This is a genomic window from Allobosea sp. CCNWLY174 (genome assembly GCF_037120455.1).
GTDB classification, from domain to species: domain Bacteria; phylum Pseudomonadota; class Alphaproteobacteria; order Rhizobiales; family Beijerinckiaceae; genus Allobosea; species Allobosea lupini.
In genome coordinates, this window is record NZ_JBBBBQ010000015.1 from 1 (window position 1) to 56,521 (window position 56,521).

Here is a 56,521-nt window from a genome sequence, read left to right on the forward strand (position 1 = left end):
TTGACGGCTGAAATGCTTCCCGGTCGGCCGGCGCGCCGCCGCGCGCAGCGCTCACCACAAGAACCATCCTGTTCGCCACGGCTTCGTCTACCCACCGGCGGCAAGTCCTCTGAGCAACGACAGTCGAAATCCGGCCCAGTTGGATCCCCGGAGTCGACGCTCAATGTCCGCTAACCAGCATTGAGCCAGAGTCCCGTTGTGGCGCGAGTTGGTATCCATGAGCCCCGATCGCTCAGGTCATGGTTCAGAATTTGGCCACCTCCCTGCCCCACGAGCATGCGTTGACGCGGGCAAACCTTCGAAAGCGAGCGAGGCGGCGCCCAGCAGCCCGGCCGCGTTGCCGAGCTCGGCGATGCGGATATGGACTTTTGCCGCCAGTGACGGCCAGGCATAGGCTGGCAGAAGAACGCGAACCCGGCTCGCCAGAGCTTCGCCGGCCCCCGATACGCCGCCGCCGAGCATGACCGCCTCAAGCATGAGCGCATTGGTGAGGGTGCCCGCCGCCTGGGCGATTCCGTGACAGGCGGCATCGATGGCTGCGCCCGCCGCCGCTTCGCCGGCCTCGGCCCGCGCGAAGAGGTCGCGCACCGATACAGCCGTTCCTGCCGTCCGACGTCCATAGGATTGCAGCATGGCGAGCGCCGAGGACCGCGCTTCAAGCGAGAGCAGCTCACCGGTATCGTCGCTGCCGACGATGATCGCTCCCAACTCGGGAGGATGGCCATTCGGGCCGATGATCGGCTTGCCATCGAGCACGACGGCACCGCCAACCCCCGTCCCGATGGTAATCAGCACAAAGCGGCTGAGTGCCCTGCCGGCGCCATACCTGACCTCGCCCAGCGCAGCGGCAACGCCGTCATTGGCGAACCAGACCGGCAAAGCGAGGCGCTGTCCGAGCGCTTGCGCGATCGAGCCGTCGCGCAGCGCCGGCACATTGCCGCCGCCATCGACGACGACGCCGCTCTCCCGCGAAGCGAAGCCCGGCATCGCGACCGCTAGTGCATCGGCCCGGCGGCCTTCCATCACGTGCTCATAGAGCCGCGCCAGCCGTTCGCAGAGCGCGTCGAACCGCAATTCCCGCTCGAACGGCACCTCGCCTTGCCCGAGCAGGCGCCCGCTCTCGGCCACCAGCCCGAACTTGACGGCGGTACCGCCGATGTCGAAGGCGAAGACGGTCTTCATGACAGGCGGGCGATCTTGATGCCGAGCTTCTTGGACAACCCCGGAAAGCGCATGAGATGCGGCGGAATCCCGCGTCGCGCCGCCATCGCTTGCGCTAGCCGCTGCACCGGCACGATGGCGGCGAGCGCATCAAACGGCGGCGGGAGCGAGGCCAGCCGTATCCAGTCGAACGGCGTCGGCTCAGCGGTCAGGTTGAGGATCAGCATGCGGACGTCGAGCGAAGTCATCACGACGGCGGCATGGGCTGCGAGACTGCGCTCGGCCGCATCCGCCGCGATCATGACGCAGAGACTCCTCGCCGTCAGCCCGTGCAGGCGGCCGTGCATCGCTTCCTCGGTCGGGAAGGCCGCGGCGGGCACGCCGGTCATCTCCGCGAGCTTGAGCGAGGCTTCGAGCGCCGTACCGACATGACGGCCTTCACCGGTGAAGAGCAGTCCGTCGACCATGTCGAGTTCCGCCGCCAGCGCGAAGGCTGGCGGCGTTGCCGCCTCGATCAGCGCGGCAATCTCCAGCTCGGCAACATCCGGGCCCACCTGTCCGGACAACGCCGCCGAAAGCTCGGCCAGCGCCGCGAGCGAGCCGGCATAGCCCTTGGTCTTCGGGCCGACGGGCTCGAGGCCGACCGGCATCACGATCTTGGTGGTCGCCACCTGCCCGATCGGACTGTCGGCCTCGGCGGTGATGGTCAGACAGGTCCGACCATTGTCCTGCGCGCGCTTGACCGCCGCGACGGTGGTTTCGCTGGTCCCAGTCTGCGACAGCGCGACAATGAGCGCCTCGCGACCGAGCACAGGCTCGCGCTGCAGAAAGGCAACGGGGTTCAGCACCTCGACGAAGGCGCCGCCGGCCTCCAATGCGGGCTTTGCCACCATCAAAGCGTTGAGCGAGGTGCCGGAGCCGACGAGGACGATGTGCCGTGCCAGCGGCAAGCTGAGCTCGTGCAGCCGCTGCCGTACTGCGGCGATTGTCGCCGGAACGACCTGTGCCTGCGCTCTTATGAAGCCGTCGATGATGCTCTGGTCGACCATAGTCATCCCTTCACCGCGCCGATCGTCAGGCCGCGCACGAGATGGCGCTGGAAGAACAGCATGAACAGCAGGATCGGCAGCATGATCCCGATCGCACCGGCAGCCGAGAGCGACCAATAGTTCAGGTCCTCGCCGCCATATTCGGCGATGGCGACGGGCAGCGTCTTGGTGTTGCTGCCGGTCAGGATCAGCGCGAACAGGAATTCGTTATAGGCGAGCAGCAGGCTGAACAATGAGGTGACGACGATGCCGGGCTTGGCCAGCGGCAGGATCACCTTGGTGAAAGTCGTCCAGGCATTGCAGCCGTCGATCGTCGCAGCCTCGTCGAGCTCGCGCGGGATCTCCAGGAAGAATGAGCGCATCAGCCAAACGGTGAAAGGCTGGTTGATCGCCACCATCGCCGCAATCATCGCGGGGTAAGTGTCGATCATCGACAGCGAGCGCGCCACGATGAAGAACGGGATCAGCAGCAGGATGTGCGGGAACATCCGGATCACCAAGAGCCCCATCAGATAGGAGCGGGCCATCCGACTCTCCAGCCGCGAAAGGCCATAGGCGGCGAGCGTGCCGAGCGGCACCGAGATGAAGACGGTGCCGAGAGCGATGATTGCGCTGTTCAGAAAGAACTCGACGAAGCGGCGCTCGACCCAGATCTCGTAATGGAAGCGGAAGGTCGGCTCGAACAACAGTTTTGGCGGGATCGCGAAGGCATCGGCCGGTTGCTTGATCGAGATCAGCACCGCCCAGATGATCGGCGTCAGGCTGAACAGCGAAAACAGCGACAGCAGCAAGACGACCGTCGGCTGTCCGAGCAGGCGACTCATCAGAATGCTCCCCGCTCGCGCCGGTACATCAGCGAGATGAGCATCAGCGTCAGCCCGGTGACGATCAGCATGGTCAGGACGCCCAGCGTCGAGGCGCGGCCGAGGTCGAGCTGCTTGAAGGCCATCGCGTAGGTGTACATGGTCAGCGTCTCGGTGGCGGTGCCCGGGCCGCCGCCGGTCAACACGTAGATGCTGTCGAAAGTGCGGAAGGAATCCATCAGCCGGATCGCCAGCACGAACAGGATCTGCGGCCGTAAGCACGGCAGGATGATGTGCCAGACCAGCCGTGGGCCGGAAGCTCCGTCGATCTTGCCGGCTTCGAGCAGCGCCGCGTCCATGCCCTGCAGGCCGGCGTAAAGGATTAGCATGACGAACGGCGTGAACTGCCAGACATCGGCGACGATGATGGTGACGAAAGCCCAGACCGGCGAGCCCAGCCAGTCCGGCGGGAAGATGTCGAAGGAGGCGATGACCGCATCCGCCAGGCCCCAGCGCGCTGCGAAGATCCAGCGCAGGAACAGCGCCGCGACCACCGGCGTTATCAGATAGGGCACGAAGATGAGTGTCGAGAAGATGCGCGCGCCGCGCGTCAGCTTGTAGAGCCCGAGCGCCAGCAGGAGGCCGAGTGCGAACTCGATCGCGAGCGATGAGGCGACCAGGATAACCGTCGTCCTGAGAGAGGCCCAGACGCGATCCTGGCCGAGCAAGGCGACATAGTTCTCGGCGCCGACGAAGCGCGGCTGCGTTTGGCCGATATGGTAGTCAAAGAAGCTGAGATAGACGGCGTAGAGCACCGGGTAGAGCCGCACGCCAAGCACGACGAGCGCGCTCGGCACCACGAACAGCCAGAGCGATATTTCGCGGGGATAGGCCCGCGCCGAGGACGACGCCATTAGTTCATGCCTTGCTGGAACGGCCCTGTTCAGGCCCGGACCGTTCCGGGAGCGAAGTTGCTCACTTGTAGACGCCGCGGCGCGTCAGGAACTCCTCGGCCTCCTTGGCGCCGGTGTCGAGCGCCTCCTTGACCGGCATCTCGCCAGTGACGGCTTGCAGGATGCGCCGCGTCACGGTCTCGCTGACCTCCTTGAACTCGGCGAATTTCGGGAATATCGCGCCCTTGTCCAGCGCCGGCACCAGCACGTTGTAATAGCGGAAGCGCTGGCGCAGCTCCGGATCCTCAAGCACCGAGACGCGCGTCGGGCAGGCGAGGCTCGCGCCCTCGCGCTGGTTCGCCGGCGACAGCGTCGCGGCGAGCAGGCGGAACAGCATGTCCTTGTTGCGCGACGAGAACTTCGAGATGGCGAAGCTGTCGGCGACGACGACCTGGCCGCCACGCGGCGGCGGCGCCCAGTTGATCTTGCCGATCACCTTGGACTGGTCGTGGCGGTCCATCGCGGCAGTGCGCGTCAGCCACTGCATGCCCATGGCTGCGGCGCCCTGTTGGAACAGGATGGTCGACTCATCGTTGCCGTTGGCGGTGTAGCCGCGTGGCGCGAAACGCGTCAGCGACTTCATCGTCTCGATCGCCGCGATACCCTTCGGGCTGTTGAACACCGGCTTCTTGTTGGCGTCGAACCAGCCATCGCCAAGCGCATTGAGATACCAGTGGCCTTCATTGAGGACACCGTCGCCCTTCAACGTCATCACCGTGCCGGCGACGGAGGGCGAATTCAGCGCGCTAGCGGCAGCGATGTATTCCTCGAACGAGGTCGGCGGCTTCAGGCCCTTGGCCTCGAACAGGTCCTGCCGATAGGCCATGAGCTGGGTGTTGGTCAGCACCGGCAGGCCGTAGACCTTGCCGCTGAAGGAAGCCGAGCTCATCGCCGTCTTGGCGAAGTCGGCGAGCTTGTACTCGTCCTTGTGTTTAGCGATGTATTCATCGAGCGGCTCGAGCCAGCCATTCTGGGCGAAGTTCGCGATCGTCAGATCGTTGCCGAGCATGATGTCGATCGAGTCCGCGCCCGACGACAGAGTGATCGTCTGCAGTTCCTTCAGCGGCGCATTCGGCATCAGATCGGCCGTGACCTTCACGTTCGGCAGCGCGGCCTGCAGCTTCTTCACGTAGAATTCCAGCGCCGGGTAGCGCTCGCCGACGAAGCGGACATTCATCTCCTGCGCCCGCGCGCCGAAGCCATAGGCGCTCGCCGCCATCGTCCCTGCCGCGCCCAGAAGCGTCCGGCGGGACAAGCCAGTCTTGGTTTCGCGCTGCTGCGTCATGGTCTGTTCCCCGCTGGTTCCGGGCGGTCTTTCGCTGCCGCCCGATTTATTCCAATGAAGTGATTTAATCAGAGAGCACTTCGGCTGGCAAGCGCCCGGGTGTAGGCAGGAGCGATGGATCAGAGGCACAGATGAAGCTGTTCGGCGCCAACATGGACCATGCCCGCCGGTTCAACCGGCGGGTCGTGCTGGAGACGGTGCGGCTGCAGGCGCCGCTCTCGCGTGCCGAGATCACCCGCGCCACCGGTCTGGCGCCACAGACCATCTCCAACATCATCGGCGAGCTCACCGAGGCCGGGCTGGTCCGCAGCGTCAGCCGGCGCAGCGGCGCCCGCGGCCAGCCGGCGGTCGATCTCGACATCAATCCCGATGGTGGCTTCACTTTCGGCGTGTCCTTCGGCCATGGTGTCCTGCTGGTCATCCTGACCGACGTCGCGGGAGCAGTGCGCGATCGCGCCGAACTCGACCTCGCCTCCGATGCGCCCGAGGCGGTGCTTGACCAGATCGCGGCGACGATCTCAGCCATGCTCGAGCGTCAGCAGGTGGCGCGTCAGCGCGTCTGGGGCGTCGGCCTCGTCATTCCCGCCCTGTTCCAGGACGACCGGCTCGTGGTGCTCGGCGAGGTGGCGCTGCCCGGCTGGAAGGAGTTCCCGCTGCGGCAATCGCTGCAGGACAAGCTCGGCCTGCCGGTGCTGCTCGAGAACGACGCCACGGCCGCGTCTATCGGCGAGCGGCTCTACGGCGCCGGCCGTACGCTGACTGATTTCGCCTATATCTATATCGGCGCCGGCATCGGCGGCGGGCTCTTCCTGCGCGGCCAGCCCTATCGTGGCGGCTACGGCAAGTCGGGCGAGATCGGCCATCTCGTCGTCGACACCAACGGGCGGCCCTGCCCATGCGGCAATCGCGGCTGCCTCGAACGCTATGCCTCGGTCTCGCTGGCCCTGAAAGCGCTCGGCGACGTGCAGGCCGCGACCGTGCGGCATGGCGATCTCGACCGCATCGCCGAAGCGCTCACGGACGGCGACGCGCGTCTGCTCGCCTGGCTCGACGAAGCGGCCGCCAGCTTGCGCCAGGCCGTGGTGATGATCGAGAACATGCTCGATCCGCAGACGGTGATCCTTGGCGGGGTGCTGCCTCGCCAGGTGCTGGAGGCGCTCGTCGCCCGGATCGAGCCGCTGCCGCGTAGTGTCAGCCTCAACAAGACTGCCGACACGCCCCGCCTGATCGCCGCCGAGATGGGGCCGGATACGCCGGCGCTGGGCGCCGCGACGCTACCGGTCTTCGACGGTATGACGCCGGAGCTGTCACTGCTGTTCAAGCAGGATGTCGTGGAGCGGATTTGACAGATCGCCGATAGTGACAACCTTGTCTCGGCTCTTGGGGGGCATCGCGACGCGAACAAGGCAACATTGGTCTTGAGCCCCAGTGCCAAATGTCTGCTCTCTGGCACCGAGCACCTGTCAGCTATTGGCGCTAGTCGCCCAGTGAATGTCGGGCGTGCTCACGTACCCCCGCCATGAGGCAACAATCGACAGACTTTCTAACCTCCGAAACGCTTCTCTTTCAGCCCTTGACCAACTGAAGGAATGACAAAAATCCCTCCCGCGTGGCTCCATTTCGATCTGAGGCTGTCTGAGCCCGATCCGCGCCGTGGGACGTATAAATCACAAAGCGACGGACTTCCGAACGCGCACATCGCAACTTGGCTCGCCGGCATCTCGATCACGCGATCGATACGACCGGATGGCGTAAACCTGACAACGGCGCTGCCACCCCATCGGGCGCTCCAATAGCAGCCATCGGCATCGACCGCCGCGCCGTCCGGGCGTCCCGGCGCGTGGCCGGGCGATAGCCAGACCCGTCGATTGCGCGCGGTGCCATCCGTCGCATCGTAGTCGAACAGATAGACCGTCTCCACCTTGGTGATTGTAAGGTTATTGCTTCGCCAGTCGCCTCGCCTCCTCCCGGCTGGCGCGTGCCAGGAGAGCCTCTAGCTCTGCGATAACCGTAGGCAGCAATCGCAGAGCTATATTTGCTTCAGCCTCGGTTGCGAAGGTGATCACAGAATCCAGGGTCGGATCTGAACTGACCTCGATTCTCATGACCCCGACGGCTTGGATCTCGATGGTCTGCTTTTTGGCCACATCGGCGCAACCGGTGCTGGTGGCCCTGCCGACTCAGGCGAGACATTGCTAAGGCGCTCGGGTTAATCGATCTGCAGGTTATCGGCCGAGGACTTGCCCGAGCGCTTGTCTGCAACGACTTCATAGGAAATCTTTTGGCCGTCGCGCAGCTCCCGCAGGCCAGCACGCTCAACAGCGCTGATATGGACAAACACATCCTGGCCGCCGCCATCAGGCTGAATGAAACCGTACCCCTTTGTTGCGTTGAACCATTTCACAGTTCCGGTAGCCATCAATGCCCTCCTTGTTGGGACGGCAAGAATGGCCGCCGACAATTCGGTTTTCAAGCCGACTGGCCGTGGATTGGTTCGCTAAGGATACCCTCGCTCGTCTCAATGCCCGAGCGCGCGCCCTCCCAGCTTCGGTCTGACTAGAAGGATGTCCGCTTCCTGGCAACGGTTGAATATCAGTGGTTGGCGCAGAAGAGCCGTGATTTTGCTTGTTCCTGCACACCAATCGTTGTGTCGATCACTGCACCCGGCGTGGTTCGAAGGCGAAGGCACTGAGCCCCAGCCATTGCTGCATGGAGCCAGCCAGGGCCTGATCGCCGTCGATCTCCAACTGGCCCGCGTCCGACTCCTTCTTGATCGTCGTCAGCCCCATCCAGATGGCCGTCATCGTGCGCAGGGAACTCTTGACCAGCAGGTCGAGCTGATGGCCGGGGTCGAAATTGCACAGGTCGACGGCACCGTCGGCCACCACGAGCCACCACTTCTTCTGCGACCCTGAAAGTTCGGGGTACAGGAACTGTATCGTGCAGCGATGCGCCGGCAGCAGCTTGACGTCGAGGCTTCGGTGCATGTCCCACATCAGCAGCGAAGGATCGAGATTCCTGAGCGAAAGCCGCGATTCCATCCAGCGTTGCGCCCAGGTGCCGAGGCCCATAATCAACGGTCTCAGTTCCTCGCCGGCCTCGGAAAGGTGATATTCGACCGAGCCCTTCGTCTTGCGGGAGACGGTGAGGACCCCGGCCTGCTGCAGTTCCTTGAGCCGTTTGGAGAGCAAGGCGGGCGACATCTTCGGCAGGCCGCGCCGCAGGTCGTTGAACCGGGTGCTGCCGCAGAGCAACTCCCGCACGACCAGCGTCGTCCATCGGCTGCACAGTATCTCCGAGGCCATCGAAACCGGGCAGAACTGGCCATAGCCGCCGCGATTGTTCATGGGGAACCCCGTTTTCTTTTGACGAATGGTACCAGATCGGGGGGCACACGGAAAACGCCCGCAGTTCAGTTGCTGAACTGGAAGCCCGGAACCGCAGCGGTGATCCTTCCCACTCATAGCAATGGAGGACACCATGTCGACGATCGCTGCTTCGAAAGCCTCGGCTCCGTCATTCGTCGGAGCCACCGCCTCTCCCGCCAGCGTCGTGGAAACGGCGCACCGCCTCGCGCCGAAGCTCGCCGCCCGTGCCGCCGAGATCGATCAGAAGGACCGTTTCGTCGGCGAGAACTATGCCTTGCTGAAGGAAGCTGGCCTCGTCGAGGCAGGCGTCCCGCGGGAACTCGGCGGTGGCGGTGCACAGATTGCCGAGCTCGCCGAGATGCTGCGCGTGCTCGCCAGGGCCTGCGGTTCCACGGCGCTGGCCTTTTCGATGCACACCCATCAGGTCGCCATCCCGGCCTGGCGTTGGCGGCACCAGAAGGTCGCCACCGTGGAGCCGCTGTTGAAACGGGTCGCGGCGGAGAGGATCATCCTGTTATCGTCCGGCGGCTCGGACTGGATCGGCGGCTCAGGCAAGGCCGAGAAGGAGGGCGACGGCTATCGCATCACCGCCCGGAAGGTATTCACCTCCGGCGCCGAAGCCGGCGATATCCTGATGACCGGAGCGATCTACGAGGGAGAAGACGGAACCCGGTCGGTCATTCACTTCGGCGCTCCGATGAAGTCCTCGGCCGTGCGCATCGAGGAGACCTGGCGCACGCTCGGCATGCGTGGCACCGCGTCAAACGACGTCGTGATCGAGGATCTCTTCATCCCCGCCGCGAATGTCGCGTTTTCGCGCAGGGCCGGCGAATGGCACCCTGTTTTCGAGACGATCGCGACGATCGCTTTCCCGCTGATCTACGCCGTCTACCTCGGAGTTGCTGAGAGCGCCCGCGACATCGCCATCGAGGTCGCGAAGAGAAAGCAGGCATCCGATACGACGCTGGCCGGCCGTTTGGACACCGAATTGCGGGCCGCCCAGCTCGCGCACCGCTGGATGCTGGATGCCGTGGCGCGCAATGCACCATGCGCCGAGACGGTCAACGAAGTCATGATAGGGCGCACGCTGGTCGCCCGTCATGCGATTGCAGCCGTCGAGCTGGCGATGGAGCTAGCGGGCGGCGCCTCGTTTTACCGGGCGACGGGATTGGAGCGGCGCTTCCGTGACATCCAAGGTGCGCGTTTCCATCCCCTCCAGGCCAGTCCGCAAGCCCGTTATGCTGGTGCAATGGCGCTCGGCTTGCCGACGACGGCGATTTTCTAACGAGCCGACGCACCGGAGGAGGCCAAGCCGATAATGCCCAAGATCACCCGTCGATCATCGACACGGCGCGCGCCGGGCTGGTTCGTCGGAAGGTGCGGCTCGATCCGCGCCCATGCCTCGTCCGACAGCCAAAACAGCGATCTCGCCATGCCGCGCCTTCATCGAAAAAGGCTACGGGTTCAACCAAATGTAGCGATCTCAAGGCGCTGATTAAGTTTATACCCTAACAGGTACGCGTCATGCCTGCGTTCACAACTTGCGTTAAGATGCAGCGCTCTGAGAATGGGAAGCCGTTTCCTAGACTGGAATTACTCCTTCGGTGCGCCACATCTGACTTGCCCACGATACGTCCGTTACGGCATTTTCGAGCCGTCCGAGCTCGTGAGAGTGGAAAAGGCATTAAAATCGGCCTTTTCCACTCTCCGCGCCCGAGGATTGTTCCTTGAGGCGGAAGCTGATGCACCGCACAAGCAGCTCACTAAAATGTGCCTGCGCCATATCAGCGAGGGCACCGACGACGCGCTTCTTGTGGAGTCGGTGGTTGAGGCATTTTTGAATAGTGACTAGCTCCGCGCAACCAGGGCACGACTGCATGGCGACCGTTGGCCGTCGAATCGCGTCTTCCCCAATTTCTATGTCGGACAGGCATTCATGTCGCGCATTTGAACGCGGCTATCGTGTTAGTCGCGATGCGAAGGGTCCAGTCCGGAGGCTCTGACCGGGCGGCTCACCTTGCAAACCGTTGTCTCGACGGTTTCGCCGCTGTCGTTGAGCCGCTTCCAGCGCTTCAGCTCAGCCTGGAAATAGTAAGTAGGCAGGCCGGCCTCGGTGGCCACAAGCTTCTGTTGGTCATAGAGATATTGCCGCGTCGACCCGTCGATCTGAACGGTGACTCGGCCGGCGGCCTCGCGATGGTCGATGACGACCAAGCCGCTGTCGAATTTGCAGCTGTAAGTAATGTTCATATCGGGAGCTGCGTGACTGGTCAGGAAAATCGCGCTCGGCATAAGCAGCGCTGCCAACTGCGAGATCACTGCGGCCTCCCAAATTCATGCATGTCTCCTGAAACGCCTCGGTCGGGCCAAAGTTCCTCCCCTCAGCCCACGCTGGAAGTAGTCACTGGAGCGGGTTGTGCGCTAGCCGCACTCCCGGTCGAGAGAGACTCGCTCAGATTCGCGCTAAGTCTTTCATTATGAACGGTTATTCATGGAACTGACGCGTCAGTCCGCAGTTCAGAATGCGACTGAGGGGCATCATGTCCTCGAAAGGGAGAAGACCATGATCAAGAATCTCGTTCTTATCGGCGCGCTCGCCATCTTTCCTGCAACCGCCTTCGCGCAGTCGAACTCGGGCGCAGCCGGTGGCGCAGCCAGCGGCGCAGCTACGGGCGCCGTCGGCGGAGCCATTGTGGGTGGTCCTGTGGGGGCAGTGGTCGGTGGCGTCGGTGGTGCCGCTGCCGGCGCGATCGTCGGTGGCATCGCTACGGATCAGCGTACCGAGTTCCGCACTTACGTAAAGGAACAGAAGGTGCCTTCGGTGGCGTACCGCGAGAAGGTCGTCGTCGGGGCGACGCTGCCCGACACGGTCACCTATCGCGAGGTTCCGGCGCGCTACGGCAAGACCGAGTACCGTTACACGGTGGTCAACGACCAGACCGTGTTGGTCGAGCCGAAGACGCGGAAGATCGTTCAGATCATCGAATGATCAAATGAAGCCCACCCCTGAGAGGGTGGGCTTCTCTCGAACCGCTCACCTGATAAATTGGAGACGACGCCATGTTACGGCCTTTCCTGATCGCCGCTGCCGTTGCGTCGACAGCCGCCTTCAGCGATCCCGCTCAAGCGCAGGTCGAGTTCCGGTTCGGCATCGACCAGCCCGGTTATGATGGTCCGCGCTATCACGAGCCCCGTGGTACCGCTTTGCCGGAGAACGGCGTGGCTTCCGAGGCCCTGTCTTCGACGACGATGACGATTGTCGCATCGTCGTAAAGCGTCGGGTCAATCGCTACGGCGAGATCGTCGAGCGCCGGATGCGCATCTGCGACTGACACAGGCTTGGGTTCAGCGGCTGAATTGTGGCACAGACCCAACCATCCGCTGCGTCATCACCCGATCGGCGACTGTTCATGCGGGAGATACCAAATGCGAAAGTTGGCTCTTGTTGCGGCGGCCATGCTGGGCCTGGCCTCAATCACGCCATCGACTTTACAGGCTGCCCCTGTGGCGGTTTTGACAACCGTCGAGATGCCCGACCACGTCGAGCAGATCAAGAAGGGTGGCTACAAGTACAAACACCACAAGGGTTGGAAGGGCTCACGGCACTGGGATCACGGCTATGGGTCCGGTGGATACTATAGAGGCCCGCCGCCTCACGCTCGGGCCTATGGGCGGCGAGCCCGTGACTTCGGGTATTACCGCTATTGGTAATTCGTACGCGCCGGTCACGTTCGGTCGAGATCGTCGCTCTAAGCTGCCTTCCGTTGAACGGAGTAGCCTCTATGCCCGAAGGTGGGCAGGCCCGTCCGACGCTTCGAACAGGAAGCGCCGCTCTGGCTCGGCGCGGGACAGCCCGCATCGCGCTGGCTCCGCATAGTGTTTGCGGGCTGCGCATACTCGGCGGCGTGTTTGCGATCCTACGGGGGGTAGGCATCTGGTTGCGGCCCTTGCGGACGTTTGGGATGTCCCCCGCCGGCTCATAAGACAGGCAGCACGCGTAAGACAGGCAGCACGCGAGCTCAGGGAAGCTGCCTTGGTACCGAGAACGCAATTCCCCCGGCTCTCTTGACCTTCCCATGTGGGAAGCTCCATCTGTCGGCTACACTAGGCAAATCGGTAAATGGCGTGAGGTTGATCTACGCACTCGCAAGCGTACTGAAGGCGACCGCCCTGGTCGCCCTGCTGGCGCTTGCCTGGGCAACGGCCGCCAATGCGCACTCCGGCCACGTCCAACCTCTGAAGGGCGTCGTCGCCACTTCGTCGCAGGATCAGCTCCGCGTGTCGGTGAATGCACCCTTGGTCGAGGCCGCAGGCGTTTGCCGTACGGAGCTCGAGCATACGTCGACCGCGCCCGATCACCGGCAGCGCGATGGCACGTCGGGTCGGGCCTGTTGCGGCACGATGTGCAACGTCGCTCTGATCGAACGCGGCATCGCACCTCTGCCTCTGCGAACCCCTCACGGCATCCGGCTCGCCCCGCAGCCGGAGGCGCTCTCGCTCGCGAAATCCCCGGGCCTCCACGCCAAGCCGCCACGAACCCTCGACATCGCCTGATCGACGGCCGGCATCCCGCCGCGCCGCCGGGAATGCCGTGCCGATGTCAGTGGGTTCCTCCTCATGTTCTCCCTATGTCGCAGCGTCGCCCGCTGCCTTATTGCGCCATTGGCGCTCGCCTCCCTCCTGTCGATTCCCGCCGCTGCCCATGAGGGCCATGACCATGGCGCCCCGGCCGCTCTGGTGTCGGCTGCCGGAACGCCTCGCCTGGCACTTCACTCCGACGCCTATGAGCTTGTCGGAATCTTGCGCACGGGCCGGCTGACGCTGTTCCTCGACCGCTATGCCAGCAACGAGCCCGTCATCGACGCACGCGTCGCGGTCACGATCGCTGGGGGCGCCGAGGTCGTGGCGACGCCGACGCCGGATGGCACCTACGTCCTGGCCTCGGACCAGCTTGCGGGCGCCGACCCGCTGGAACTCGTCATCGCGATCACCCACCCCCGAGGCGACGATCTGCTGATCGGAACGCTGGAGCGGCCTGCGGCTTCGACCGCGAACTTGGCGCCAGCGGGGCCGGCCACGACCGAGAGACGGGCCGATAGCATCTCCATCGCCGGCAAGCAGGTGCCGGTACTTCACCTAGCCACCGGCGGGGCCCTGGCGTTGGGGCTGCTGCTCGGCGTCGGCTTGCGCGGCGCCCGTCCGGTCATTCCGGCGATCGGGCTCGTCATGCTGCTGCTGATCGCGGGCACGGCGATCGCGACCGCCCATGAAGGACATGATCACGGCGAGGCGGCGAAGGTGGCGCTTCCCGCTGGCGACACGCCCCGCAGGCTCGCGGACGGGGCCGTCTTCGTGCCGAAGTCGACGCAGCGGCTTCTCGACGTGCGCACCCAGGCCGCCAAGCCCGAAGAGGCCGGCAGGACCGTCGCCCTGGTCGGGCGCGTGATCGCCGATCCCAATCGCTCCGGCCAGGTCCAGAGCATTACCGGCGGGCGGATCGTGGCGTCGGCGGAAGGTCTGCCCCGGCTGGGGCAGACCGTGAGGCGAGGCGACGTCCTGGCGACGGTCGAGCAGGCCGTGCCGCAGGCCGACCGGACAACGATCGCCGAGCGCGTCGGCGAGATCGAGCAGCAGATCGCGATGGTCGAGGCGAAGCTCAAGCGCTTGCGCGGGCTGGCTGAACGGGCCATCGCCCCGCAGAGCCAGGTCATCGACGCCGAAATTGAGCTGGCCGGCCTGACGAAGCGGCGCGAGATCGTCGGTCGCATCCGGGTCGAACCCGAGGTGCTGCGCGCGCCGCTGGACGGCGTCGTCTCGGCCGTCCGGGTCGTGGCCGGGCAGGTCGTCGGATCGCAGGACGTCCTGTTCCAGGTCCTCGATCCGGGCGGGCTATGGGTAGAGGCGTTGTCCTATGGCGACGTCGACCTGTCGCAACTCGGCGGCGCCTCGGCGTCCCTGCCGGGCGGCAAGCCCCTCGTGCTGTCCTTCCGCGGCTTCGGGCGGGCGCTGCAGCAGCAGGCGACGGTGGTGCAGTTCTCGATCGACGACGCGCCGGCCGCGCTGGCGATCGGGCATCCCGTCCGGGTGACGGCCCAGAACGGAGCCAGCGTCGCCGGCATCATCGTCCCGCGCGACGCGGTCGTGCGCGGCGGCAACGGCGAGGCGCTGGTCTGGCGCCACACCGATCCCGAGCGGTTCGAGGCCAAGCCCGTCCGCACCGAGCCGTTCGACGCGACTCGAGTGGTGATCCGGGCCGGCGTGGCGCCGGGGGACCGGATCGTCGTCCGCGGCGCCGAACACCTCAACCAGATCCGCTGAGGCGCCACGATGTTCAACCTTCTGGTCTCGGCCAGCCTGAGAAACCGGCTCTTCGTCATAGCCGCCGCGCTCGTCCTCGTCGCCTACGGCTCATACGTGCTGCCGCGCGTACCCGTGGACGTCTTCCCCGACCTGAACCGGCCGACCGTCACCCTGATGACGGAGGCCGAGGGACTTGCGCCCCAGGAGGTCGAGCAACTCGTCACCTACCCGCTGGAGACGGCGATGAACGGCATGCCGGGCGTGCTTCGCGTCCGCTCGGTCTCGGGCGTCGGGCTCTCGATCACCTATGTCGAATTCGACTGGGGCACCGACATCTACCGCTCGCGCCAGCTTGTCGCCGAGCGCCTGTCCCTTGTTCGCGAGCAGTTGCCGCGCGGCGTCGCTCCTCAAATGGGCCCAGTCTCCTCCATCATGGGCGAGATCATGCTGGTGGCGGTGACGGCCGAGAAGGCCTCGCCGATGGAGGTGCGCGAGATCGCGGACTTCACCATACGGCCGCAGCTCCTCAACATCGCCGGTGTCTCGCAGGTCATCCCGATCGGCGGGGAGGTCCGGCAGTACCGGATCACCCCGGACGTCGCGGCTCTGCAGGCGCTGGACGTCACTCACGAGCAGGTCGAGGCGGCGGTCACGCGTTTCGGCACCAACACCGGCGGCGGATTCGTCGACCAGCAGGGCCGGGAGTACCTCATCCGCAACGTCGGGCTGACACGCCGGCTGGAGGATCTGCGCAATACGGTCGTCGTTCAGCGTCAGGGCCAGCCGGTTCTGCTGCACCAGGTCGCGGCCGTCGAGTTCGCCGCACGGGTCAAGCGCGGCGACGCCGGATACCAGGGCAAGCCTGCGGTGATCATCGGCATCCAGAAGCAGCCCGAGGCCGACACCGTGTCGCTGACCAAGCAGGTGGAGGCGTCGCTGGCCGAGATCCAGAAGACGCTGCCCTCCGGCATCTCCGCGACGAATGTCCAGTTCCGGCAGGCGACCTTCATCGAGACCTCGATCGCCAATGTCGAGCGCGTGCTGCTGGAGGCGGCCGGCGTGGTCGCCGTCATCCTGCTGCTGTTCCTGATGAACGTCCGCGCGACCATGATCTCCCTGACCGCGATCCCGGTCTCGATCCTGACCACGGTCCTCGTCTTCAAGTTCTTCGGGCTGACGATCAACACCATGACACTGGGCGGCTTGGCGATCGCGATCGGCGAACTGGTCGACGACGCGGTCGTGGACGTGGAGAACATCCTGCGGCGCCTGAAGCAGAACCGGGAGAGCGCCGTGCCCAAGCCGGTGCTGGCGGTGATCGCGGCCGCCTCTCAGGAGGTGCGGTCGGGGATCGTCTACGCGACGGCCATCATCATCCTGGTCTTCATTCCGCTCTTCGCCCTGTCGGGCATCGAGGGGCGGCTCTTCGCGCCGCTCGGGGTCGCCTACATCGTCTCGATTCTGGCGTCGCTGGTCGTGTCGATCACGCTGACGCCGGTGATGGCGTATTACCTGCTCTCGGGGACGGCCGGCGGGCATGGGAGGGACTCGTTCGTCGTACGCCACCTCAAGCGCGGCAACGCGGCGCTGCTGCGATGGGCCTTCGGGGCGCGTGGCCTGATCCTGTCGGTCGTGGGCATCTGCGTGGCGTTGGCCGTGTACGGGGCGACGCTGCTGCCGCGGACCTTCCTGCCGCCCTTCAACGAGGGCACGCTCGTCGTCTCGCTGCAATACAATCCCGGCATCTCACTGGCCGAAAGCCATCGCCTAGGGCTCATCGCCGAACAGCTGGCGCTCAAGGTGCCCGAAGTGAAGTCGATCGGGCGCCGGACCGGGAGGGCCGAACTCGACGAGCACGCGGAGGGCGTCCATTCCTCGGAGGTCGATATCGACCTGCATCGCTCCGACCGACCCAAGGAGGCGATCTACGCCGACATCCGGACCGCGCTGAGCGTCCTGCCGGTCTCGGTCAACATCGGCCAACCCATCGGCCACCGTCTCGACCACATGCTCTCAGGCGTGCGGGCCCAGATCGCGCTCAAGGTCTATGGCGAGGACCTCGACACGATCCGCAGCTTGGCCGAGACGCTGCGCGAGCGCCTGGCCTCCGTGCTTGGGCTGGTCGATCTCCAGGTCGAGCGGCAGGTCCGCATCCCGCAGCTGCGTATCGACGTCGACCATGAGAAGGCGGCGCTCTATGGCCTGACCCCGGCGAGCGTTACGCAGGCGCTGGAGACCCTCTCCAACGGTCGCACGGTCTCGCAGATCGTAGAGGGCAACCGCCGCTACGACGTCATGCTGCGCCTGTCCGACCAGGATCGTTCGACTAACGGCTTGGAGGACCTCCTCATCGCGACGCCGTCCGGCCACGTGCCGTTGCGCATGATCGCCTCGGTCTCCGAGACGGACGGCCCCAACCAGATCCAGCGCGAGAACGGCCAGCGCCGGATAGCGGTCTACGGCAATGGCGACGGGCAACGCGATATGACGGCGATCATCGCCGACATCCGTGGGGTCGTCGCGCAGACGCCGCTGCCGCAGGGCTATGTCACCCGCATGGAGGGCACCTTCCAGGCACAGGAGGAGGCAACGCTGCGGATCGGGCTGCTCAGCCTGGTGTCGCTGGCGCTGATCTTCGTCGTGCTGTTCACCCGCTACCAGTCGGCGGTGCTGGCGCTGATCATCATGGGCAACATCCCGCTGGCGCTCATCGGCAGCGTCGTCGCGCTGCACCTCGCCGACCAGCCTTTGTCGGTGGCGTCGATGGTCGGCTTCATCACGCTCGCCGGCATCTCTGCCCGCAACGGCATCCTCAAGGTCTCGCATTACATCAACCTCGCCCTCCACGAAGGAGAGAGCTTCGGGCGCGACCTCGTCATCCGCGGAAGCCTGGAACGGCTGACGCCGGTGCTGATGACGGCGCTGTCGGCGGGACTCGCGCTGGTCCCGCTGCTCTACGGCGCCGACCAGCCCGGCCGCGAGATCCTCCATCCGGTCGCCGTCACGATCTTCGGAGGCCTGATCTCGGCGACCATCATCGACACGGTGCTGACGCCGATCCTCTTCCTCGCCTTCGGCCGCAAGCCGCTCGAGCGCATCGCGTCTGGCCGCGCGTCGGAAGGCGGGGAACTGACACCTGCCGAGACCTACTGAGAGAAAAGGAGAACCAACATGCTCAAATCGATCGCCGCCCTGGCCATCGTCGGCTTCGCGTCGACCGCCGGAGCCCATGAGGTCTCGAAGGGTCCCAACGGCGGGCCCGTGGTCGACGTCGCGGGCCACCACGTCGAGATGGTGGCCAAGGGGACCGAGTTCGTCCTCTACCTCACCGATGCCGCCGACAAGCCGCTTGCCTCCGCGGGAACGAAGTCGGCCCGCGCCATCGTCCAGGATGCCGGCAAGACCGCGACCGTCGCACTCTCGCCTGTCGAACCCAACAAGCTCGTCGGCAGCCTCGCCCAATCCCTCGGCAAGGGCGCACGCGTCGTTGTCTCGGCCACGCTCGCCGATGGCCACGCGCTTCAAGCGCGCTTCACCCACGACTGACCCCGAAGAAGGAACCGAACCGATGAAACGCTCGATCCCCACCACGCTGATCCTCCTCGCCCTCGCCGGCCCCGCCTTCGCGCAATCATCCCATCAGGGGCATGGCGCGGCCCCCGCGGCCGGAGCGGCGCCCATGGGAAAGACGGACATGGGAAAGATGGAAATGGATTCCATGCAGGCCATGATGAAGACGATGATGCCGGCCGCTGGCGACGCCGCGTCGACCAAGGACTTCAAGGCCGCCGACATGAAGATGATGCACGACATGGCGGTACCTTACACAGGCAATCCGGACGTCGACTTCCGCACCAAGATGATCCCGCATCATCAGGGCGCGATCGACATGGCCAAGGTGGCCCTGGCTCATGCCAAAGATGAGACGACGAAGGCGATGGCCGCTCAGATCATCAAGGATCAGGAGCGCGAGATCGCCGAGATGCGTGAGTGGCTGACCAAGAACGCCCCGAAGTAATCTTAGGCTCCGTCGCGGACGGAGATGCATCGAAGCGTGGCGAGACGCCACCCAAACGCCAACGAGCCGGGCCAACAGGCCCGGTTCCCCCAGGCCGCTCGTCATCAAGCAGAAAGCCGGCCCCCATGACCCATCACGATCACCACCATGGCGAACCTGGTCATGACCATCGCCCCCCGTCGGCAGCCCCGGTCGAGAAGGACCCGGTCTGCAGGATGACGGTCGATCCGGCCACCGCAAAGCACAAGGCGGTCCATGGAGGCCAGACGTATCATTTCTGCTCCGCGGGCTGCGAGACCAAGTTCAAGGCGGCGCCGGAGCGCTACTTGTCGGAGGGCGAGGACCCTGCCACCGAGCCAGCGCCGGCCGGAGCAATCTACACCTGCCCTATGCATCCTCAGATCAGGCAGCCAACGCCTGGAAACTGTCCGATCTGCGGCATGGCGCTGGAGCCGGGGATCGCGACGGGCGAGGCTGGGCCTAGCTCGGAACTGCGCGACATGACGCGCCGATTCTGGGTCGGCCTGGGGCTGGCCCTTCCCGTGTTCCTCCTGGAGATGGGAGGGCATCTCCTCGACCTGCACACGTGGCTCGGTCCGCAAACCTCGAACTGGATACAGCTAGCCCTGGCGACGCCCGTGGTGCTCTGGGCCGGCTGGCCCTTCTTCGAGCGAGGCTGGAAGTCGATCGTGAACCGCAGCCTGAACATGTTCACGCTGATCGCGATGGGCATCGGCGTGGCATGGATCTACAGCGTCGTCGCGACTGTCGCCCCTGGTATCTTTCCGGCGACGTTCCGATCCGTCGAAGGGTCGGTGGCGGTCTATTTCGAGGCGGCGGCGGTGATCACTGTGCTCGTCCTGCTCGGGCAGGTTCTCGAACTGCGGGCGCGCGAGCAGACCGGCGGCGCCATCCGGGCCTTGCTCGACCTGGTGCCGAAAACGGCGCGGCGAGTGCGCGACGATGGCGGCGACGAGGACATCGGCCTCGATGCCGTCGTCGTCGGCGATCGGTTGCGCGTCCGTCCCGGCGAGACCGTTCCGGTCGACGGCGAGCTCATCGAGGGCCGCAGCTCGATCGACGAGGCGATGGTCACGGGCGAGTCGATGCCGGTCACGAAGGAGGTCGGTTCGGCGCTGATCGGCGGCACTCTGAACCGCAGCGGCGGCTTCATCATGCGCGCGAGCAAGATCGGCAGCGACACCATGCTCTCGCGCATCGTCGCCATGGTCGCCCAGGCCCAGCGCTCGCGCGCGCCGATCCAACGCCTCGCCGACCAGGTCTCAGGTTCGTTCGTGCCGCTGGTGATCGGCGTGGCGGTGATTGCCTTCGGGGCCTGGATGCTTTGGGGGCCCGAACCGCGCTTTGCGCACGGCCTAGTCGCCGCCGTCGCGGTGCTGATCATAGCCTGCCCCTGCGCGCTTGGGCTCGCCACGCCCATGTCGATCATGGTGGGTGTCGGCCGCGGCGCGAGCCTCGGCGTGCTCATCAAGAACGCCGAGGCCCTGGAGCGTTTCGAGAAGGTCGACACGCTCGTCGTCGACAAGACCGGGACGCTGACCGAGGGCAGGCCGAAGCTGACGAGCCTGAAGGCCGCCGAGGGGTTTAGCGAGGACGAGGTACTTCGCCTCGCCGCAACCCTGGAACGCTCCAGCGAGCATCCGCTCGCGGAGGCCATTGTCGAAGCCGCCAAGGAACGAGGACTAACGCTCGGCGAGGCCCAGGGTTTCGACAGCCCCGTGGGCAGGGGCGTCACGGGCAGCGTCGAAGGCCGTTCGCTGGTCATCGGAAGCCATCGCATCATGGACGACGCCGGCATCGACATCGCGACGCTTTCCGCGGAAGCAGAGGTGCTTCGCGGCGATGGCGCCACCGTCATCGTGGTCGCGATCGACGGTAGGGCCGCCGGCCTCCTTGCGATCGCCGACCCCGTCAAGCAAACCACGCCCGCGGCGATCAAGGCCCTTAAAGCGGCCGGCATCCGGATCGTCATGCTGACCGGGGACAACCGGACGACCGCCGAGGCCGTGGCTCGCCGCCTTGGCATCGACGACGTCGAAGCCGAGGTGCTGCCGGAAGAGAAGAGCGGCGTCGTCGCCAAGTTGCGGTCTCAGGGTCGGATCGTCGCGATGGCAGGCGACGGCGTCAACGACGCGCCCGCTCTCGCCGCCGCCGACATCGGCGTCGCGATGGGAACCGGCACCGACGTCGCCATCGAGAGCGCCGGGGTTACCCTGCTCAAGGGCGACCTACAGGGCATCGTAACGGCGTTCCAGCTCAGTCGGGCCACGATGGGCAATATCCGTCAGAACCTGTTTTTCGCCTTCGTCTACAACGCGGCGGGGGTGCCCATTGCCGCGGGTCTGCTCTACCCCTTCTTCGGCATCCTGCTGTCCCCGATCATCGCCGCCGCGGCGATGGCCCTCTCCTCGGTCAGCGTGATCGCCAATGCGCTCAGGTTGCGGAGCGTCTCGCTGGGCTGAGGGCTGCGTCGGCCGTTGTTATGATGGCAGGCGCTTACGCGTTTGGATTCGAAAGGGCTGCTTCATTTGCGGAGTAGCGCTTCGGCTCGGGCCAGCGAAGTTCTGGTTTCTGGCATGAAGTCGAGTTCCACTTATGGCGCGAAATCACCGTTCCCGGGCACTTGATCAGCATCTGTGGCGGCCGTGTGAGGGGCATCGGTAGGTCGGCCGCGGATAGCGAGGAGAACATTCCGAACAGCGGGAAGCTACTCGCCCCAGATATCAAATAAGGCGATTCTGAAATGCGAAGTCGAGGCAGCCTTGGACGTGCCGCTCGAGTATTGCCTCGGCTTTGTTGGCGTCCCGCTTCAGGGCGCATTCTAGCAGGGCTTTGTGCTCGTCGGCCGCAACGAGCCCGCGGAAGATCACAAAGACCATCTGGTAGCGCAGATAACGGTCATAGATGCCGGAGTGGATGCCGAGCTGGGCCTTGGACCCGCAGGCCGAGACAAGCGCCTGATGGAACTCCCAATCGTAGCGTTTCCACTGCTGGGTACGGGAGGCGTCACCCGCCAGAAGGCTCGCCTCCAGTCGCGCCAGCTTATGATGGGAGGCGACGACGCGGCCTTCCCACTCCATGTCGCCGGCCCGAAACGACTTCACCAGCGCATCCTTCTCTATCAGCAGGCGTAATGCCGCGATCTCCTTCAAATCCTCCGCCGAGCAGGGCGCAACCTGAAAACCGCGCTGACCCTCTGCGGTCACCAGGCCCTCGGGCGTAAGTCGGCTGAGTATTTCGCGCAGCGTGCTAATGCCGACGCCGTAGGCCGGGCGCAGCTTTTCCAGCGTGAGGCGTTGCCCCGGCCGCAACCGCCCGAAGACGATGTCTGAGCGAATACGCTCGTAGGCCTGTTCGCCCGTCGAGACGGGCGCGACCTCATCACCCACGATGCCCGTCGTCAAATCCGCCATGCCGCTGCTCGCATCTTTCCGGACCGATACTACGACCCGTCGGCCTCGCAAAGCCGGGTCGAACAAAATCTGGCAAATGCAAACTACCCGATGATCTCAATATTATCAGTTGATATGGAATCGCACCGATGCGACAACGCCTGTGTCGTGGCGGCAGGAATCCGGGCATGGGCAAACGCATCTACATTCTCAACGGCCCGAACTGAAACCTACTCGGCCAACGCGAGCCGGCCATCTACGGGACGACCACGCTCGACGAGATCCGCCTGAGCTGCGCGAAAAAGGCCGAGACGCTCGGTTTCGAGGTCGATTTTCGCCAGACGAATTTCGAGGGGGCCTTGGTGGAGAGCGTGCATCAGGCGCGCATCGAGGCCTGCGGGATCATCATCAACCCGGCAGGCTACACCTTCACCTCGGTCGCGCTCCTGGATGCGCTGAAGATGTTCGACGGGCCGAAGATCGAGCTGCACATCTCCAACGTCCACGCGCGCGAGAGCGTCTACCACAACTCGCTGATCTCCCGGACCGTCACCGGCATCATCATCGGGCTCGGCGCTGCCGGATATGAATTGGCCCTTCAGGCGATGGCCGGGCTGGTCGAGCGAAGCTGAGGGCGCCGCGCTCACGCCATGGAACAGCCCAACGCCACGACAGACATGCAATCGATGGCGCGCTGGCAGCTTAGCCCATCAACGAGCGAGCATGCGCAGCACCGTATCGATCGTGCTGGCGCGTCGGCGCTCGCGGGCGCTTGGCGCGCCCATGTCGTGCCCGAAGACCTGCCGGATGCTGGCCTGGTTCGAGACGTTGTAGAAGCTGAGGGCGCTGATCGTCAGGTGGATGTCGATCGGGTCCAGTCCCTCGCGGAACACGCCCTCGCGCCGGCCGCGTTCGTAGATCTCGCGGATCATGTCGATCGCGGAGAGGTTGAGCTCGCCGATCTTGGCCGAGTTCTCCAAGTGCCGGGCATGGTGGATGTTCTCGACCATCACCAGCCGGACGAAGTCGGGATTGTCGGCGTGATAGTCGAAGGTGAAGCCCGCCAGCGTCGCGATCGCCTCGCGAGGCGGCAGCGCTGCGAGGTCGAGGCTGCGCTCGAACGTGCGGATACGGCCGTACATCTCCTCGAGAACGGCGCGGTAAAGCCCCTCCTTGTCGCCGAAATAGTAGTAAATCATCCGCTTGCTGGTCGAGGTCTTGGCCGCGATCTCGTCGACCCGCGCCCCGCTCAGCCCGTTCTCGACGAACTCGGCGCGTGCGACCGCGAGTATGTTGCGACGCACACCTTCGGGGTCCTGTGTCCAGCTCGCCGCCTTCTTTCCGTTGCCTGCCCGTCGAGGCGTGGCCGGAGCCGTCTCTTCCATGTCGAACCTTCCGGCCGCCTTGCCATCCTCCCATCGCGAACAAAGGAAATGGACCATGCGGTTAAGTTGACTTGACCAATTGAACCAATTCGTACATTTAACACCGATTGCTGGCCGCACAACTTCTTCTGCGAACCGCGATCAAGGCGTCCGAACGAGGCGCCGATATCAAGGCCGAATTGCCACGACAAGACTTGCACTGACGCGACGTGAACCGACCCATCCAGAAGGTCGGCCGTTCTGGGAAACGCCATGAACTACAAGCTCGATTTCACGCCGGTGCTGGATGGGTTGCCGAGCCTGCTCGCCGCTTGCCTCGGCACGTTCGCGCTGGCGCTCGGCGGCATGGCGCTGGCCATCGTCATCGGCATCGGCGGCGTGATGCTACGCGACTCCCCCATCGCGCCGGTGCGCTGGTTTATCAAGTCCTTCGTCGAAGTCATCCGCAACACGCCCTTCCTAGTGCAGATCTATTTCATCTATTTTGCGCTGCCGCTGGCAGGCGTTCGGCTCGACCCGACGCCCACCGCGATCATCGCGCTCGGCATCAATGGCGGCGCCTACGCTATCGAGATCATCCGCGGCGGCGTCCAGTCGATCGGCCGCGGGCAGATCGAGGCCGGCCTCGCGCTCGGCCTGCACAAGACACAGGTCTTCCGGCTGATCGTTCTGAAGCCGGCGCTGCGGGCGATCTTTCCGTCGCTGACCAGCCAGTTCGTGCTGCTCACGCTGACGACCAGCATCGCCTCGGCGATCTCGGCCTACGAGCTGACCTCGGTCGCTCAGCAGATCGAAACCTCCAGCTTTCGCAGCTTCGAGGTCTACGGCGTCGTGACGGTGTTCTACCTCGTCATCTCCTGGCTGATGATGCGCGGCTTCGGGCTGATCTCGACGCGCTATTTCAGCTACCCGGTGAAGTGAGGACGACGTCATGGGTTCCGACGAATTCCTCTTCCTCCTTACCGGCCTGAAATGGACGGTGGCCCTGTCGGCAGTCGGCTTCCTCGGCGGCGGCATAGCGGGCCTCGCCGTCGCGCTGGCGCGGACCTCAGAGCTTCCGCTGCTGGAGCGCGTGACGGCAGGCTACATCGCGTTGTTTCAGGGCACGCCGCTCCTAATGCAGCTCTTCGTGGTTTACTACGGTTTGGCCCTGATCGGCCTCAAGCTTGACGCTTGGGTCGCGGTGTCGATCGGGTTCACGCTGCATGCCAGCGCTTATCTCGGCGAGATCTGGCGCGGATCGATCGAGGCCGTGCCCAAGGGGCAGACGGAAGCCGCCAAGGCGCTCAGCCTGAACTACCTCTCGCGGATGAAGGACGTGATCTTGCCGCAGGCGATCCGTATCTCGCTGCCGGCGACGATCGGCTTCCTGGTCCAGTTGATCAAGGGTACGTCGCTTGCCGCGATCGTCGGCTTCACCGAGCTGACCAGGGCCGGAAACATCATCTCGAACCAGATCTTTGCGCCGCTGCTGGTCTTCGGGATCGTTGGCATTCTCTACTTTATCATGTGCTGGCCGCTGTCGCTTTACGGCGCGCGCCTTGAGCGCCAATTCGCAGCAACGACGCGCTAGTACGCCACCGACCACCAGGGCCTCAAGGCCATTTTCAACCGAGGGAGAAACGTCATGAAGAAGCTGATCAAGGGATTGCCGAGCCGCCGCCATCTGCTGCTCGGCGGCGCGTTCGCGCTCGCCGCGCCGGTCCTGCTCTCGCAGTCGGGGTTCGCGATCACGCCGGCCGAGATCAAGGCGAAGGGCAAGCTCGTAGTCGGTATTCAGGGCGACAACCCGCCCTGGGGTTTCGTGACCAGCGGCGGCAAGCAGGACGGGCTCGATGCCGACATCGCCACGCTGTTCGCCAAGGAACTCGGGGTCTCCGTCGAATTCGTGCCGCTTGAGGTCAACAACCGGATTCCCGCGCTGACTACCGGCCGCGTCGACGTGCTGTTCGCGACCATGGCGATGCTACCTGAGCGAGCCAAGGCCGTTCAGTTCTCCAAGCCCTATGTCGCCAACACGATCGTGCTGATCGGGAAGAAGAGCGACACGATCAAGACCAACGAGGACATGGGCAAGTTCACCATCGGCGTCGCCAAGGGCGCGGCGCAGGACACACAGGTCACCAAGAACGCCCCGTCCAGCACGACGATCCGGCGCTATGACGGCGATGCGCCTAGCATCCAGGCACTGGTCTCGGGCCAGGTTCAGGCCCTCGGCGGCAATATCTTCTACCTGCAGCGCATCGACCAGGCCCGCCCGGGCGAGTTCGAGAACAAGCTTGAGTTCCAGAACCTCTACAACGGCGCCTGCACCCGTCTCGGCGAGAAGGAGATCAACGCCGCGATCAACACCTTCATCGACAAGATCAAGGCCAGCGGCGAGCTGCAGCAGGTCTACGACAAGTGGATGAAGGTCCCCGTCCACAAATTCCCGGACAGCCTCGAGGGCATCACCTTCACCGCTAGCTGAGCCGTCAAGAATGGATCGGAGTCTTGAGATGACAAGCCAATCCTCGCATGCGCAAGCAGCCGGCGACGCCATGATCAGCATGGCCGGTGTCGAGAAATGGTACGGCGATTTCAAGGCTCTGACCGATATCGACCTGTCGGTCCGCACCGGCGAGAAGATCGTTCTGTGTGGACCGTCGGGGTCCGGCAAGTCGACGCTGATCCGCTGCATCAACCATCTCGAGGCCTATCAGAAAGGCGAGATCTGGGTCGGCGGCACCTTGCTGGGCGATGATGCGAGGACGATCGACGCCATCCGCCGCGAGGTCGGCATGGTCTTCCAGCACTTCAATTTGTTCCCGCATATGACCGTGCTGCAGAACTGCATGCTGGCGCCGATGCGCTCGCTGCGAGTCAGCAAGGCAGAGGCAGAGGCGACGGCCCGCCGGCTCCTCGCCCGCGTCAAGATCCTGGAGCAAGCGGAGAAGTATCCGGCCCAGCTCTCGGGCGGTCAGCAGCAGCGCGTCGCTATCGCCCGCGCGCTGTGCATGCAGCCCAAGGTCATGCTGTTCGACGAGCCGACGTCGGCGCTCGACCCCGAGATGGTCAAGGAAGTCCTCGACACTATGATCGGCCTAGCCGAGGAGGGCATGACCATGATCTGCGTCACCCATGAGATGGGCTTTGCCCGGCAGGTCGCCGATCGGGTCATCTTCATGGCGAGCGGTGCGATCGTCGAGGAGGCACCACCGGCCGAGTTCTTCACCGCGCCCCGGCATGAACGCACCCGGAAGTTCCTGGGCGAGATCCTTCGCAAGCATTGACAGGCAGCATCATCTGGGCGGCCCAGAACCGCTGCTGCTCCAACCGCCTGACGGGCCAAGTCGTCGAGGAGACCGAAATGGGTGATGTGGGACCGCGGCCGCTGCAGATCGGCATCCTCGGAGCCGCCAATATCGCGCGCGCCTTCACCAGCGGCGTCGCGCCTTCGGCGTCCGTCAAGGTCGCGGCGGTAGCCAGCCGCGAGGCGAAGAAAGCCGAAAGCTTCGCCAAGGAGTGCGGCATCCCGCGCTTCCATAACTCGTATGAGGCGCTGCTGGCCGACCCGGCGATCGACGCCGTCTACAATCCGCTGCCAAACTCGCTCCACGCCGAATGGTCGATCCGCGCAATGGAGGCGGGCAAGCACGTGCTGTGCGAAAAGCCGTTGGCGACCAACGCGACCGACGCTCGTGCCATGTTTGCAGCCGCTAGGCGCTTCGGCCGTCATCTGGTCGAGGCCTATCCGTACCGCGCCCAGCCGCAGACCCTGAAGCTGCGCGAATTGCTGGCCGCTGGCACAATTGGCAAGGTACAGCTGATCCATTCGAGCTTCGGCGTGGCCTTTTCCGACCCCAGCAATATCCGCCTGAAACCTGATGTTGGCGGCGGTGCGCTGCTCGATGCCGGCAGCTACTCGGTTAGCCTCGCACTCCTCGCCGCCGGCGGGCGGCCAGAGCGCGTCAGCGCGACGGCGCGCTGGAGCGAGACCGGTGTCGACCTGAGCACGGTGGCGACGCTCGAATTTCCGGATGGTACGCTGGCACAGATCTCATGCAGCTTCGCCACGGCCTTTCATCGCCATGCGCTGGTCGTCGGCGATGGCGGCACGATCGAGACGACCTACCTCAACCATCCGCCGGTCGGCGGGCCGCCGATCCTGACCTTGCGGCGCGGCACGCTTAACACCGTCGTTCCCGAAATCGTCGAAGTCGCCCCGGGCAACGGCTTCCTGGCCGAGGCGGAATCCTTCGAGCGGCTGGTCAGGCAGGGGCCGGAATATTGGACGGGCGCAACACCGGAGGAATCCGTCGACATCGCGCTGACGCTGGACGCCATCCTCGAGAGCGCTCGCTCCAGGACTTCCGTGCAAGTTGCCGCCTAGGGTCACAATTCGAAAGGGCGTTCTCCCCATGATCCGCGGCACCACCACGTCTATCCCGCCAAACTTCGCTTTCCACTTGTAGATGCTGGCGTCGCTCACACCGTGCTTGCGGCACAGATCCGCGACTGAATCACCCGATTCCTGCTCCTTCAGGATCGCGATCATCTGCTCTTCCGAGAAGCGGCTGCGTTTCATGTTCTGGTCCTCTTGCGGGGCCAGAACGAACTTCAAACTGGTTTAGGACCGAGGGGTAACGTCAATCCACAGCCTTCGTCGGACTAAGGTCGCGTTGATCTACAAGCGCACCGGCAATCTGCGAGCGTGCAAACCCCTGCTGGGCCATTCGAAATTGGTGAGCAACGTCAAACATCTGGCATCGAGGTCGACGACGCGTTGCGCATTTCCTAGCAGACCGACCTTTACAAGGGCCGGGGCCCGGCGGCAGCCTTTGCCTTCGCCGGGTCCCTTTCTAGCTTTCATTCTGGCATGACATCTGCAAGTTGACCCCGCAGCTACCGGACTGCACACGGGAACGAACTGCGAGCTTCATGCTCGACTGCGGGCGTTAGCTGACTTCCTGCTGCACGTCGACAACAACCATTCACGCAGCGCGTGGTCCGATGGTCTCGCCATGGGGGACGCGCTCGGGCGCGCCATGGACCATGGTGTAGGCGTAGTCGATGCCCATGCCGTAGGCGCCGGAATGCTCCTTGGCGATCGCGACGACGGCGTCATAGGTTTCCTTGCGGGCCCAATCCCGCTGCCATTCCAGCAGGACCTGCTGCCAGGTGACCGGCACGCAGCCAGCCTGCACCATGCGGTCCATGGCGTATTTATGCGCATCGGCCGAGGTGCCCCCCGAGGCGTCGGCGACCATATAAATCTCGTAGCCGCCCTCCAGCATCGCGCAGAGTGCGAAGGTGGTGTTGCAGACCTCGGTCCAGAGACCCGCGACGACGACCTTCTTGCGGCCGTTGGCAGATAGCGCATCGCGGACGTTCTGGTCGTCCCAGGAGTTCATCGAGGTGCGCTCGAGGATCTTGTTCTGCGGGAAGACCGCCAGAAGCTCGGGATAGGTGTGGCCGGAGAAGCCCTTGGTTTCGACGGTGGTAATGGTGGTGGGGATATTGAAGGTCTTGGCCGCCTTGGCGAGGCCGACGACATTGTTCTTCAGCACCTGCCGGTCAATCGACTGCACGCCGAAGGCCATCTGGGGCTGCTGGTCGATGAAGATGAGCTGGCTGTTCTGCGGGGTCAGGACTTCGAGATGGGACATGGTGTTCTCCTCTTGGGACTCTTGCGTGGGGCTTCAGAAGGTGACGGTCGCCCAACCGGCGGCGAAGGAGCCGGAGCGGCCTCCGGCCTGCCGGATGCGCTCCCCAGGCGCATAGGCAACATAGGTTCCGCCGAGCGTGAGATGGTCGCTCGCGGTCCATTCAAGCGTGGTGGAGACTTGCTGGCCGAGATAACGGCCCGCGCCGCCGGCCGTGCGCGCGACGGGCGTGATCGCCGGGCCGTAGAACGCATCTGCCTTCGCCTGCTTCCAGAGCGGATTCCAGCCGAGCGTGAGCTTCACCTTGGGCAGCAGGGCCAGTGTGATGTTGGGCTGGATGTTAAGCAGGTTGGCCGGTCCGACGAGATTGGCCTCGGAGAAATAGGGCAGTCGCGGGAAGAGCGGATTGAAAGTACCGAGCTTGCCGTCGCGCAGATTGCCGTCACCGCTGAATGCATCGGCGTTGAGGCCGAGGCGCGGCATGAAGGGCAGGTCCGCAAAGCTGTAGCCGACCACGGCCGAGGCCATCTAGGCCTGGATGTCGGCGCGTCCGAAATTGCCAAATTGGTAAGCGCCCTCCAGATTCCAGTCGAATCCGCCGGCCTTCCCAAACAGCCTTGCGCCGACGGTATGGCGATGCTCATCGGCCGTGCCTTGCGCAAAGCGGGCGTTTTCGCGGTTCAGGCCGAGATAGTAGAGATCGGCCTTGAGGCCGGGGACGCCGGGAACGGGGTTTGCCCCGTATACGCCCCAGAACACCTGGGCAGGGTCCGACCTGTCGTCGAACAGCCCCGCCAGCGGCGCGACCGGCCGCACCAGGAAGGCGTCGACGCGGGTGTCGGGCGACGCGAACCAGGCGGCGCGAACGCCGTCAAAGGCACGCCTGATGTTCGGGCTGTCGCGCACCGAGATCAGGCGGGAGGAGCCGAAGCTCATCTCCTGGCGTCCGCCGCGCACCATCAGGCTGCCGGCCGCGATCGGCAGCGTGAGTTCGCCATAGCCCTGGCGCAGGTCGAGCCGATCGAGCTGCGTTCCCGGCGGCGGCCCGGCCCAGATCGGCGCCTGGCCGCTGACGACCTCGACGAAGGCGCGCAGATAGGGGCCGAGTCTGAGGTCCGCCGAGAGGAAGGAGCGGATCAGCAAGCCGTTATTGTGGTCCGGCGTCGCCAGCCCGAAGACGGGATGGCGCGAGAATTCCGGGCGGATGCGGATCTGCCCGCCGAGCCTCAAGCCGACTGCGCCATCCGCCGTCAGCGCGATATCCTTGAAGCGGTCGAACGGATCCGTCTCCGGCGTGCCGCCAGGCTTGTCGGCCTGTGCCATGGCGGCGCCGGCCAGCGGCAGCCAGCACGCGCCGACCAGCGTCGCTTTGCGCAGCCGCCTCATGGCTCCGTCTTCTTTTTGGACGCGGCCGGTTGATACGGCGCGTCGATATGGAGGAAGTGCCGCACGACCGGTCCTTGTTCCTCGGCATGGAAGCGCCTGACCTCGCTCTGGAGATCGGCATCGGCCTTGGAGACGCGGCGATGCTGGCGCAGATGCTCGGCCCAGGACGAGACCATAAACCATTCGACCAACTTGCCGGGATCGGCGGTATCCTCGGTGATACCCCAGCCATAGGCGCCGTCGCGGCGCCGCTCGACCGAGAGCGCGTAGATCGCCTCCAGGAAGGCTTCGCGATCGGCCTGCGGCACACTGTACTCGATTAGAATCAGGACGGGACCGCGATCATTATCGATGGCCTCGGCGACGAGCGGCTCCGGCCAATGATTGGATGGCCCGAGGTCCGCCTCGCCCGCCGGCAGCTTGATCCGGTGCATCACAAGGCCGGCGACCAGCAACGCACCCGCGCCGATCAGCAGAGTGCCGCGGATGCCGGCTGCCTCCGCGACTGCGCCCCAACCGAGGCTGCCGGCGGTCATCGCGCCGTTGAACACCGTGAGGTAGACCGCGAGCGCTCGCCCCCGCACCCAGTTTGGAAGGATCGCCTGGGCGACGCCGTTAAGGGTGGTCAGGGCGACGATCCAGGCCGCGCCAAGCAACAGCAGGATGACGAGGGCGAGCCATTGCGGCGGGCCGAGCGTCAACGCTGCCATCACCGCCGCGGTGACGACAGCCGAGAGAAGCAGCAGCCCATCGGCACCCAGATGCGCGCGTAGGCGCGGCAACAGCACGGCGCCGCCGATCGCGCCGGCGCCGACCGCCCCTAACAGAACACCATAGAAGCCAGCGCCGCCGCCGAGCAGATTGCGCGCGACCAGCGGCAGCAAGGCCCAGACGGCGCTGGCGCAGGCGAAGAAGATCGCGGCACGCAGCAGCACCACATGCAGTTCGCGGCTCGCCTTGGCGTAGCGCAGCCCCGCCCGGAAGGCGCCAGCGAAGCGCTCGCTTAGGGCATCGTCAGCGCCCTGCGGGCGCCGCCACCACAGCAGCGCGCCGATGACGATGACGTAGCTCAGCACGTCGGCGCCATAGGTGAATCCCGCGCCCAAGGCGGCGAGGATCAGCCCACCCAGTGCCGGGCCGATGGCGCGCGAGATGTTGATCCCGAGCGAGTTGAGCGCAACTGCGCTCTTCAGATCCCCCTTGCCGACCAGCTCGGGTACGATCGCCTGCCAGGTCGGCGCCATCAGCGCCGCGCCGACACCGCCCAGGAAGGTGAGGCCCACCAGCGCCGGCACGCTGAGCTGGCCGAGGCTCGCCAGCGCCATCAGCGCAAGGCTGACACAGCCGAGCAGGATCTGGATGGCGATCAGGAACTTGCGGCGGTCGAGGATGTCGGAGAGGACGCCGGCGGGGATCGCCAGCAGGAAGATCGGCAGCGTCGCAGCAGCCTGGACCAGCGCGACCGCGGCGGGCGCGCCGGAGAGGTCGGTGACGAGCCAGGCGCTGGCGACATCGCGCATGAACGAGCCGATATTGCCAATGATCGTCGCCGCCCAGAGCACAGCGAAGACCTTCTGGCGCAGCGGCGCGAAGCTCGAAGCGGGCGGGTGCGACGGAGCCTCGCTCATCATCGCGTCTCCTTCGTCTGGGCGAGATCGTCGAGCGCGACCAGGATGAAGCCCCCGATCAGGCCGAGATGCTCGAAGAAGCCGTTCATCGCCATCATCCGCCCCTGGCCGGCCGGCATCTCCCAAAAGCGCACGGCGATGAACGTCGCGGCCAGGGTGAAGCCGGCGAGCGCCAGCGCGGCGAGCCAGCGCCAGCGGCCGATCAGGATGAGCGCGGTCGCGCCGAGCTCGAAGCCGATCACCCCGACCGCAAAGAGCGGCGCCGGCGTCAGGCCGAAATGGCTCATTTCGACGAGAGCACCCTGAAAATCGAAGATCTTGGTCACCGGCCCCTGGATATAGGCGGCGCAGAGCAGGAGCAGGGCAAGGAAGCGGACTGCGCCAGTCATGTCAGACCGCCCAGCAGGCGCAGCCGAGCGCACCCCAGAAACTCCTGAGATCGGCGACCGGCAGCTTGCTCGACCAGGCGCTGGCATGATCATGGCCATGCACGCCGCAGGAATTGGCGCAGCCGCAATTCGTCATGGCCGTCCGCCGCAGCGAGTTCTTGCCGGCGCCATCAGGTTCCCCCCAGGCGCCATAGCCCTTGAAGGTGCGCACCGGCGACCAGTCCGGCATGGCCGGCGGCGGGGTGCTCTCGTCGGTGCTGGCGAAATCGCGGGCACCATAAACGATCCTGCCGCCGACGATGGTGAGGTCGGCCGTGATGAACGAGATCTCGTCCTCTGGGCAGGCGAAGAAGTCGCGGTCGGGCACGATAAGATCGGCGAACTGGCCGACCGCGATCCTGCCCTTCTTGCCCTCCTCGTTGGAGAACCAAGTGACGTTCTCGGTCCACATCCGCAAAGCCGTCTCGCGGTCGAGGCAGTTGCGCTGCGGCGTCAGGCGCAGGCCGCCGACGGTCTTGCCGGTGACCAACCAGGCGAGCGCGACCCAGGGGTTGTAGGAAGCGACGCGGGTGGCGTCGGTGCCGGCCGAGGTCTTGACGCCCTTCTCAAGCAGCCGCGCCACCGGCGGGGTAGCCTCGGCGGCAGCGGCACCATAGCGCTCGACGAAATACTCGCCCTGATAGGCCATGCGGTGCTGCACGGCGACGCCGCCGCCGAGCGCGGCGATGCGGTCGATCGAGCACTCCGAGATCGTCTCGGCATGGTCGAAGAACCAGTTCAGGCCCGTGAGCGGAATGTCCTTGTCGACTTTCTCAAACACATCGAGGGCGCGCGAGATCGTCTCGTCATAGGTCGCGTGCAGGCGCCAGGGCCAGCGGTTCTCGGCGAGGATGCGCACCACGCCTTCGAGATCGCCCTCCATCTCGGGCGGCATGTCGGGGCGCGGCTCGCGGAAATCCTCGAAATCGGCGGCGGAGAAGACCAGCATTTCGCCCGCGCCGTTATGGCGGAAATAATCGTCGCCCTGCTTGTACTTGGAGGTCTTCGTCCAGTTGAGGAAGTCCTCCTTCTCCTGCTTCGGCTTCTGCGTGAACAGGTTGTAGGCGAGGCGGATCGTCAGCTGGTTCTCGTTGGCGAGCTTCTGGATGACGGCGTAATCGTCCGGATAATTCTGGTAGCCGCCACCGGCATCGATCGCGCCGGTGACGCCGAGCCGGTTGAGCTCGCGCATGAAATGGCGGGTCGAGTTGACCTGGTAGTCGAAGGGCAGCTTCGGCCCCTTGGCCAGCGTCGCATAGAGGATGTTGGCGTTCGGCCGGGCGAGCAGCAGGCCGGTCGGGTTGCCGCTCGCGTCGCGGGTGATCTCGCCGCCGGGCGGGTTGGGCGTGTCCTTCGTATAGCCGACAGCTCGCAGCGCTGCGCCGTTCAGCAGCGCGCGATCGTAGAGATGCAGGATGAAGATCGGCGTATCCGGTGCGACGGCGTTCAGCTCCTCGATCGTGGGCAGGCGCTTTTCGGCGAACTGATGCTCGGTGAAGCCGCCGACGACGCGGACCCATTGCGGCGGCGGCGTCACCGCCACCTGGCGCTTCAGCATGGACATCGCGTCCGCGAGCGAGCGCACGCCGTCCCAGCGCAGCTCCATGTTGAAGTTAAGCCCACCGCGGATGATATGGAGATGGTTGTCGATCAGGCCGGGCAGGACCCGCTTGCCCTTCAGATCGACGATTTTGGTATCCGGTCCTGCATGGGCCATCACCTCGGCCTCGCGGCCGACGGCGAGGAAGCGCCCATCCTTGATGGCCACCGCGCTGGCCGCGGGGTTTCCGCGGTCGAGCGTCGTGATCAGGCCGCTATGCAGGATGAGATCGGCGGACATCGGTTTGTCTCCGGATGGTGAAGTCTGGCCCAAGGCAGAGGCGGCAAGGCCGGGCATGGCGAGCCCGCCCAGAATGGCGCGTCGGGTAGGCATCAGCCGTTCCCTCCGATGTCGGAGCCAGGCTTGCCACCGGCCGCCTTGCCGGCCGGAAGATGTCCGAAGACATGCGGCTTCACCTGATGTTCCCAGGATTGATTGGCAGGCGCCTTCGCCCAGAGGCTCCGCACTAAAGGTGGCAGCTGTTCGCCGACCAAAATCCCGAGGAGCCCGACAAGCGCGACCACGGGCGGCGCCGGCGACCGTACATTGATCAATGCGTAGATCACGCCGACCAGAAGGCCGGCGCCGAGTGACAAGAGGTAGATTTTCATCGCGCGGCCTGTGTGACGGAGGAAGGCCCGCTTGCCGCGGCGACGGTATCGAGGCGCGCGATGACGCGCATCCAGCTCGAACCGTCGGCCCGGGCTCCGTGGACCAGCACCGCGGTACAGGCGCGTTTGGAGAGGGTCGTCATGACCAAAATCCTTTGCGGTGAGTTCGAGTGAGTGGCCGGCGTCCGTCGAACGGGGCGCCGGCCTGTCGCTCAGCTCTCGATGAAGGCCAGCAGATCCGCGTTCAGCACGTCGGCATTGACCGTCAGCATGCCGTGGCTGAAGCCGGGATAGGTCTTGAGCGTGCCGTTTCGCAGCAGCTTGATCGAGGCATGGGCCGAGGCGTCGATCGGCACGATCTGGTCATCCTCGCCGTGGAGCACGAGTGTGGGGACGGAGATAGCCTTCAGGTCCTCGGTCTGGTCCGTTTCAGAAAACGCTTTGATTCCTTCGTAATGGGCGACGGCGCTGCCCATCATCCCCTGCCGCCACCAATTCTGCACGACGCCAGGATAGGCCTTCGCACCGTCCCGGTTGAAACCGTAGAATGGACCGGCGGGAACATCCGTAAAGAATTGCGCGCGGCTGTCGGCAGTGGCCTTGCGGAAATCGTCGAACACCTCGAGCGGTAGCCCGCCCGGATTGCCTTCGGTCTTGAGCATCAGGGGCGGCACGGCACTGACCAGCACCGCCTTGGCGACCCGCCCCCCGGGCTCGCCATATTTGGCGACATAGCGCGCCACTTCACCGCCGCCGGTGGAGTGTCCGATATGGACGGCGTTACGCAGATCGAGCGCCTCGACAACCGCGAAGGCGTCAGCGGCGTAATGATCCATGTCGTGGCCCTGCCAGACATGGGTCGAGCGGCCATGGCCGCGGCGGTCATGCGCGACGACGCGATAGCCCATGCCGAGGAAGAACAGGATCTGCGCGTCCCAATCGTCGGATGACAGGGGCCAGCCGTGATGGAACATGAGGGGCTGCGCGTCTTTCGGCCCGAAATCCTTGTAGAAGATTTCGACACCTTCACCGGTCTTGACTAGAGGCATACTCAATCCTTCTTCTCGACTGATCTCATAAATATTTCATAGTAGAGCATCGATAACTCACGTCTTCATTTTGGACAAAGAAGGCACCGAATGTTCGACAGTGCTGCCAGGAAAAACTGAGTTGGCTTCAATGGCCATGCTGTGCTTTAACGACATTTCGTCGATATGTTAGCGAGGCCATCGTGGGAACGCCATTAGTTACCTCGCGGATACCGGATCCCGATGAGGGCATCGAGCGGCCCGCCGGCCCCGATGCCCGTGAAGCCTGCGCCGCCGATGGCTTCCTCAAGTTCTTCGCGCAGGAATGGACGAGCCACATCGTGCTCGCGCTGGCGCGCCATGGCGCACTTCGTTTCGGGGCGCTTCGCCGGCAGCTCCCGCCCGGTCTCTCGGCACGGGTCCTGTCGGCCCGGCTGAAGGCGCTGGAAGCGGCAGGCTATGTCGAGCGCCGCGACCTCAGCGGACGCGTGCTGCATGTCGAGTACTCCCTGACACCCTCGGGTCTGGCGGTCGACGCGGCTCTCGCCAGCAGCGAGAGCCTGATGTCTGCCAGCCTCTCCAAAATTGGTCAGAAAGAGACGTCCGGGTCTTGATCGATCGTCCGGGCTTGTGCCCGATCGTCCGGCCGCGGATCCCCCCAGCCTCAAGCCCGGCGGCGTCATGCTCCCGGCGGAGCACCCCTCCTCGCGGAGAAGACGCGTGCGAAGTGGCTCTGGTCGGCGAAGCCGCATCGGGCGCCGATCTCCGCCAGCGAAAGTTCGCTGCCTTCCAGGAGCCTTTTTGGCGGTCTCGATCCGCATGTGCGTGAGCCACTGCATCGGCGTCGTGCCGCTGGTCGCGCGGAAGCCCTACATGAAGCTGCTGCGGGACATCCCGCACGCCGCGGCAATGTCTCCGACCAGAACATCGCCGTCGAGATGGCTGGCGAGCAACTCCTTTGCGCGGGCCTCCTGGCCCTGGGAAAGCAGGCGCTGAAGTCGCGCAGATAGATCTTTCCCGGATCGAAGGTGAAGAGCTTTTCCCGGCCGTCGATCACAATCGAGCGACGGTAATGCCCCGAAAGCGAAACACCCCGCAACGCCCCGCGGATACTCTCAGTGGTCGTGACCCGGCCGAGAGGTCGCTTGGACGTCTTGCGCATGACGACCGAACGTCCAGCCTGAAGCCGCTCATTGCGAATGGGACCGGCCGTATCGCAGCCGAGGCTGTCGAGAGCGGCGGCTCGTCGGGTCTCTTCGCGTTGCGCTGAATTAACGCTGATTAGCCTCGGAGCATGGGCCGCTTGTCAATCGATACTCTCGGCCACGGTGTGACCAACGTCCGCTTCCCTTCAGTCGCTGAAGGGCGGCTTCTGTCGCAAGGCAGCCTCTAATTCTTCGCTCAAGCCCGTTTTGCGCCACCTTGCTCGGCATTCCCGATTGAACCTTGGCTGCGCAAGCGAGGTCAGCGTTGCTCGCCCGGCTTCCTGCTCCGCACCAAATCAAACGATAGGTGCCATAGAGGTCCGCAACGGTCCAATCTTCCGGGCAGCTCGCTAATCGACTGAGCTAAGCTTCAGCTCTTGAGTCAGCCATCGCGCGAAGGTTCGGACGGCGAGCCGGGATTTCGCCACCCGCGGAAAGACGAGGTAGTGGCCGATATAGCGGACGTCCTGCGCGCGGCCAGCCAGAGGGGCTACGAGCCGACCATCGGCGAGCTCGCGTTCGGCCAGGCGCGTGGATTCGAGCGCGACCCCGAGTCCGTCGACCGCCGCAGCGATCGCCATGAACGAGCGGTCGAAGCGTGATCCGCGCGAAGCTTGCGAAGAGAGGTCGTTGGCGGCGAACCAGCCGGCCCACCGCACGCGCTTGTTGTCGCTTTCTATCAACTTGGCCGACTTGAGATCCTCGATCGTGCGGATGTTCTCGGCCACTTCGGGCGCGCAGAGCGGGGTCACGGTCTCCTCGCCAAGCGGGATGACGACGAGCCCTTCCTGACGGGGCGGTCCGTAACAAATGTCGGCGTCGAACTCGTCGTGCTCGAAACGCGGATAGTCGATACCCGCCGCCAGTCGCACCTCCAGTCCCGGCTGCGTCTCGAGCAGGCCGCGCAGCCGCGGCATCAGCCACTGCGTCGCCATCGAAGGCGCGCAGTGCAGTCGCAGGAGATTTCCTGAGCGAGCCCCGATCGTCTCGACGCCCTGCCGCATCTCGTCGAACGCGGTCGCGACATGGGAGAGGAGCGCTTCGCCCGCTCCGTTCAGGCGGATGGCGCGGCTCTGACGATCGAAGAGCGTGGTGCCCATCAGCTCCTCGAGCTTGCGGATGGCATGGCTGATCGCGCTCGACGATATTCCCAGCTCCTCTCCGGCCGCACGGAAGGACCCTGTCCGTGACGCTGCCTCGAAGGCCTGCAGCGAGGAAAGTGGAAGGCGTCTCAATCGGGCGAGCTCCGGGCGATGTCGGGCCAGGGCGTTATACCTGAACTCAATTCATGTAAGACGCAATTTTTTGCGTTTCCCAGCTGCCGATCCATGAGCCACTCTCAGCAGCATAAGAAGTGCTTCTAGGGACGGACATGCTTCTGCAGAACAAGACTGCTGCCATCTCTGGCGCGGCGAGCGCACGCGGGATCGGCCTGGCGACCGCCAGGCTCTTCGCGGCCCATGGCGCCCGCGTCGCCATCCTCGACATCGACGAGGCTGCAGCGCGCCAAGCCGCGGCCGGGCTCGGTCCCGGCCATATCGGTCTGCGCTGCGACGTCGCCGACAAGGCATCCTGTCAGTCGGCCGCCGACGCGGTCATCGCCGCATTCGGCGGGATCGACATCCTCGTCAACAATGCCGGCGTGACGCAGCCGGTGAAGACGCTCGATATCGACGAGGCGAGCTGGGACCGGATTCAGGACGTAAACACCAAGGGCGTGCTCTTCCTGAGCCAAGTCTTCATCCCACACATGCAGGCGCGCGGCGGCGGCTCGATCGCCTGCATGTCCTCGGTCTCCGCGCAGCGCGGCGGCGGCATCTTCGGCGGGCCGCATTACTCTGCCGCCAAGGCCGGCGTGCTCGGCCTCGCCAAGGCGATGGCGCGCGAGTTCGGCCCCGACCGCATCCGCGTGAACTGCGTCACGCCCGGTCTGATCGAGACCGACATCACCGGCGGCAAACTGACCGAGGAGATGCGCCGGGAGATCCTCCGGGGCATCCCGCTCGGCCGCCTCGGCGACGCGGCGGATGTGGCGGGCATCTATCTTTTTCTCGCTTCCGACCTTTCGGCCTACGTGACCGGCGCGGTGATCGACGTGAACGGCGGGATGCTGATCCATGGCTGAGGCACCGCATGATGCCGATCGAGCCGGCCACGCTCCGATCGGCCACAACGTCTCGCTCGCGCGTCGCGCCTGGAACATCCGGCGGCACGCTATCCGGATGGGCGAGGTCCAGGGCCAGGGCTACATCGCCCAGGCGCTCGACATCGCCGATGTGCTGGCTGCCGCCTACTTCCACGCCATGCGCTACCGGCCGGACGATCCGGAGTGGGAAGGCCGCGACCGCTTCCTTCTCTCCAACGGCCACTATGCGATCGCGCTCTACGCCGCGCTGATCGAGGCCGGGATCATCCCCGAGGACGAGCTCGAAACCTATGGCTCGGACGAGAGCCGCCTGCCGATGTCCGGCATGGCCGCCTACACGCCCGGCATGGAAATGTCGGGCGGCTCGCTCGGCATCGGGCTTTCGATCGCCGTCGGCCGGGCGCTCGGGCTCAAGCGCAAGGCCTCGGACGCGACCGTCTATACGCTGTTTTCGGATGGCGAGCTCGACGAGGGCTCGGTCTGGGAAGCGATCCTGGGCGCCGCCCATCACCAGCTCGACAACCTGATCGCCGTCGTCGACATCAACAACCAGCAGGCGGACGGACCCTCGACCAAGGTCATGGGTTTCGAGCCGCTCGTCGACAAGCTCCATGCTTTCGGATGGTTTGTGACGCGGGTCGATGGCAACGACCTCGACGCCGTCCGCGATGCCTTCGACGCCTGCAAGGCCCAGCGCGGACAGGGCCGGCCGGCCATGATCGTCGCCGATACGCTAATGGGTAAGGGTGTACCCTTCCTGGAGGCACGCGAGAAGAACCACTTCATCCGCGTCGAAGCCCATGAGTGGGCGCTCGCTCTCCAAGCGCTCGACGAGCGGAGGCCCGCATGAAGCCCGCCGTACCACCGTCCACGGGCAAGCCGCGCCTTACCACGTCGGCGATGATTGCCTCGATCGCTGGCGAAGGTCAGCGCACGAAGCCTGCGCCTTTCGGCCATGCGCTCGTCGAGCTGGCGAAGAGCGACGAGCGTGTCCTCGGCATGACCGCCGACCTCGGCAAGTACACCGACCTGCACATCTTTGCGCAGGCCCTTCCCGAGCGGCACTACCAGATGGGCATGGCCGAACAGCTGCTCTTCGGGGCGGCCTCGGGACTCGCGGCCGAAGGCTTCACGCCATTCGCGACGACCTATGCCGTTTTCGCGTCGCGTCGCGCCTACGACTTCATCCACCAGACGATCGCGGAAGAAGACCGCAATGTGAAGATCGTCTGCGCATTGCCGGGACTGACCTCGGGCTACGGTCCCTCGCACCAGGCGGCCGAAGATCTCGCACTATTCCGGGCGATGCCGAACATCACGGTGATCGACCCTTGCGACGCGCACGAGATCGAGCAGGCCGTGCCGGCCATCGCCGCGCATCAGGGCCCGGTCTATATGCGGCTGCTGCGCGGGCAGGTGCCTCTCGTGCTCGACGAGTACGGGTACAGCTTCGAGCTCGGCAGGGCGAAGCTCCTGCGCGACGGAGCGGAGGTCCTGTTCGTCTCGTCGGGCATCCTGACGATGCGCGCGCTTGAGGCGGCAAAGCTCCTCGAAAATGACCGGATCGGGGCCGCAGTCCTGCATGTCCCTACGATCAAGCCGCTCGATGCCGCGGCGATCGTCGACGCCTGCTCCAGGCCCGGTCGTCTCGTTATCGTTGCTGAGAACCACACCGTCATTGGCGGGCTGGGCGAGGCCGTGGCGGGCTTGCTGATGAGAGAGAGCGTGCATCCCGCCTTCCGCATGATCGGCCTGCCGGACGAGTTCCTGGCGGCCGGCGCGCTGCCGACGCTCCACGACCGCTACGGCATCTCGACCGAGGCGATCTGCGCCCGTGTGAAGGAGTGGGTCGGCTGAGACCGCCTTCGCCCATCGACCATCGACAGAAGCGCTTTCAGGCGACGTCACATCAGGGAGCAAAGCCATGACCAAGAATCAACTGATCGCCACCGGTCTGAGCCGTCGCGGGCTGCTGGCAGCGGGCGTCGCCATGCCGGCGCTCCTAACGCTGCCGCGCGGCGCGCAGGCGCAGGTGACGATGACGCTAGGCCACAACGCCGCTGCCGGCAATCCACGCTGGATCGCGGCTGATCGGTTCGGCGAACTCCTGAAGGAGCGCACGAAGGGGCGCCTTGCCGTTCGCGTGGCCGGAGCCGAACAGCTTGGCAACGAGCAGTCGCTGCTCACGAGCCTCAGGACCGGTGCGGTCGACATGACCGTCAACAGCCAGGGCTCCACCTCGGCCCTGCTGCCGGAGCTCGCCGCGCTCGGCCTACCCTTCCTGTTCAGGACCTCGGCGGAGGCGTTCTCGCTGCTTGAAGGGCCGATCGGCACCGAGCTTGATAAGCGCTTCGCCAAGATCGGCATGGTGCCGCTCGGCTGGTGGGACAACGGTATCCGCCACGTCACCAACAGCAAGCGCGCCATCGCGAAGCCCACCGATCTCAAGGGCCTGAAGATCCGGACGCCGCCCGATCCGATGACGATCGACATCTTCCAGGCGCTCGGCGCTGGCACGGAGCAAATTTCGTTCGGCGAGCTTTACGTCGCACTCCAGCAGGGCGTTGTTGACGGGCAGGAGAACCCGCTCGTGAACATCGCCTCGTCGAAGCTCTTCGAGGTCAACCGTTTCATTTCGCTGACCGCGCATAAATGGGAGTGCTCGCCCTTCCTGATGTCGCAGATCACCTGGATGCGGCTGTCGCCGGCCGATCGCGAGGTGGTGAGGGCGACGGCGAAGGAGGCGGGCGAGCTTCAGCGCAAGCTCTTCCTGGAGGCCGACAGCAAGTTCGCCGGCGAGTTCAGGGCGAACCCGAAGCTGCAGGTCAACGAGGCCGACCAGGCAGCTTTCCGCGAGGCTTCGGCCAAGGTCTACGACACCTGGAAGGCCAAGCCCTTCGGCGACTTCGTCGATCGCCTCGTCAAGACGGCGCGGGGCTGAGCGGTGGAGCGGCCGCACCCATCTGGATGGCGCGCAGGCGTCATCCGCCTGGCAGATCGCGTCGACCTGGTCGTCGCCCAGTCCTGCGAGATCGTCGTCATCGGCGTGGGTTCGCTACTGCTGGCCATGCTCGCTGCCAATGTCGGCGCTCGTTACGTGCTCGATTCCGGCGGTTTCCGCTTCGCGCAGGAACTGCCCGAGCGGCTGTTCCCGGTCTTCATCATGGCGGGCGTCGTGCTTGGCGTGCAGAAGGGTGGGCATATGGCCGTCGAGACGGTGCTCGTCATGCTCGGCCGCCAGGGTGCGCGCGCCATGCTCCTCGTCGGGCACGCCATCGTCATCGGAAGCTACATCCTGCTGAGCAGGGACATCCTGCTCTTGGCGGAGATGCTCTGGATCGACCGCTCTCCCGTCATGGGGATCCCGGCGAGCTACGGCTACTACACCATCGCCATCGGGCTCGCGCTCGTCATCGTCGTCACCGCGAACCAGGCGGCGAGGGTCGCCATCATGGGGCCCGAAGCGATGCCCGTTCCCGCTCCGGAGGAGCAGGTCGCATGAGCCTCACCCTGATCCTCTCCTTCGTCATCCTGATGCTGCTTGCCATCCCTGTCGGGCATGCGCTGATCGTCGCGGCGGGCGCGGCCCTGCTGGTGCAGGGCCAGATCCCGCTGACGATCATCGCCCAGCAGATGTATCAACAGACGCAGTCCTTCCCGATGCTGGCGCTGCCGTTCTTCATGCTCGCCGGCTCGCTCATGCTCGGCGGCAAGCTCGGTAGCGAGCTGCTCGCCTTCGCCTCTAAGTCGATGCAGCGCTGGCGTGGCGGGCCTCTCTCGACGACGGTCGTCGCATCCGTGGTGTTCGGCGGGGTGTCCGGCAGCGCTGTCGCCAATGCGAGTGCGCTCGGCTCCGTGCTGATCCCCTGGCAAAAGCGGCAGGGGTACCCGGCGCCTCTCTGCGCCGCCAACAACGCCACCTCCGCCATCATCGACATCCTGATCCCGCCCTCGATCCCGCTGATCCTCTACTCGCTGGTTTCGAACGTCTCGATCGCCGACCTCTTCACCGCCGGCATCCTGCCGGGCCTGCTGATGGCCGGCGGATTCATCGTCCTGTGCAGCTGGATCGCGCGACGGCGCGGCTATGTTTCGCCCGAGGCGCCGGTCTCCCGGGCGGAGCTCGCGCGGCTCGCGTGGCGCAGCATGCCGGCCTTGCTGATGCCGGTCTTCATCCTGCTCGGACTCCGCTTCGGCATCGCGACGCCGACCGAGATCGCGGTCCTGGCCGTGCTTTACGCACTGATCCTCAGCATCGTGCTCTACCGTGACATGAGCTGGAGCAGGTTCAGGATCAGCATGATGGAGGCGGGCGTCGCGACCGGCGTCGTAATGCTGATCATCATGGGTTCGGCCATCGTCGGCTGGATCCTGACCTTCGATCAAGTGCCGCAGCGCTTCGCCGAATGGGTCTCGGCCACGATCTCGAACCCCTACCTTGTCATCCTCGCGATGAACGTTCTGCTGCTGCTCGTCGGCATGCCGATCGACCTGCCGCCGGCGATCCTGCTGCTGGGGCCGATCTTCGTGCCGCTGGCGGCCTCGATCGGGCTCGATCCCGTCCAGCTCGGCATCATCATGGTGCTCAACCTCGGCATCGGCCTCTATACGCCGCCGATCGGCACGACGCTCTTCATCTCGACGTCGATTGCGCGAACGACCCTGGGTGAGACGACCCGCGAGCTCTGGCCCTTCTTCGGTGTTGCGATGCTCGTCCTGCTACTGGTGAGCTATGTGCCCGCTTTGACGATTTATTGAATTCATCGGAGTTTAGCCAGCACAAGATGTCCGCTTCCTACCAGGCGGCTAATCTCAGCTATTGGCGCATCTCGCCCGGTCGACCGGCAGCGATTTTGGGCCCTAGCGGACCCTAGGAACGTTGCTTGCTGGCATAGGGGTGATGCCCATCCACGCGACATTGTCGCGGCGAGAGCGCTAGACGGGTTCGCTCACCGGTTCCGGCATCGGCTGCCCACTGGAATCGACGTCTGCGATATGAGCCAGGGTGACGATCGTTCCCGGCTGAGCCTCGGTCACCGTGATCTCGGCTCCCAACTGGCCGGCAAGCGCTTTGACAATGCTCGTTCCCAGACCGGCCTTGGCATCTTCGGCAGCCGTTGGCATCCCGACACCATCATCTGCAACGGTCAGTGACCAATTGGCGCTGGTGGCTTGGTAGCTAACCATGATCCGGCCACCCCGTTGGCCTGGATAGGCATGCTTCAGCGCGTTGATGACCAATTCCGTCACGACCAGACCGAGGCTGATCGAACGGTCCGCTGGCACGATGCTGTCGTCGATGTCGGCGTCGAGGGCCAGGGAATCGCGATCGTGAATCATCGAGGCGCCGATGCTCCTACACAAATTGATGAGGTAAGGCTTCAGCCTGACGTCGCCGATTTGCGAAGTCGCGAGTTGCTGCTGCAGAGCCGCTACCGACATCACACGGTGATGGGCATCCTGGAGATAGCCGCGGGTCTCCGTCGATTGCACCTTGCGGGCGCTCTGCATGAGAACGCTCGCGATAATCTGCAGGCTGTTGGCAACCCGATGTTGAAGCTCCTGGAGCAGGATCGCTTTCTCGCGGAGCAGGTCGTCCTTCTGCTTCTCGCTACGCCTGGCTTCGGTGACATCGAGTACCGACAGCAAAACGCGCGCCTCCTCCTCCTCGATCTGATAATCGAGCTTGTGGGCATTGATTACCAGACGCTGGGGGCTTCGATCGACCCGCTGCAGGTTCATTTCATAGGCTTCGACTTCCGCGAACCCCGACGCGGTCGCCTTGAGGAGCGAGTCGAGCTGTGGGACGTCCCATTCACCGGCGCCGAGATCAGCCATTTTCTGGCCGACAACGTTCGCCGGATTGAGAGAGAACACGCGGCAGAACGAGCGGCTTGCGACAATGATCTCCAGCCGGTCGTTGAGCAAGAGCAGCGGCGCATCGGACGAGGAAATCACCGCCAGAGCAAGCCCTAGTGCGATCTCCGTCGCAGAAGTATCTGTGTTGTTGGCCATGACAGGCCTTTTCGGCTGTCGGCTGCTCTCGGAGCGAAAGCGGGTCCACGGAACACCCGTGGCTATAGCAATGCCCGATCGGGCTCACTTGCTCCTCTTGAGCAAGCCATAGCACGGGGATCTAGCCCAGCGGGAATTAATCGTGTCGGGAGTCTAGGCTACCGACTGAAAGTTGGGCACATGTCGTCGCCTCCCTGTCACGGATGAGACAGGGCAGGCCTGGCCGAAGAGATAGCCCTGGCCGGAATCGCAACCTGTCGCCCGAAGGAAAGCGTATTGCGCCTCGGTCTCGATGCCCTCGGCCACGACCGTCATGCCTAGTGCATGAGCAAGATCGACAAGGGCATTGATGATGGCAGGGCTCTCGGGATTTCGGTCGAGTCCGAACACGAAAGACTTGTCGATCTTGATCTGATCGATCGGGAAGTCCCGCAGATGGGTGAGCGACGAGTAACCAGTGCCGAAATCATCCAGCGCGATGAGAATGCCCGCCGCACTCAATCTCTGGAGCTCACTTCGGATACCGCTTGTATCGCTGCCGAGAAAAAGCGTTTCGGTCACCTCCAGCTTGATCGTGCTCGGGTCGATCGCACAGTCATGGAGGCGCTTCAGCAGCCTGCCCGCAAAGTCGGGCGAGTTCAATTCAGCTTCGGTGGCGTTGAGGCTGATGACGCCAGGATTGATCCCGCCCGCCCTCAGATTGGCAATGTCGGCGGTGACGAGGCTCATCATGCGTTCGCCAATGCGCCGGCATGAGCGCTGGTCCGAGAAGGCCTCGGCAAAATCACCTGCTGCACTGACCGAGCCGTCCTGATTGCGGATGCGCGCCAGCGCCTCGTAGCCATAGACCAACCGATCGGACAGCCGGACAAAGGGCTGGTAGAATGGCATCAGCCGATTGCCGATGATGCCCCGCTCGACCTTTTCGATCGCAATCCGACGCTTGTCGAACAACGTGCTGATCTCGGGCTTGTAGCAACCGATGGCGCCGCGCTCATGTCGCTTCCCGTTATAGAGTGCGATGTCGGCGCAGCGGAGCAGCTCTTTCCAGTGCAAGGCGTCTTCGGGATAGCTGGCGACACCGACCGTCGCCGAAACCATGATGTTCTCGCCCATCGCGAGAAGGGGCTGCTTGAGCGCGTTGAGCACCTTGCGTGCAATGGCGCGATGACGCGAACGGGGCCCTGCTACCGGCATGATAACGGCGAATTCGTCGCCGCCGAGACGTGCGACCGTACTGTTGGGCGGCGCGCACTCGTGCAGCAGTGCTGCGACCGCCTTGAGCACGTCGTCTCCGGCCTGGTGGCCGGGCGTATCGTTGATTTCCTTGAAACCATCCAGATCGATCAGCAGGAGCGTCACGGTCGAATCCGCAGCCTCTGCATCCGCGATATTGGCGATAAGCGATTTCTCAAAGAGCGCTCGGTTCGCCAAGCCCGTCAGAAAATCGCGATTCGCGGCTTGCCATAGACGCTCTTGAGCCTCATGGCTTGCGGTGATGTCCTCGAAAACGCCGACGATGCGGGCCGGGACGCCGTCGACTGTCTCGATGTGGCCCGCCGACCTGACGCGGCGTCGGCGACCGGTCGCGGTCGTGAAATCGGCCGCAAACTCGAACGGGTCCCCCGTTTCAATCGCCGATCTCAAGATGGCCTCCACTGTTTGGCGGGACTCACCGGAGTAGAATGCGAGGGCCTCATCGAGCGTCGGAGGGGCGCCTACTGGGAGGTCGTGCAAACGGAATATCTCGTCGGACCAGGTCGCCCGCTGCGTTTCGAGATCGAGCGACCACGCACCGATGGCGGCCATGCTCTCGATCTGCGCCAGCAGTCGGTTCTTCGTCTCGAGATCTCGATTTTCCCGCTTCTGCTTTCTCGCGGCGGCTTTCAATGCGAGTTCGTTGGCGTGAAGCCGCACGAGGTCCTCGACGAGAACACCGAAACGCATGAGCGCTGTCCGCGCCGAAGCGTCGAAGCTGCGCGGCTCCGTGTCGATGATGCACAGAGAGCCGATCCGATTCTGGCCATCGATGGACAGCGGGTAACCAGCATAAAAGCGGACATGCGGAGCGCCGGTCACGAGAGGATTGTGACGGAATCTGGCATCCTTTGTGGCGTCCTCAACGACCAGCAGACGGGGGGACTGGATCGTATAGTTGCAAAAGGCGACATCACGCGATGTCTCAATGGCCTGCAGGCCGCAGCGGGCCTTGAACCACTGGCGATCACGATCGATCAGCGTGACCAGTCCGATCGGGCAAGCAAAATGCTGCGCAACGAGCGCAACAATCGCATCGAAGGACGGATCGCTCGGCGTGTCGAGCAGTTCCAGCGCCCTCACGGCCGCCAAGCGCACGCGCTCTCCGTTATGGTAATCGTCGGCTAGCACGTCTGAACTCCCATGGAGTGCGTGAATCGGGGTTCCCCCGCCAACGATGGCGCCGGCACTGAATTAGCGAGTGGTTCGATTAATGAATTGGCCGCATTAATGTGTACCGCTGTACGCGATCGGCAGAATTTCCGACTGACGACGACATTCGGACAGCGGCGTCCGAGCAATGGATCATGCGGCTCACACCAAATGCGTAGGGATTACGACGCATGTCGGTTACCAACGGGGTAGGCCATTCCGGCCGCGTGGAGCAGTCAACGTTGCCCTTGACCAACCCGAGCGCGTGGAACGCGACGAATCTGCGCCGCGCCATCAGCGCGGCGGGTGTCGCCTTGTGGTCGTGGAACGTGGAAACCGATGGGTTTGCCATGGACGATCTGGGGTTCGAGCTCTGGGCGGTGCGCCGGTCCGACAGCGTCAAGTTCGAGGACCTGTCGGCGCGGATTCACCCAGCTGACCGTGATAGGGTCAGAGAAGCGTTTACCGCGACGCGCGCGATCGTTGGCGCCTACGAGATCGACTTTCGCATCATCATCGGTGACGAAATCCGTTGGATTTCGGCGCGAGGCATCGGCGACGATACGGCCCTTTACGACCATCAGGCCTACGGGATCTTTCTGGACGTCACCGGACGCAAGCAGGCTGAAGAAGGTCATGAGCTTCTCGCTGGCGAAATGAGCCATCGCGTCAAAAACCTGCTGGCCATCGCGTCCGGACTCACGCAGATCTCCTCACGATCGGCCAAGACGGCCCAGGAGATGGCCGTCCAGCTAACAGGCCGCCTGAGTGCACTCGGACGGGCCCATGACCTCGTACGGCCGCTTCCCGGCCATCAGGGCACGGCTGCGCTGCTGGGGGACCTCATTTCAATTCTGCTCTCGCCCTATGAGGACATGGGAGCCTTCAGCGGGCGCATCCGCGTGGCTGTGCCGCGCATGGGCGTGGGCGAAAGTACCGCGACGACGCTGGCTCTCGTCATTCATGAACTGGCGACCAATTCGTTGAAGTACGGCGCCTTGTCGTCGGAAAATGGCACGCTCGACGTCTCCGGCACTTCGGAAGGGGAATACGTCAAGATGGTCTGGACCGAGCGAGGCGGGCCAGAAGTCAAGAGTGAGCGCCAGAGCGGCTACGGGAGCCGTCTCGTGGAAAGGAGCATCGCAGGCCAGTTGGGCGGATCAATCGCGTGTGATTGGTCGACCGAGGGTGTCGTTGTCACCCTCCTGATGAAATCGTCCAGGCTTGCGAACTAGGCGATGGCATCGTCCGTGCCATCAGTGTTCCTGATCTGCTTTGCGCCGATCGCCCGCTCGTGGCCGTCCGCGCCGCGCACGCGATACATCATCTCGCCGTCAGCCGAAGCAGGCATGACGCGGACGACTTCGTAGTCCCCTCGGCCGGTCTGGTCGAGGAATCCGAACGTCAGCCGGACTTTGTCACCAATTCGGATCGCTGCGGTCATGAAGGGACGCTCCTGACGAAAGGGCCACCATAGCACAATGTGTGAAAAGATAATTTAATAGAAAAATTGTTTTTATTCATATGAAACAACGACAGTTTTTGCTGGTTTAGGTGGCTCAGGAGAAAACCTTTTTCATGCTCAATCTTGTCGTTCTTGTTGTCGAAGACGAGGCCATCATACGTATGAACGCGGTCTCGCTGATCGAAGACGCAGGGCACGATGTGATTGAAGCGGCTAACGCGGACGAGGCCATCCTCCAGTTGGAGACGCGGTCCGACATTCGCGTGGTTTTCTCAGATGTCGAAATGCCAGGGTCGATGGATGGGTTGAGGCTGCTCCACGCGATCCGCGAGCGCTGGCCGCCCGTCGTCCTCATCTTGGCCTCGGGCCGGGTCTCGCCGACGGCCTCCGATATGCCCGCGGGAACGGTATTCCTGCAAAAGCCTTATCGGGAGGCGAAGTTACTGGAGCTTCTTGCCGGCATCGCATCAGGATAGCGACTTGTCGTCCAGTGCCGGAACGCGTGCTGGATCGCCGCTCCACTCCATCGGTACGCAGGACCTCGTTCTACATTTGCCCGTGCAGAAGGCTCACTCTTGCGATCCTGCTCAGACCTCCGCGTCCCGGCCTCGCGTCCAAGGCTCTCGCCAGCGAAAGATCATGTCCATGGACGACCATCACAGCGATGCACGTGAGCATTTTTTCTCAGCGATCCGGATTTTGGCCTGCTCGGCAGACAGCATCCAAACGCGATTGATCGAAGCCAACGAAAGCATACTTCGAGTGGCCATCGATGAATTCGAGGGGGATGCCGAAATGAAGATCAAATTTGCACGCATTCTCGATCTGCTCGCCGTAGATCAGGACGACGTTGAGATCGTCGCTCATGAGACAGCCGCGCATATGACTGATCTACAGGCGAGCGCTGCTGCCCGTCTGATCTGCGACTTCTATTTCGATCTCGGCGACGAGGTTCTCCCCCATAACGAATTTCGCCCCTGACGTGGGAACTTACTGAGCCGCTTGGGCTTTCAGAGCGGTCACCCGAAATCACCGGGGTGCCTGGTGAGGTTGCACCCGCTGCTGTGGAGTTCGGAATGTTCGAATGGCTGCAGCTTCTCTATTCGATCTGCACGTCAGGATCGGCCCCCGCTAACTGGCGCGAGATCACGATCCTGGCGAATGCAGCGATCGCTGTCGCTTATTTTTGGATACCGGCAGCAATGGCCGTCGTATTCGCGCGCTGGCGCCAGGAGTTGCCGTTCCCTTGGCTGTGGGCCGGATTCGCCGTCTTCATCGTTGCATGCGGCCTGAGCCATGGCGTGCACGCGTTTGATGCCATCGGCGCGCGAACTCCTCACAACTGGCTGGCCCTTTCGGTCCTGATGTTCACCGCGATCGTCTCGTTGATCATCGCAGCCGTCTTCACCTACCTGCTTCCCAAGATCCTGAGATTAGCCTCGCCTGCCGAGACGAAGCTGCGGCTTCAAGAGGCTGTCGCGGTTTCGACGAAAGGCCTGCAGGATGTCCTGCGCCATGAGCGCGTGCTACTGCGCGAAGTGCATCACCGCGTCAAAAACAACCTCCAGGTGACCGCAAGCCTCGTGAGCCTGCACATGCGAAGAGCCTCGCCCGGTTCGATCTCCGACCTGAGGTCGCTCAGGGACCGTGTCGAGGCGATGGCTGCCGTTCACATCCAATTGCAGGATGTAGGGACGTCGATGCTGCGCGCAAAACCGTTCGTCGAATTGCTCGTCAAATCACTAAAGAGTTCTATCGGCAGAGATAGCGTTGTAGGAAACGTTGCGGGGGTTGGTTTCGATGTCCCGCTGGACCATGCCACGTCGTTTGCGCTGGTGATCCACGAGGTGCTCTCAAACGCACTTCGGCATGGTTTTCCAGACAGCCGCGCGGGCCTGATCGACATCGAACTGTCCGCTGACCAGCCATGGCGCTCGGTCACAATATCGGACGATGGCATTGGGCTAGGTAGTGAACGACGCGCCGGCATCGGCGAAACTTTGATCAAAACGCTGGCGGTACAACTCGGTGCCGAAACCAGTTGGACATCGAATGCAGCTGGCGGCACGACCTTTTCGATGCGATTTGCAGAGCAGGCCCTCCTCGATCGGTTAGCGTAGCGCCGTATCTGGCAAGACGTTAACGCTCGACGCGATACGCGTCTCAGGGTTCGGAACGCGCCTCCTGAGAACACCATCGTGCGCCAGTTCAAGGGCGCTTTCGAGTACGATTGGCAGTCGGGAGGCGTCGTCGTCACCATCACGCTCCCCTGCGGGGATTTTGTTCGTCTAAGCCGTGTTACGTCATAATTCATCATAAAGGGCTCTGCCGCGATGGACGAACCGTTGGATTGCCTGATCATAGGTGGCGGCCCGGCAGGCCTGACAGCGGCAATCTATCTCGCGCGCTTTCACTTGAAGGTCGTGCTGGTCGATGAGGGCAAGAGCCGCGCCCTTCTCATCCCGAAAAGCCATAACCTGCCTGGCTTTCCAGACGGTATTTCGGGCCACGATTATCTCTGCCTCTTGCGAGAGCACGCGCGTTCCTACGGCGCGACCATCGTCGATGGGCGCATCGATGACATCGAGCAGACGCCGTCTGGCTTCGCTGCGAGAATGGGCGAAACCTTATTCTCGGCGCGCGCCGTGTTTCTCGCGACAGGTGTCACCAACAAGCGCCCCGATATCGACGACGACACACACACTGAGGCTCTCAAACGGGGGCATCTGCGCTATTGCCCCATCTGCGATGGCTATGAGGTTTCGGGGCAGAATATTGCGGTTATTGGCTGCGAAGAAAGAGCCGTCTGTGAGGCCGAGTTCCTGCGCTCCTTCACCGATCGTGTGACACTCGTATTAACCACGGGCAACGCGTTCGGCGAGGATCATATGCGCCGCCTGGAGCAGATCGGTGCTCACGTCCGTCTCGGACCGATCAGCGCGATTCATCTCCGGCCCTCCGGTCTTGAAGTCGCGATCGGTGACGAAACCGCTATCTATGACGCCGTGTATCCCGCGCTTGGCTCGTCCATTCATTCGAGCCTGGCCAAGAAGCTGGGTGCCGCCGCAAGCGACGACGGGTGCATGGAGGTCGATCGCCATCAGCGAACGAGTGTCAAATACCTCTATTCCGCCGGGGATGTCGTCTATGGTCTCGACCAGATCAGCGTCTGTAACGGTCAGGCCGCCATCGCCGCCGTAGCGATCAGAAACGACCTTTACGACGAGCGGCAAATGCTATGGACAGCGCCTTCGAGGGAATGCGCCGCTCGCTCGTGATGCTTGGATCACAGAGCGCCGACGCCGATTTTGGAGCGTTCTTCCATGCCTTAGGCACCAGTGTCGCTGTCGGCTGCACGGGCTGGCTTTGATTCCGGTGAGTTCTTGAAGCGCAGGAAGATCGAGATGCTGGCGAGCCATGGTCAGCCGCCAATCGGCGTTTTCGCCTATGTCGTGTCTGGCTCGTTCGTCTCTGCGCTTTTCGAGAAGCGGGTTCACCCTCCACACACATTCCATCGCTACGACAAAAAGATGGATCGCTGGGAACGGCCGGGCACACGCGGCGTTGCGCTCAACAGGCGGGGGCCTCCAGAATAGGGAAGACCCCATGAGAGCGCTGTGCTGGCACGGTAAGGGCGACGTTCGCGTCGACACCGTCCCCGACCCCAAGATCGAGCATCCACGCGACGCAGTCATCAAGATTACCTGCTGCGCGATCTGCGGCTCGGACCTGCATCTTCTCGATGGCTATCAGCCGACGATGGAGAGCGGCGATATCCTCGGCCACGAGAACATGGGCGTGGTGATGGAACTCGGATCGGAGGTGACAAACCTCAAGGTCGGCGACCGGGTAGTCGTCCCCTTCACGATCAGCTGCGGCGACTGCTGGTTTTGCCGGCATGGCCTGTTCTCTGCCTGCGACCGTACGAATCCGAACGCCAAGATGGCCGCCGAGGCGATGGGACAGTCTCCTGCGGGCTTGTTCGGGTTCAGCCACATGATGGGTGGCTACAGCGGCGGCCAGGCTGAATATCTGCGCGTCCCCATGGCGGATGTCGGCCCCATCAAGGTGCCCGAAAGCGTCAGCGACGAGCAGGCGCTCTTCCTCTCCGACATTTTCCCGACCGGCTACATGGCGGCGGAGAATGCTCAGATCCAGAACGGCGATACCGTCGCAATCTGGGGCTGCGGCCCCGTCGGCCAGTTCGCCATCCGCTCGGCCATCATGATGGGCGCAGGCCGCGTCATCGCTATCGACGAGGTGCCGGAGCGTCTGGCCATGGCCGAGGCCGGTGGAGCGGAGACGCTGAACTTCAGTAAGGTCGACATCTATGACGAGTTGATGGTCATGACGAAGGGCAGAGGACCGGACAGCTGCATCGATGCCGTCGGGTGCGAAGCCTCGGGGCATGGCGCCGCGGACGCCATTCTCGATAAGGTGAAAGCAGCCGCGTTCCTCGCGACCGATCGGGTCCATGTTCTTCGGCAGGCCATCATGTGCTGTCGCAAGGGCGGGACGATTTCGATCCCCGGCGTCTATGTCGGGGTGGGCGACAAGATCCCGATCGGCGCCGCCATGAACAAGGGTCTCACGTTCAAGATGGGCCAGACCCACGTCCAGGCCTACACGAAGCCTCTGCTTGCCAAGATCGAGGCGGGCGAGATCGATCCAAGCTTCGTTATCACGCACCCGGCCAGTCTCGAAGACGCTCCCGAAATGTACAAGAAGTTCCGGGACAAGGAGGATGGCGTCATCAAGGTTGTGCTGAGACCATAAGCAGCGAAGCGGTCATGGGCGTGCCTGCAGTCAGCGGGCGCGCCCTTCGACCAACCGCATCTTCTGATGGCCTCTCATCAGAGGCGAAGTCGGCGAGCCTTGACTGCCAATCGCTTCGCACGCTCTCGCAGGGAAGGTCACCGCACTCATGGCCGACGCGATCCGAGCCACGGGACAGACCCTCATCGGCACGGCCGGCTGGAGCATTCCAAAAATCGACGCCGAGAGCTTTCCGAAGAACGGAAGCCATCTAGAAAGATACGCGACGGTCTTTCCTGTGACCGAGATCAACACCTCTTTCTATCGCCACCACCGCAGATCGACTTATGAGCGCTGGGCGGCCTCGGTACCGGACCATTTCCGGTTTTCGGCGAAGGCACCCAGGTCGATCACGCACTCCGACTGGATCAATATTTCGGGCGAGCTCGACGCCTTTCTGGTCGAGATCGCCGGTCTCGGCGAAAAGCTCGGGCCGATCCTGATCCAGCTTCCTCCGAAGCGGGCCTTCGACATGCAGGAGGCCGATCGCTTCTTGAACGTGTTTAGAAGCCGCGTCGACGGTGACCTTGCCCTGGAACCGCGGCATCCGTCCTGGTTCCTGCCCGGCGTGGATGAACTGCTCCGAAGGCAGAGCATAGCGAGAGTTGCGGCCGATCCCCCTCCCGCGGCGGAGGCTGACAAACCCGGGGGGTGGCGCGGGTTAACCTATACGCGGTTGCACGGCTCTCCAGACATCTACCGCTCGCCCTATCCGAAGGATCGGCTGAAGGCCCTGGCCAATGCGACGATTGCCGACGCCGCCCCTGTCGCCTGGTGCATCCTCGACAATACTGCGTCCTCGGCAGCGACCGGCGATGCGCTTACACTTGAGAAGATGCTTGGACGGGATAAGCGGAAGTGACGGCACGCCGCCTCGGGCAATCGTTTTTCCATCGGCCGGTCGAAACCGTCGCGCGCGAGGTGATTGGCTCCCTATTGCTATTCGCCGGGGTGGGCGGGGTCATCGTCGAAACCGAAGCATATGGCGACGAGGATCCCGCCTCACACAGCGTGCGTGGTATGACGGACCGCAACCGAAGCATGTTCGGCCTCCCGGGGTGCGCTTATGTTTATCGCTCCTACGGCATCCACTGGTGCCTCAACCTCGTCTGCGGAATTCGGCCCGGCTCCGCGGTGCTGGTTCGCGCGATCGAGCCGCTTTTCGGGCTCGACGTGATGCGGTCGCGCCGGGGCGCATTGCCGGATACGCGCCTCTGCTCCGGGCCGGGACGCCTCTGTGCGGCTTTGGGCATTGATCGCCGTTGGGACGGGCATGACCTAAATTTGCCGCCTTTCGATCTGCGGGCCGGGCCGGACAGGCTGGAGATCGATGCGGGGCCACGGATCGGGATATCGCAGGCTGTCGATGTGCCGTGGCGCTTCGGCGCCGTCGGCTCACCCTATCTCAGCAAACCGATGCGAGATGGAAAGCGGGGATGAGTGCCATTAGAACATAAGCGATTCAACAACTGTTTGGGGCCTGCGATACGGGCCTTCAGAGCGGGCTAATGTTTTAGCGGCCCCGCCATGGCGGAGAGCATCGTCTCCGCCTGTTTTTCCATGGCGTGCGCATCGCGCAGGCAGTCCATGAGATGGCCTTCACGGCAGCTATTACCGCGACTTTTTGTAGAGTTTGCTCGCGATCTCGAACATTTCTTCCGGAGCGTAGTCCGGGGTGAAAGCCGAGGGGACACCGACGAACTGTTGGATCTTGCCACCTTCCGGCATGCCGTCGATGACCTCGAGCTCGCCCGGCGGATCGCCGGGAAGCGCCGTTTCACCGTTGCCCCAGATGCCAGCCATTTCCTTGTAGTCGTCGGGGCTGAACGTATACAGCCGACGATGCGATCCCTCCTGTAGGTATTTCTGGCATTCAGGAATCTTGTCGAGATTGATGTTCGGCGTCGGCAGCATTTTCTCGATCTCGACGCCGGTGATCTGCTTCAGCGCTAGCGCATAGGCGTGCGCATGAACCGAACCGCGCACCAGAAGGTACCCGCACACCTCGCGGCCGGTTTGATCCGTCAGGGTCTCATAGACCCGCAGTTTGTGAAGCCGCGCGCCGCACTCGAGGTGAAAATTGTGCAGCAGATCGGTCACGACGTTACCGGTCGTGGTGACGAAGTCGTTGTTCCACGAGACACCGTTGCTGTTGCCTGGGGTGGCACCGCCGGCATTCGACAGGAACGCTGCGGCAAGACGCAAGTCGGACATATCGGCGAATGGTGCAACGGAGATGTCACCACCGTCGCGGGCGTCGCCATCATGCTTGTCAGGGCCGTTGGCCAGCATGCAGATACCATTGCTGACCAGCTCGACGTGGCCTAACTCCTCGGCAGTGATGGCCGCGACCAGGCTGTAGAAGGGTCGCAGCTTCTCCTTGCTGCGGAAGTTGAAGCTCTGGA

53 protein-coding genes and 5 pseudogenes (1 of these 58 cut by a window edge) are annotated in these 56,521 nt (G+C 64.1%); 32 read left to right on the top strand and 26 right to left on the bottom strand.

All coding sequences use genetic code 11. From position 1 onward, the window contains the following. Positions 1-237: 237 nt before the first annotated feature. The 5 genes from V7S63_RS27210 to V7S63_RS27230 form a co-directional block, all read right to left on the bottom strand. Positions 238-1,182 (bottom strand): ROK family protein, encoded by a 945-nt coding sequence (locus tag V7S63_RS27210; RefSeq protein ID WP_336532615.1) that lies wholly within the window; start codon positions 1,180-1,182, stop codon positions 238-240. After that, positions 1,179-2,216: an SIS domain-containing protein gene (locus tag V7S63_RS27215; RefSeq protein ID WP_336532616.1), complete on the bottom strand. Its 1,038-nt coding sequence runs from the start codon at positions 2,214-2,216 to the stop codon at positions 1,179-1,181. The genes V7S63_RS27210 and V7S63_RS27215 overlap by 4 nt, the downstream gene beginning before the upstream one ends. Then, positions 2,213-3,034, bottom strand: coding sequence for a carbohydrate ABC transporter permease (locus tag V7S63_RS27220; protein WP_336532617.1), 822 nt, complete (start codon positions 3,032-3,034; stop codon positions 2,213-2,215). The genes V7S63_RS27215 and V7S63_RS27220 overlap by 4 nt, the downstream gene beginning before the upstream one ends. Then, a complete protein-coding gene (locus V7S63_RS27225; protein ID WP_336532618.1) occupies positions 3,034-3,927 on the bottom strand; it encodes a carbohydrate ABC transporter permease in 894 nt (297 codons plus the stop codon). Before V7S63_RS27225 ends, V7S63_RS27220 begins: the two co-directional genes overlap by 1 nt. A 61-nt stretch (positions 3,928-3,988) precedes the next feature. Then, on the bottom strand, positions 3,989-5,251 hold the full coding sequence (locus tag V7S63_RS27230) for an extracellular solute-binding protein (protein WP_336532619.1): 1,263 nt from the start codon (positions 5,249-5,251) through the stop codon (positions 3,989-3,991). Between the two features lie 131 nt (positions 5,252-5,382). On the opposite strand from V7S63_RS27230, the gene V7S63_RS27235 reads away from it, so the two are divergent. Beyond that, on the top strand, positions 5,383-6,597 hold the full coding sequence (locus V7S63_RS27235) for an ROK family transcriptional regulator (protein WP_336532620.1): 1,215 nt from the start codon (positions 5,383-5,385) through the stop codon (positions 6,595-6,597). Positions 6,598-6,794: 197 nt separating this feature from the next. Here the strand turns inward: V7S63_RS27235 and V7S63_RS28775 are convergent, their stop codons facing one another. From V7S63_RS28775 to V7S63_RS27245, 3 genes are all read right to left on the bottom strand, one after another. After that, positions 6,795-7,172 carry an SMP-30/gluconolactonase/LRE family protein gene (locus V7S63_RS28775; RefSeq protein ID WP_442896527.1) on the bottom strand — a complete coding sequence of 126 codons (378 nt, stop codon included), beginning with the start codon at positions 7,170-7,172 and terminating at the stop codon, positions 6,795-6,797. A gap of 288 nt (positions 7,173-7,460) precedes the next feature. Then, positions 7,461-7,670, bottom strand: coding sequence for a cold-shock protein (locus tag V7S63_RS27240; protein ID WP_336532621.1), 210 nt, complete (start codon positions 7,668-7,670; stop codon positions 7,461-7,463). Between the two features lie 235 nt (positions 7,671-7,905). After that, the gene (locus tag V7S63_RS27245; RefSeq protein WP_336532622.1) at positions 7,906-8,598 is read right to left on the bottom strand and encodes a winged helix-turn-helix transcriptional regulator; all 693 of its coding nucleotides are present in this window, start codon (positions 8,596-8,598) and stop codon (positions 7,906-7,908) included. Positions 8,599-8,731: 133 nt separating this feature from the next. Between V7S63_RS27245 and V7S63_RS27250 the strand changes: the two genes are divergently transcribed. After that, a complete protein-coding gene (locus tag V7S63_RS27250; protein WP_336532623.1) occupies positions 8,732-9,904 on the top strand; it encodes an acyl-CoA dehydrogenase family protein in 1,173 nt (390 codons plus the stop codon). Positions 9,905-9,915: 11 nt separating this feature from the next. On the opposite strand, the pseudogene V7S63_RS27255 reads toward V7S63_RS27250, so the two are convergent. Together V7S63_RS27255 and V7S63_RS27260 are read right to left on the bottom strand one after the other, a co-directional pair. Continuing rightward, a pseudogene (locus V7S63_RS27255) lies at positions 9,916-10,053 on the bottom strand (IS5/IS1182 family transposase); the annotation flags it as partial. Between the two features lie 531 nt (positions 10,054-10,584). Continuing rightward, positions 10,585-10,938 carry a hypothetical protein gene (locus V7S63_RS27260; protein ID WP_336532624.1) on the bottom strand — a complete coding sequence of 118 codons (354 nt, stop codon included), beginning with the start codon at positions 10,936-10,938 and terminating at the stop codon, positions 10,585-10,587. A 244-nt stretch (positions 10,939-11,182) separates the two neighbouring features. On the opposite strand from V7S63_RS27260, the gene V7S63_RS27265 reads away from it, so the two are divergent. From V7S63_RS27265 to V7S63_RS27300, 8 genes are all read left to right on the top strand, one after another. Beyond that, on the top strand, positions 11,183-11,608 hold the full coding sequence (locus V7S63_RS27265; RefSeq protein ID WP_336532625.1) for a DUF1236 domain-containing protein: 426 nt from the start codon (positions 11,183-11,185) through the stop codon (positions 11,606-11,608). Between the two features lie 71 nt (positions 11,609-11,679). Continuing rightward, entirely contained in the window at positions 11,680-11,892 is a 213-nt protein-coding gene (locus V7S63_RS27270; protein ID WP_336532626.1) for a hypothetical protein, read from the top strand. 858 nt (positions 11,893-12,750) lie between these two features. Next, positions 12,751-13,173, top strand: coding sequence for a hypothetical protein (locus tag V7S63_RS27275; protein WP_336532627.1), 423 nt, complete (start codon positions 12,751-12,753; stop codon positions 13,171-13,173). Between the two features lie 63 nt (positions 13,174-13,236). After that, entirely contained in the window at positions 13,237-14,937 is a 1,701-nt protein-coding gene (locus tag V7S63_RS27280; RefSeq protein WP_336532628.1) for an efflux RND transporter periplasmic adaptor subunit, read from the top strand. Positions 14,938-14,946: 9 nt separating this feature from the next. Next, positions 14,947-18,072, top strand: a complete 3,126-nt coding sequence (locus V7S63_RS27285) for an efflux RND transporter permease subunit (RefSeq protein ID WP_336532629.1) — start codon at positions 14,947-14,949, stop codon at positions 18,070-18,072. Between the two features lie 18 nt (positions 18,073-18,090). Beyond that, positions 18,091-18,465 (top strand): hypothetical protein, encoded by a 375-nt coding sequence (locus V7S63_RS27290; RefSeq protein WP_336532630.1) that lies wholly within the window; start codon positions 18,091-18,093, stop codon positions 18,463-18,465. A gap of 22 nt (positions 18,466-18,487) precedes the next feature. Next, a complete protein-coding gene (gene copM / locus V7S63_RS27295) occupies positions 18,488-18,937 on the top strand; it encodes a CopM family metallochaperone (RefSeq protein WP_336532631.1) in 450 nt (149 codons plus the stop codon). 125 nt (positions 18,938-19,062) lie between these two features. Beyond that, positions 19,063-21,420, top strand: coding sequence for a heavy metal translocating P-type ATPase (locus V7S63_RS27300; protein WP_336532632.1), 2,358 nt, complete (start codon positions 19,063-19,065; stop codon positions 21,418-21,420). Positions 21,421-21,681: 261 nt separating this feature from the next. Here V7S63_RS27300 and V7S63_RS27305 read toward each other — a convergent pair whose 3' ends face one another. Next, positions 21,682-22,371 carry a GntR family transcriptional regulator gene (locus V7S63_RS27305; RefSeq protein WP_336532633.1) on the bottom strand — a complete coding sequence of 230 codons (690 nt, stop codon included), beginning with the start codon at positions 22,369-22,371 and terminating at the stop codon, positions 21,682-21,684. 167 nt (positions 22,372-22,538) lie between these two features. Here V7S63_RS27305 and V7S63_RS27310 point away from each other — a divergent pair. Beyond that, positions 22,539-22,982: pseudogene (locus tag V7S63_RS27310) on the top strand (type II 3-dehydroquinate dehydratase). Positions 22,983-23,060: 78 nt separating this feature from the next. On the opposite strand, the gene V7S63_RS27315 reads toward V7S63_RS27310, so the two are convergent. Beyond that, the gene (locus V7S63_RS27315) at positions 23,061-23,654 is read right to left on the bottom strand and encodes a TetR/AcrR family transcriptional regulator (RefSeq protein ID WP_336532634.1); all 594 of its coding nucleotides are present in this window, start codon (positions 23,652-23,654) and stop codon (positions 23,061-23,063) included. A gap of 333 nt (positions 23,655-23,987) precedes the next feature. Here V7S63_RS27315 and V7S63_RS27320 point away from each other — a divergent pair, with 333 nt between their 5' ends. From V7S63_RS27320 to V7S63_RS27340, 5 genes are all read left to right on the top strand, one after another. Further along, entirely contained in the window at positions 23,988-24,656 is a 669-nt protein-coding gene (locus V7S63_RS27320; RefSeq protein ID WP_336532635.1) for an amino acid ABC transporter permease, read from the top strand. Between the two features lie 10 nt (positions 24,657-24,666). Beyond that, complete coding sequence (locus V7S63_RS27325) at positions 24,667-25,308, top strand: amino acid ABC transporter permease (RefSeq protein ID WP_336532636.1); 642 nt, start codon at positions 24,667-24,669, stop codon at positions 25,306-25,308. A 54-nt stretch (positions 25,309-25,362) separates the two neighbouring features. Then, on the top strand, positions 25,363-26,205 hold the full coding sequence (locus V7S63_RS27330) for a transporter substrate-binding domain-containing protein (RefSeq protein ID WP_442896528.1): 843 nt from the start codon (positions 25,363-25,365) through the stop codon (positions 26,203-26,205). A gap of 28 nt (positions 26,206-26,233) precedes the next feature. Then, positions 26,234-27,007 carry an amino acid ABC transporter ATP-binding protein gene (locus tag V7S63_RS27335; protein WP_336532637.1) on the top strand — a complete coding sequence of 258 codons (774 nt, stop codon included), beginning with the start codon at positions 26,234-26,236 and terminating at the stop codon, positions 27,005-27,007. A gap of 77 nt (positions 27,008-27,084) precedes the next feature. Then, positions 27,085-28,107: a Gfo/Idh/MocA family protein gene (locus tag V7S63_RS27340; protein ID WP_336532638.1), complete on the top strand. Its 1,023-nt coding sequence runs from the start codon at positions 27,085-27,087 to the stop codon at positions 28,105-28,107. A 45-nt stretch (positions 28,108-28,152) separates the two neighbouring features. Here the strand turns inward: V7S63_RS27340 and V7S63_RS27345 are convergent. Beyond that, positions 28,153-28,302 (bottom strand): annotated as a pseudogene (locus V7S63_RS27345) (transposase); the annotation flags it as partial. A 67-nt stretch (positions 28,303-28,369) separates the two neighbouring features. On the opposite strand from V7S63_RS27345, the pseudogene V7S63_RS27350 reads away from it, so the two are divergent. Next, positions 28,370-28,515: pseudogene (locus V7S63_RS27350) on the top strand (integrase); the annotation flags it as partial. Positions 28,516-28,708: 193 nt separating this feature from the next. On the opposite strand, the gene V7S63_RS27355 reads toward V7S63_RS27350, so the two are convergent. From V7S63_RS27355 to V7S63_RS27390, 8 genes and pseudogenes are all read right to left on the bottom strand, one after another. Continuing rightward, positions 28,709-29,383 (bottom strand): hydrolase, encoded by a 675-nt coding sequence (locus V7S63_RS27355; RefSeq protein ID WP_336532639.1) that lies wholly within the window; start codon positions 29,381-29,383, stop codon positions 28,709-28,711. Between the two features lie 33 nt (positions 29,384-29,416). Beyond that, a pseudogene (locus V7S63_RS27360) lies at positions 29,417-30,766 on the bottom strand (alginate export family protein). Continuing rightward, positions 30,763-32,394 carry an MFS transporter gene (locus V7S63_RS27365; protein WP_336532640.1) on the bottom strand — a complete coding sequence of 544 codons (1,632 nt, stop codon included), beginning with the start codon at positions 32,392-32,394 and terminating at the stop codon, positions 30,763-30,765. The pseudogene V7S63_RS27360 and the gene V7S63_RS27365 overlap by 4 nt, the downstream one beginning before the upstream one ends. Beyond that, complete coding sequence (locus tag V7S63_RS27370; RefSeq protein ID WP_091839587.1) at positions 32,394-32,783, bottom strand: DoxX family protein; 390 nt, start codon at positions 32,781-32,783, stop codon at positions 32,394-32,396. The genes V7S63_RS27365 and V7S63_RS27370 overlap by 1 nt, the downstream gene beginning before the upstream one ends. 1 nt (position 32,784) lies before the next feature. Next, positions 32,785-34,755 (bottom strand): amidohydrolase, encoded by a 1,971-nt coding sequence (locus tag V7S63_RS27375; RefSeq protein ID WP_442896529.1) that lies wholly within the window; start codon positions 34,753-34,755, stop codon positions 32,785-32,787. Next, complete coding sequence (locus V7S63_RS27380) at positions 34,755-35,033, bottom strand: XapX domain-containing protein (protein WP_336532641.1); 279 nt, start codon at positions 35,031-35,033, stop codon at positions 34,755-34,757. Before V7S63_RS27380 ends, V7S63_RS27375 begins: the two co-directional genes overlap by 1 nt. After that, positions 35,030-35,176 carry a hypothetical protein gene (locus V7S63_RS27385; RefSeq protein ID WP_336532642.1) on the bottom strand — a complete coding sequence of 49 codons (147 nt, stop codon included), beginning with the start codon at positions 35,174-35,176 and terminating at the stop codon, positions 35,030-35,032. Before V7S63_RS27385 ends, V7S63_RS27380 begins: the two co-directional genes overlap by 4 nt. A 69-nt stretch (positions 35,177-35,245) precedes the next feature. Further along, positions 35,246-36,082, bottom strand: a complete 837-nt coding sequence (locus tag V7S63_RS27390; RefSeq protein WP_336532643.1) for an alpha/beta fold hydrolase — start codon at positions 36,080-36,082, stop codon at positions 35,246-35,248. 182 nt (positions 36,083-36,264) lie between these two features. On the opposite strand from V7S63_RS27390, the gene V7S63_RS27395 reads away from it, so the two are divergent. After that, the gene (locus V7S63_RS27395) at positions 36,265-36,675 is read left to right on the top strand and encodes a winged helix-turn-helix transcriptional regulator (protein ID WP_244543954.1); all 411 of its coding nucleotides are present in this window, start codon (positions 36,265-36,267) and stop codon (positions 36,673-36,675) included. A gap of 941 nt (positions 36,676-37,616) precedes the next feature. Here the strand turns inward: V7S63_RS27395 and V7S63_RS27400 are convergent. Further along, positions 37,617-38,501 (bottom strand): LysR substrate-binding domain-containing protein, encoded by an 885-nt coding sequence (locus V7S63_RS27400; protein ID WP_336532644.1) that lies wholly within the window; start codon positions 38,499-38,501, stop codon positions 37,617-37,619. Positions 38,502-38,638: 137 nt separating this feature from the next. On the opposite strand from V7S63_RS27400, the gene V7S63_RS27405 reads away from it, so the two are divergent. The 6 genes from V7S63_RS27405 (at position 38,639) to V7S63_RS27430 (ending at position 44,170) form a co-directional block, all read left to right on the top strand. Then, a complete protein-coding gene (locus V7S63_RS27405; protein ID WP_091839562.1) occupies positions 38,639-39,391 on the top strand; it encodes an SDR family NAD(P)-dependent oxidoreductase in 753 nt (250 codons plus the stop codon). After that, positions 39,384-40,262, top strand: coding sequence for a transketolase (locus tag V7S63_RS27410; protein ID WP_336532645.1), 879 nt, complete (start codon positions 39,384-39,386; stop codon positions 40,260-40,262). The genes V7S63_RS27405 and V7S63_RS27410 overlap by 8 nt, the downstream gene beginning before the upstream one ends. Next, positions 40,259-41,269: a transketolase family protein gene (locus tag V7S63_RS27415; RefSeq protein WP_091839556.1), complete on the top strand. Its 1,011-nt coding sequence runs from the start codon at positions 40,259-40,261 to the stop codon at positions 41,267-41,269. Before V7S63_RS27410 ends, V7S63_RS27415 begins: the two co-directional genes overlap by 4 nt. Before the next feature lie 67 nt (positions 41,270-41,336). Then, a complete protein-coding gene (locus V7S63_RS27420; RefSeq protein ID WP_336532646.1) occupies positions 41,337-42,353 on the top strand; it encodes a TRAP transporter substrate-binding protein in 1,017 nt (338 codons plus the stop codon). Between the two features lie 3 nt (positions 42,354-42,356). Next, positions 42,357-42,914, top strand: a complete 558-nt coding sequence (locus V7S63_RS27425; RefSeq protein ID WP_336532647.1) for a TRAP transporter small permease — start codon at positions 42,357-42,359, stop codon at positions 42,912-42,914. After that, positions 42,911-44,170: a TRAP transporter large permease gene (locus V7S63_RS27430; RefSeq protein ID WP_336532648.1), complete on the top strand. Its 1,260-nt coding sequence runs from the start codon at positions 42,911-42,913 to the stop codon at positions 44,168-44,170. The genes V7S63_RS27425 and V7S63_RS27430 overlap by 4 nt, the downstream gene beginning before the upstream one ends. Before the next feature lie 177 nt (positions 44,171-44,347). Here V7S63_RS27430 and V7S63_RS27435 read toward each other — a convergent pair whose 3' ends face one another. Next, on the bottom strand, positions 44,348-45,427 hold the full coding sequence (locus V7S63_RS27435; RefSeq protein WP_336532649.1) for a sensor histidine kinase: 1,080 nt from the start codon (positions 45,425-45,427) through the stop codon (positions 44,348-44,350). 153 nt (positions 45,428-45,580) lie between these two features. After that, complete coding sequence (locus tag V7S63_RS27440) at positions 45,581-47,815, bottom strand: sensor domain-containing phosphodiesterase (protein WP_336532650.1); 2,235 nt, start codon at positions 47,813-47,815, stop codon at positions 45,581-45,583. A 212-nt stretch (positions 47,816-48,027) separates the two neighbouring features. Here V7S63_RS27440 and V7S63_RS27445 point away from each other — a divergent pair, with 212 nt between their 5' ends. Further along, positions 48,028-49,071 (top strand): sensor histidine kinase, encoded by a 1,044-nt coding sequence (locus tag V7S63_RS27445; RefSeq protein ID WP_336532651.1) that lies wholly within the window; start codon positions 48,028-48,030, stop codon positions 49,069-49,071. On the opposite strand, the gene V7S63_RS27450 is transcribed toward V7S63_RS27445, so the two are convergent. After that, complete coding sequence (locus V7S63_RS27450) at positions 49,068-49,280, bottom strand: hypothetical protein (RefSeq protein ID WP_336532652.1); 213 nt, start codon at positions 49,278-49,280, stop codon at positions 49,068-49,070. The two genes, V7S63_RS27445 and V7S63_RS27450, sit on opposite strands and share 4 nt — an antisense overlap. A 134-nt stretch (positions 49,281-49,414) precedes the next feature. Here V7S63_RS27450 and V7S63_RS27455 point away from each other — a divergent pair, with 134 nt between their 5' ends. From V7S63_RS27455 to V7S63_RS27485, 7 genes are all read left to right on the top strand, one after another. Then, positions 49,415-49,777, top strand: a complete 363-nt coding sequence (locus V7S63_RS27455) for a response regulator (protein ID WP_336532653.1) — start codon at positions 49,415-49,417, stop codon at positions 49,775-49,777. A gap of 169 nt (positions 49,778-49,946) precedes the next feature. Next, the gene (locus tag V7S63_RS27460) at positions 49,947-50,282 is read left to right on the top strand and encodes a hypothetical protein (RefSeq protein WP_336532654.1); all 336 of its coding nucleotides are present in this window, start codon (positions 49,947-49,949) and stop codon (positions 50,280-50,282) included. Positions 50,283-50,377: 95 nt separating this feature from the next. Further along, a complete protein-coding gene (locus V7S63_RS27465) occupies positions 50,378-51,421 on the top strand; it encodes a sensor histidine kinase (protein ID WP_336532655.1) in 1,044 nt (347 codons plus the stop codon). Positions 51,422-51,634: 213 nt separating this feature from the next. Then, a complete protein-coding gene (locus V7S63_RS27470) occupies positions 51,635-52,579 on the top strand; it encodes an NAD(P)/FAD-dependent oxidoreductase (protein WP_336532656.1) in 945 nt (314 codons plus the stop codon). A gap of 328 nt (positions 52,580-52,907) precedes the next feature. Then, positions 52,908-54,077 carry a zinc-dependent alcohol dehydrogenase gene (locus tag V7S63_RS27475; protein ID WP_336532657.1) on the top strand — a complete coding sequence of 390 codons (1,170 nt, stop codon included), beginning with the start codon at positions 52,908-52,910 and terminating at the stop codon, positions 54,075-54,077. A 148-nt stretch (positions 54,078-54,225) separates the two neighbouring features. Continuing rightward, positions 54,226-54,978: a DUF72 domain-containing protein gene (locus tag V7S63_RS27480; protein WP_336532658.1), complete on the top strand. Its 753-nt coding sequence runs from the start codon at positions 54,226-54,228 to the stop codon at positions 54,976-54,978. Next, the gene (locus tag V7S63_RS27485) at positions 54,975-55,556 is read left to right on the top strand and encodes a DNA-3-methyladenine glycosylase (protein WP_336532659.1); all 582 of its coding nucleotides are present in this window, start codon (positions 54,975-54,977) and stop codon (positions 55,554-55,556) included. Before V7S63_RS27480 ends, V7S63_RS27485 begins: the two co-directional genes overlap by 4 nt. A 171-nt stretch (positions 55,557-55,727) precedes the next feature. Here the strand turns inward: V7S63_RS27485 and V7S63_RS27490 are convergent, their stop codons facing one another. Further along, positions 55,728-56,521: the 3' portion of a manganese catalase family protein gene (locus V7S63_RS27490; protein WP_336532660.1), read on the bottom strand. Its footprint extends 133 nt past the window's final position; only the last 794 of its 927 coding nucleotides appear in the window; its start codon lies beyond the right edge, outside the window — the gene reads right to left on this strand; it ends in the stop codon at positions 55,728-55,730.

Bases quoted from the DNA above. Each gene is read 5' to 3' on its own strand.
- V7S63_RS27210 (WP_336532615.1), bottom strand. From the start codon at position 1,182: ATGAAGACCGTCTTCGCCTTCGACATCGGCGGTACCGCCGTCAAGTTC.
- V7S63_RS27215 (WP_336532616.1), bottom strand. From the start codon at position 2,216: ATGACTATGGTCGACCAGAGCATCATCGACGGCTTCATAAGAGCGCAG.
- V7S63_RS27220 (WP_336532617.1), bottom strand. From the start codon at position 3,034: ATGAGTCGCCTGCTCGGACAGCCGACGGTCGTCTTGCTGCTGTCGCTG.
- V7S63_RS27225 (WP_336532618.1), bottom strand. From the start codon at position 3,927: ATGGCGTCGTCCTCGGCGCGGGCCTATCCCCGCGAAATATCGCTCTGG.
- V7S63_RS27230 (WP_336532619.1), bottom strand. From the start codon at position 5,251: ATGACGCAGCAGCGCGAAACCAAGACTGGCTTGTCCCGCCGGACGCTT.
- V7S63_RS27235 (WP_336532620.1), top strand. From the start codon at position 5,383: ATGAAGCTGTTCGGCGCCAACATGGACCATGCCCGCCGGTTCAACCGG.
- V7S63_RS27240 (WP_336532621.1), bottom strand. From the start codon at position 7,670: ATGGCTACCGGAACTGTGAAATGGTTCAACGCAACAAAGGGGTACGGT.
- V7S63_RS27245 (WP_336532622.1), bottom strand. From the start codon at position 8,598: ATGAACAATCGCGGCGGCTATGGCCAGTTCTGCCCGGTTTCGATGGCC.
- V7S63_RS27250 (WP_336532623.1), top strand. From the start codon at position 8,732: ATGTCGACGATCGCTGCTTCGAAAGCCTCGGCTCCGTCATTCGTCGGA.
- V7S63_RS27265 (WP_336532625.1), top strand. From the start codon at position 11,183: ATGATCAAGAATCTCGTTCTTATCGGCGCGCTCGCCATCTTTCCTGCA.
- V7S63_RS27270 (WP_336532626.1), top strand. From the start codon at position 11,680: ATGTTACGGCCTTTCCTGATCGCCGCTGCCGTTGCGTCGACAGCCGCC.
- V7S63_RS27280 (WP_336532628.1), top strand. From the start codon at position 13,237: ATGTTCTCCCTATGTCGCAGCGTCGCCCGCTGCCTTATTGCGCCATTG.
- V7S63_RS27285 (WP_336532629.1), top strand. From the start codon at position 14,947: ATGTTCAACCTTCTGGTCTCGGCCAGCCTGAGAAACCGGCTCTTCGTC.
- V7S63_RS27290 (WP_336532630.1), top strand. From the start codon at position 18,091: ATGCTCAAATCGATCGCCGCCCTGGCCATCGTCGGCTTCGCGTCGACC.
- copM (WP_336532631.1), top strand. From the start codon at position 18,488: ATGAAACGCTCGATCCCCACCACGCTGATCCTCCTCGCCCTCGCCGGC.
- V7S63_RS27300 (WP_336532632.1), top strand. From the start codon at position 19,063: ATGACCCATCACGATCACCACCATGGCGAACCTGGTCATGACCATCGC.
- V7S63_RS27305 (WP_336532633.1), bottom strand. From the start codon at position 22,371: ATGGCGGATTTGACGACGGGCATCGTGGGTGATGAGGTCGCGCCCGTC.
- V7S63_RS27320 (WP_336532635.1), top strand. From the start codon at position 23,988: ATGAACTACAAGCTCGATTTCACGCCGGTGCTGGATGGGTTGCCGAGC.
- V7S63_RS27325 (WP_336532636.1), top strand. From the start codon at position 24,667: ATGGGTTCCGACGAATTCCTCTTCCTCCTTACCGGCCTGAAATGGACG.
- V7S63_RS27330 (WP_442896528.1), top strand. From the start codon at position 25,363: ATGAAGAAGCTGATCAAGGGATTGCCGAGCCGCCGCCATCTGCTGCTC.
- V7S63_RS27335 (WP_336532637.1), top strand. From the start codon at position 26,234: ATGACAAGCCAATCCTCGCATGCGCAAGCAGCCGGCGACGCCATGATC.
- V7S63_RS27340 (WP_336532638.1), top strand. From the start codon at position 27,085: ATGGGTGATGTGGGACCGCGGCCGCTGCAGATCGGCATCCTCGGAGCC.
- V7S63_RS27355 (WP_336532639.1), bottom strand. From the start codon at position 29,383: ATGTCCCATCTCGAAGTCCTGACCCCGCAGAACAGCCAGCTCATCTTC.
- V7S63_RS27365 (WP_336532640.1), bottom strand. From the start codon at position 32,394: ATGAGCGAGGCTCCGTCGCACCCGCCCGCTTCGAGCTTCGCGCCGCTG.
- V7S63_RS27370 (WP_091839587.1), bottom strand. From the start codon at position 32,783: ATGACTGGCGCAGTCCGCTTCCTTGCCCTGCTCCTGCTCTGCGCCGCC.
- V7S63_RS27375 (WP_442896529.1), bottom strand. From the start codon at position 34,755: ATGCCTACCCGACGCGCCATTCTGGGCGGGCTCGCCATGCCCGGCCTT.
- V7S63_RS27380 (WP_336532641.1), bottom strand. From the start codon at position 35,033: ATGAAAATCTACCTCTTGTCACTCGGCGCCGGCCTTCTGGTCGGCGTG.
- V7S63_RS27385 (WP_336532642.1), bottom strand. From the start codon at position 35,176: ATGACGACCCTCTCCAAACGCGCCTGTACCGCGGTGCTGGTCCACGGA.
- V7S63_RS27390 (WP_336532643.1), bottom strand. From the start codon at position 36,082: ATGCCTCTAGTCAAGACCGGTGAAGGTGTCGAAATCTTCTACAAGGAT.
- V7S63_RS27405 (WP_091839562.1), top strand. From the start codon at position 38,639: ATGCTTCTGCAGAACAAGACTGCTGCCATCTCTGGCGCGGCGAGCGCA.
- V7S63_RS27410 (WP_336532645.1), top strand. From the start codon at position 39,384: ATGGCTGAGGCACCGCATGATGCCGATCGAGCCGGCCACGCTCCGATC.
- V7S63_RS27415 (WP_091839556.1), top strand. From the start codon at position 40,259: ATGAAGCCCGCCGTACCACCGTCCACGGGCAAGCCGCGCCTTACCACG.
- V7S63_RS27420 (WP_336532646.1), top strand. From the start codon at position 41,337: ATGACCAAGAATCAACTGATCGCCACCGGTCTGAGCCGTCGCGGGCTG.
- V7S63_RS27430 (WP_336532648.1), top strand. From the start codon at position 42,911: ATGAGCCTCACCCTGATCCTCTCCTTCGTCATCCTGATGCTGCTTGCC.
- V7S63_RS27435 (WP_336532649.1), bottom strand. From the start codon at position 45,427: ATGGCCAACAACACAGATACTTCTGCGACGGAGATCGCACTAGGGCTT.
- V7S63_RS27445 (WP_336532651.1), top strand. From the start codon at position 48,028: ATGTCGGTTACCAACGGGGTAGGCCATTCCGGCCGCGTGGAGCAGTCA.
- V7S63_RS27450 (WP_336532652.1), bottom strand. From the start codon at position 49,280: ATGACCGCAGCGATCCGAATTGGTGACAAAGTCCGGCTGACGTTCGGA.
- V7S63_RS27455 (WP_336532653.1), top strand. From the start codon at position 49,415: ATGCTCAATCTTGTCGTTCTTGTTGTCGAAGACGAGGCCATCATACGT.
- V7S63_RS27460 (WP_336532654.1), top strand. From the start codon at position 49,947: ATGGACGACCATCACAGCGATGCACGTGAGCATTTTTTCTCAGCGATC.
- V7S63_RS27465 (WP_336532655.1), top strand. From the start codon at position 50,378: ATGTTCGAATGGCTGCAGCTTCTCTATTCGATCTGCACGTCAGGATCG.
- V7S63_RS27470 (WP_336532656.1), top strand. From the start codon at position 51,635: ATGGACGAACCGTTGGATTGCCTGATCATAGGTGGCGGCCCGGCAGGC.
- V7S63_RS27475 (WP_336532657.1), top strand. From the start codon at position 52,908: ATGAGAGCGCTGTGCTGGCACGGTAAGGGCGACGTTCGCGTCGACACC.
- V7S63_RS27480 (WP_336532658.1), top strand. From the start codon at position 54,226: ATGGCCGACGCGATCCGAGCCACGGGACAGACCCTCATCGGCACGGCC.